The sequence below is a fragment of the Klebsiella sp. GG_Kp146 genome (genome assembly GCF_040061975.1).
Classification (GTDB): Bacteria; Pseudomonadota; Gammaproteobacteria; order Enterobacterales; family Enterobacteriaceae; genus Klebsiella; species Klebsiella quasipneumoniae.
In genome coordinates this window covers 1-57456 of sequence record NZ_JBEAHA010000005.1, presented here as the reverse complement: position 1 = coordinate 57456, position 57456 = coordinate 1, and the positions used below count along the sequence as shown (strand labels likewise).

Here is a 57456-nt window from a genome sequence, read left to right as displayed (position 1 = left end):
TCGGCGCGAAGGGCGAAATCAGCTGCCATCGCGATCGCAAAACCGCCCTGCAGGGCGCTGATTTCGTTGTGGTCGCCTTCCAGATTGGCGGCTATGAGCCCTGTACCGTCACTGATTTTGAGGTCTGTAAACGCCATGGCCTGGAGCAGACCATCGCCGATACGCTGGGTCCGGGGGGCATTATGCGCGCCCTGCGCACCATACCTCATCTGTGGGCTATCTGCGACGACATGACCGAGGTCTGCCCGGACGCCACCCTGCTTAACTACGTCAACCCAATGGCGATGAACACCTGGGCCATCTACGCCCGCTACCCGCATATTAAACAGGTTGGCCTGTGCCACTCAGTGCAGGGAACGGCGGAAGAACTGGCGCGCGATCTTGACCTCAACCCGGCGGATTTACGCTACCGCTGCGCCGGGATTAACCATATGGCGTTCTATCTCTCGCTGGAGAAAAAGCTCGCCGACGGCAGCTATGTCAGCCTTTATCCCGACCTGCTGCAGGCCTACGCTGACGGGCGCGCGCCGAAGCCTAACCTGCACGGCAACCCGCGCTGCGAAAACATCGTCCGCTATGAGATGTTCAAAAAGCTCGGCTACTTTGTGACCGAGTCGTCGGAGCATTTTGCCGAATACACGCCATGGTTTATCAAGCCGGGCCGCGAGGACCTTATCGCCCGCTATAAAGTGCCGCTGGATGAATACCCGAAACGCTGCGTCGAGCAACTGGCCAACTGGCATCAGGAGCTGGAGAGCTATCAGCGCGGCGAGCGCATCGAGGTGAAGCCATCCCGGGAGTATGCCAGCACCATCATGAACGCCATCTGGACCGGCGAGCCAAGCGTGGTGTATGGCAACGTGCGCAATGACGGCCTTATCGACAACCTGCCGCAGGGCTGCTGCGTGGAAGTGGCTTGCCTGGTGGACGCCAACGGCATTCAGCCGACCAAAATGGGTGCGCTGCCGGCGCATCTGGCGGCGCTGATGCAGACCAACATCAACGTGCAGACGCTGCTCACGGAGGCGATCCTCACCGAAAATCGCGATTACGTCTATTACGCCACGATGATGGATCCGCACACCGCTGCGGTGCTGGGGATCGAAGAGATCTACGCGCTGGTGGACGATCTGATCGCCAGCCACGGCGACTGGCTGCCGTCCTGGCTGCATCGTTAATCTTCTCATGCCGCCGGGGGCAACGACCCGGCGGCGTCCTGCATGCTCTATCAAACACTGAAGGAGGCGCTGGCGACAGCGACCTGTACCCTATGAGTATTTCAATGACAACAAAGCTCAGCTACGGATTTGGTGCCTTTGGTAAAGATTTCGCTATCGGTATCGTCTACATGTACCTGATGTATTACTACACCGATATTGTTGGACTGTCGGTTGGGGTGGTCGGCACCTTGTTTCTGGTGGCGCGGATCCTCGATGCGATAGCCGATCCGATCATGGGTTGGATCGTCAACTGTACGCGATCGCGATGGGGGAAATTCAAACCGTGGATCCTGATTGGCACGATAACCAACTCGGTAGTGCTGTATATGCTGTTCAGCGCCCATCACTTCTCCGGCGGGGCGCTGCTGGCATGGGTGTGGCTGACCTACCTGCTGTGGGGGTTCACCTACACCATCATGGATGTGCCGTTCTGGTCGCTGGTGCCGACCATTACCCTCGATAAACGCGAACGTGAACAGCTGGTGCCGTATCCACGCTTTTTCGCCAGCCTGGCGGGATTCGTCACTGCCGGCGTCACGCTGCCGTTTGTCAGCGCCGTGGGCGGCGCCGACCGCGGTTTCGGTTTCCAGATGTTCACCCTGGTGTTGATCGCCTTCTTCGTGGTTTCCACCCTCGTCACGCTGCGCAACGTCCACGAGGTTTACTCCTCGGATAGCGGCGTGAGCGAGGATGCCAGCCATCTCTCACTGCGCCAGATGGTGGCGCTGATCTATAAAAACGATCAGCTGGCCTGCCTGTTGGGCATGGCGCTGGCCTATAACACGGCGGCGAATATTATCGCTGGCTTTGCGATTTACTACTTTACCTACGTGATTGGCAGCGCGGAGATGTTCCCGTATTACATGTCCTACGCCGGCGCGGCGAACCTGCTGACGTTAGTGCTGTTTCCGCGGCTGGTGAAAGGGCTGTCGCGGCGCATTCTGTGGGCGGGCGCTTCGATCATGCCGGTGCTGGGCTGCGGCGTGCTGTTGCTGATGGCGCTGAGCGGGATCTACAACGTCGCGCTGATTTCGCTGGCCGGCGTGCTGTTGAATATCGGCACCGCGCTGTTCTGGGTGCTGCAGGTTATTATGGTGGCCGATACCGTCGACTACGGCGAATATACGATGAACATCCGCTGCGAAAGTATCGCCTATTCGGTGCAGACGCTGGTGGTGAAAGCGGGCTCGGCGTTCGCGGCCTGGTTTATCGCCATCGTGCTCGGTATCATCGGTTATGTGCCGAATGTGGCCCAGTCGTCCCAGACGCTGCTGGGGATGCAGGCGATTATGATAGCGCTGCCGACGCTCTTTTTTGCCCTGACGCTGTTTCTCTATTTCCGCTATTACAAGCTCAACGGCGATATGCTGCGTCGCATTCAGATTCACCTGCTGGATAAATATCGCCGGGTACCGGAAAATGTGGCTGAGCCGGAACGGCCCATTGTGGTACCCAACCAGGTGTAAAAAGCGTTCGAAAACAGCTGACGAAAGAGGGGAGGGATGCTCTCTTTTTTGGACAAAAATGAGCGTTGAAAGCGGACGAAAAGAGAAAACGTATTTCTCTAATTTGTCTCAAAATATTCTCTCTTTAGGTTCATGTAGTTGTTGTTTGCTCCAATTATTCTCAATTAAAACTCAGAATTGTCTCTTTTTCGTGCTCTTGCGCTGCTTTTTAACTCTTGCTACTCTTTTTGGGTGTTACATTTTTCTCTTATTTGTCTCAGTGATGGAGCAATGCGATGCGCATTTTTATCGATGATGGTTCAACCAATATCAAAATGCTGTGGGAGCAAGATGGCGAAACTTTCACCCATATCAGCCCCAACAGTTTTAAACGCGGCTGGTCTGCCACCTTCGGTTCCGGGAAGCCCTTTAACTACACCGTGGATGATGAAAAGTACTCATTCGACCTGATCACTCCCGATGCGCTCCCGACCAATAATATTGACTGGCAGTACAGCCCGTTGAACTCCATCGCTGTCCATCACGCGCTGCTGACCAGCGGTCTTGAGCCACAGGACGTCGAAATAGTCGTGACGCTGCCGCTGACTGAATTTTATGACGAGGATGCGCAATATCGCCTCGACAACATTGAGCGTAAGAAAAAGAGCCTGCTGCGCGAAGTTAAACTGAATAAAGGCGTGGTGTTCAACATCACCAAAGTCACCGTGCGCCCGGAATCGATTCCGGCGGGCATTAGCCTGTGCGATGAACTCAAGCCCTCCCATTCGGTGCTGATTGTCGACCTCGGCGGCACCACGCTCGATATCTCGATGGTCGCCGGGCAGATGACCTCGGTTTCGCGCATTTACGGCGACCCGAAGCTGGGCGTATCGCTGGTGACCGACGCCGTTAAGCTGGCGCTGGCGCGGGCGAATACCGATACCTCAAGCTATAACGTCGACCAGATCATTATCAATCGCCATGACGAAGCGTACCTGACCGATAACATCAACGATCCGGATGCGGTTTCTGAGGTGAAAAAGGTGATCACTAACAGCATCGAACGTCTGACCACCCGCGTCCTGACGGCTATCGATAGCTTTAAAGGCTACTCGCATGCCATCGTGATTGGCGGCGGCGCGCCGCTGGTTGCCGATGCCATTCGTGAACGTATGGGCCTGCGTGAGGACCGTTTCGTGGTGGCTGAAGAGCCGCAGTTCGCCCTGGTGCGTGGTCTGAAAATTATTGGCTAAGGAGCGTCTATGACTCTGGAACGCAGAAAAGTGCTGATTTACCTGCGCCCGGATATCAGCGCCAGCGAGCGCTTCGCGGACGCAAAAATTGAGGCCCACCATCGCGGCGACCGTGGCGATATGTCGCGCACGGCGCTGCTGGCGGGGCTGGCGTTAGGGGAAGTCGATAGCCGCTTGCCGTCGATGCTGGCGGCGCTGCTGGCGGAAGACACGAAACCGGAAACGCTGCGCAAGATGCTGGCCTCGTTCCTTGAGATCCAGCCGGCCTCTTCCGCCCCGACAGCCGCACCAGCGGCCGCCCCGGCTAAGGCGCCGGAGCCGCCCGCGCCGGTCAGCGAGAGCGTTTCGGCGCGCAACCTCGCCGGTTCGCTGCCGGACTAAGCGCTTTCTCCGGCTGGCGCTTGCACAGGCCTACGGGCCCAATGTAGTGGGTGAGCCTGGTGCCGTATGTAGGCCGGATAAGGCGTAGCCGCCACCCGGCATACAGGCGGCTCCCTGGCTGTGGCCTTGCCCGGCGGCGCTGCGCTTGCGCGGGCCTACAGAACCAATGCAATGGGTGAGCCTGGTGCCGTTTGTAGGCCGGGTCAGGCGTAGCCGCCACCCGGCGCGAAGACGTCGCCATATCGGTGGCGATGCCCGGTGGCGCTGCGCTTGCGCGGGCCTACAGAACCAATGCAATGAGTGAGCCTGGTGCCGTTTGTAGGCCGGGTCAGGCGTAGCCGCCACCCGGCAGTAAGACGGTACGCCGCCACCCGGGATGTCGCCCCTATCCGTGGGCGAGAAAGCGGGCCAGGCGCTGCTGCAGCAGGCGATTTTCGCGGGTCAGCCGCGCGTTCTCATCCAGCAGCGTCAGCGCCACCGCAATCCCCGGCCAGTCCAGCTCCAGCTCGTTACGCAGGCGCACCGCGCGATGGACGATCGTCACCGCGCTGTCGTCGAACAGCCAGGTGTCCGCCTGCGGCTGGTGCGGTTCAATCATGCCTAAGCCGACAATCTCCGTCAGCTCCTCTTCCGACACCCCGGTACGCAGGCACAATTCGGTAATGGTAAACGTCACTGTTACTGTAGCCATCAGGCTTTCCCCCATGTCTTACGCGGATCGAAGCTGGCTTCGGCGGTGGCCAGCTGTTGCCAGAGCTCACGCGCTTTTTCATCTGGTTTTGGCGGCATCACAATTTTAATAACGGCGAACAAATCGCCGGTGTGGGTTTTGCTCACCAGCCCTTTGCCCTTGATACGCAGGCGCTGCCCTGCCTGACTACCCGGCGGCACCGTCAGCAGAATGCTCTCTTTCAGGGTGGGCACCGTAACTTTGGCGCCCAGCGCGGCCTCCCACGGCGCCAGCGGCAGGACGATCTCCAGGTTATGTCCCACGATGTCGAATAGCGGGTGCGGGGCGATGTGGATCACCAGCCACAGATCGCCGTTCGGCCCGCCGTTTTCGCCCGGCGTCCCCTGGCCTTTCAGGCGGATTCGCTGACCATCGGCCACCCCGGCGGGGATCTTCACATTCAGCGTTTTCGGCGTCTCGCTTTCGATCATGCCGAACACGTTATACACCGGCAGGTTATAGCTGATGGTGCGGGTCTGCTCAGCCAGCGTCTCTTCAAGGAACACCGCGACCTCGATCTCCAGGTCGTGGCCGCGCGACGCGTGTTGACGGCGACGCTGATGCGCCTGCTGGCCAAACATGGAGGAAAAGATGTCGTCGAAATCCTGCTGGCTGTAGCTCTGCTCGTGGGTCTGCTGCTGGCGACCGAACCCGGGATCGTTGCGATGCTGCCAGAGCTGATCGTATTCCGCGCGCCGTTGCTCATCTTTCAGGACTTCCCAGGCTTCGGCGAGATCCTTAAATTTGGCTTCGGCATCGTTTTCTTTACTGACGTCGGGGTGGTACTTGCGCGCCAGGCGGCGGTAGGCGGTCTTGATGGTTTTCAGATCGTCGGTTGGTTGCACCCCGAGAATGGCATAATAATCCTTCAATTCCATGCTGTTATCTCATCTATGCTCAGTGCGGTGGTTACATATTCCCTGGATCAGGCGTCTGTATAAAGCGTAGGGCAAATGCGCCCTGAAGGGGAAGAAAAGTGGCGGAAACTTGACGTCGTCGGGGTCAACGGCGTCGTGGGCGCGGCTAATCTTTCACCTGCGGCCGCGGACGACGGCGCCAGCCTGCGAACAGCACCAGCAGCGCGCCGATGGCGCCGGCCAGGCGCGCAATGCCGTCGCCGGCGGTGGGAAACAGCTGGCGAAGGGTAGGGTCGCTGACCAGCATTGACCCGGCAATCCAGCCGATGAGCATCCCGCCCAGCAGCACCACCGCGGGAAAGCGAGTGAGCAGGGCCAGCACCAGCTTGCTGCCGGCGACGATAACCGGAATGCTAATCGCCACGCCGAGGGCGACCAGCGCAATGTGCCCTTTGCCTGCGGCGGCCACCGCCAGCACGTTATCCAGCGACATGATCACATCGGCGACGGTGATGGTGACTGCGGTGCGCCACAGGCTGCCGGAGCTGGCAACCTCGCTCTCGTCCTCCTCATTACTGACCAGCCTGATGCCAATCCACATCAGGAGCAGCGCGCCGACTATCTTCAGCCACGGCAGCGACAGGAGATACAGGGCGATCGCCAGCAGCAGGATGCGCGCCAGGATGGCGCCTACGGTGCCGATGACGATCGCTTTGGTGCGTTTTTGTGGCGGCAGTTTGCGACAGGCCATGGCGATCACCACGGCGTTGTCGCCGCCCAGCAGTAAGTCGATGGCGACAATCTGCAGCATAATCACCGCCATGTCCCATTGTTGAGGAAACGCATACATATCGAGAGAAACCACCTGAAATAAATACCTCGAAAAGCCGTTGCGCCGGCGACTCCGCCCGGGGAGCGTTGACCACTGGCGCCGGACCGCGCCGTCGCGCGGGAAACCTGAGCCTGAAAAATAAAGTTACGAATCAACGCGCCGTAGGGCAAGGCTTCGGCGAAAAAGGGTGATATTTTGTCATACAGACTCACCTGCTGTTCACTTATCGCAAGGATCCCCACTATGTCTGGCCACAAGAAATACCTCTCTGTCGCCCTGCTGAGCGCTGTCTTACTGCCGGCGATGGCTTCTGCCGCTGACGCGCCGGCGACTTTCACCGCGGAACAGGAGGCGCAAATCGGCAAAATCGCCGCCGATTACCTGGTCGCCCACCCGGAAGTTCTCCTGCAGGCAAGCCAGAAACTGCAGCAAATTCAGGCTGAGCAGCAGGCCAGCGCGGCCACCCAGGCGGTGCTGAAGAATGCCGCCTTGCTGACTCAGGATAAAAATACCCCGACCTACGGCCCGGCCAACGGCAAAGTCACGGTGATTGAGTTCTTTGACTACCAGTGCGTCTACTGCAGCCGGCTGGCGCCGGTGATGGAGCAGGTGATTAAAGCGCATCCGCAGACCCGCTTCGCTTTTAAAGAGTGGCCTATCTTCGGCGGCCGCTGGGAAAGCTCGCTGGAAGCAGCGAAAACCGGCCTGCAGATCTATCAGCAGAAAGGGGCGGATGCCTATCTGACCTACCATAACGGGATCTACGCCACCGGACATAACGAAGGCAAGCTGACGACGGCGGATATCCAGCAGCAGGCGAAGAAAGCCGGCTTTGATGCGAAGAAGGCCACCGACGTCGAACCGGTGCTGCAGAGCATTAACGACCTGGCGCAGGAGATTGGTCTCAGCGGCACGCCGGGCGTGATCGTGATGCCGACTACTGGCGCCACGGAAGCCAGCATCACCGTCTTCCCGGGGCTGGCGGATAAAGCCTCGCTCGAAGCCGCCATTAAAAAGGCCGGCGGCTGATCGGCGGCGTCGTTACCCAGTCAGGGCCGCCGGGGGCGGCCCTGCTATCATTCCTGACCCCTCTCCTCGGGCGGCGGCAGCGCGTGGCTTTTTAAATCAATAATCTGGCCAATGTGATCGTGGTAAACGGTCAGCAAATTATAGCGACTCATTTCGGAGATGATCTGCGGGGCGACGTTAAAGCTGCTGGCCAGCTCCTCATCTCGCAGGGTAAGCACCGCGGTGTGACGCCGGGTATGGGCGCGGCGTCGGTTATAGTGGTACCAGAGGATCAGCAACCAGCCGTTCAGCGCGGCAATCAATAAATACACCAGCGCCGTATTCAGGGAGTCCATCAGCGACGACCAGCGCGGGGAGGGCGGCGCGATGAACTGCATCAGCAAATTGGCGTAGAGAAAGAACAGAAAACCGAGCCAGGCCAGCAGCGTTAAGCCGGCGTCCACCAGCCGGGGCAGCACGCGGTGTTCGGTTAAGATGAGCGTATTTTCATTCATCGCAGGCTTCCTTTTCCCCGGTCCGGGCTCACCCAGCGCGCGCGGGAACGTTGACGTTTCAACATCACTTTCGGAAAAGCGACCAGCGTGGTCAGCAGGCCGATCATCCAGTAAACCATCGGGAACCAGATCACCCAGAACAGGGATTTGGCGACCTTTTTCTCATAGCGCCGTTCGATATACAGGCTGGCGACGAACTGCAGCAGGCACATCAGGCCGAGCAGCATGCCGGTGAACTCAGGCGGAAACAGGCTGTGCACTGTCAGGTTGTCCGGCAATGGCATCAGGCGGCTGAGGATAAACAGCAGAATGGTGACCGCGTAGGCAAAGGCCCACAGCGTGGAGCAGGCATACTCCAGAAACAGCGGCCACATCCGATGATGCTGCCAGTGAAACAGGCGGCGCAGGTTGACCAGAAAGACTTCGGCCCCGCCCTGGGCCCAGCGCAGACGCTGCTTCCATAACCCTTTTAGGGTCTCAGGCATCAGGATCCAGCACAGCGCCCGCGGCTCGAAAAAGATGTCCCAGTGGCGGAGCTGAAGCTTCCAGCTGATATCAATATCTTCAGTGATCATATCCGGGCTCCAGTAGCCGACGTCCGCCAGAGCCTGACGCCGGAAGGCGGCGATCACGCCGGAGACAGTAAAGACTCGGCCATAGATCCGCTGCGTCCGCTTGATAAGGCCAATGATCGACGAAAACTCCCCTACCTGAATGCGGCCGATCAGCGTGGATCGGGTGCGGATCCGCGGATTGCCGGTGACCGCCCCGACGTGCGGGTAGTGGATCAGCGGGGCGACCAGCCAGGCCGCGGTATCCCGGTCCAGCAGGGCGTCGCCATCGATGCAGACCAGCAGATCGCCGCGCGCGGCGGCGGCGCCCGCTTTGAGCGCCACCGCTTTTCCCTGATTGGCGGCCAGGTGGATCACCCGCAGCCTTGGCTCCTCCTGCGCCAATTGCTGGAGCACCTGGGCGGTGTTGTCCGAAGAGCCGTCGTTAATCGCGATCACTTCGAGGTTGGCGTAACGCTGGGCCAGCGCCGCGCTGATGGTCTCCCGGGCGTTTTTCTCCTCGTTAAAGCAGGGGATCAGGATCGAGATCAGCGGATTGCCCGGCAGCGACGGCGGCGGGGTTTCCTCTCCCCACGGCCAGTGGCGCTCCAGCTGGAACCAGAAGTACAGACCCCCGGTGATCCATAGCACCGACATAAACAGCGGCCAGAAAAAGACAAAGTCGAGGATAAGCTCGCCGGTAAACACCGCTGCGACGCCTAACGGCAGCCCGAAAACGAGGCATAAAATGCACAATGCGATGATGCGATCAGTCATGGTCAGGGTACCACCAGGAAGAAAATTGCGGTCTGATACGGGAGATATCAGGCTGATTGTTAATGAAATCGTCTGGGTAGTAGCCGTAGTTTTTGACGCCGTTTAGCCGCAGCAAATGCATCCAGTCCGCCAGCTGTTGGTCGGGAATGGCGTTGCGTTGGCGTCGGTTCCAGTCTCTGGCCTGTAGCTCAAAGATGGTTTTCTTCAGCGCGCCCGGGCGGCGGGCGACGGCCTGCACCAGCCGCGTCAGCCAGGCCTGGCTGGCGTCAATCGGCACGGACTCCATCAGCGGCATCGCCATGGGGACCGTCCAGTCATAGGCGGCAAGGAAGTCATCCAGATTTTGCGCAAACCAGGCTTCGCTCTGCGGCTCAAGGATCGGCAGGGCGAAGAGATTACGCGCCGTTTTTACCTGCGGGCCGCGGATGGCATGCACCGACTGGCGCAGCTGCAGAGTGAAGCGGGTCAGGGTTTGGCTTTTGAAACGCATCCATGCCTGGCGCTCTTGCGGACTTTGGGGCACCGGGCCGGCATCGTGCGCCAGGCCACTCTGCCGCCAGGCGGCGACCGCCTCCGGGCTCACGTCTTCAAAATCGGTCAGCACGGCGTCGTCGTGGAACAGAATCCCGCTGAAGCTGGCGTGTCGGGCCAGATCCTCATAGATGTCGGTGATCTGCTGGCGAACCCGGGGATCCCAGGGCGACAGGCGGACATAGGGCTGACGGGCAAGTAACGCCTTCCCGGTTTGCGGATCCCAGCGCTGAACGCGCGGCAGATCGGACGAGAGATCGAAGGCCAGCACCGGCATCCAGGCATAAACCTTCACCCCGCCGCGGGTTTGCAGCTGCCAGGAGACGAAGTTAAACAGGTCGGCGCGCATCGGCAGCCAGCGGTTGGGGAAATAGAGCGACTTGACCGTGCCGTCACCCTGCGGGTCGGAGAAGGCCTGCAGAAAGACGTGGCTGATTTTCATGTCATAGACGCGCTGCACCAGCTTATCGATATTCTTTGCCTGCTGGACGGGATTGGGGTCATAGACATAGTCCAGATCCACATGCATCACCCGAACAGGATCGGCTTCCTGGATCTGGGTTACGGCGTTGGCAAAGGCCTTGATCGACGGGTTACCGGCGATCAGCATGCGCGGAATATTATCCAGATCCTTCACGTTGCCCAGGCCGTCGTTCAGCGTAAACGCCAGCTGATACCCCTGCTGTTTGGCGATGGCCAGGGTGCTGCCGCTGGCGGCGCCGTAGGGCCACACCCAGGCGCGCGGCGCTTTCCCGGCGACGTCGTGGATTTTCGCCGTCACTTTCTGCACGTCATCGGCCATTCGCCGGGTAAACTGCGCGTCGCTTTCATAGCGGCCGGTGGTTTTATCCCAGCCGCGGTTAGCGGCGGCGGGCTCGCGGCTGCCTTGCGGATTGGCCGGCAGGCCGTAGTGCGAGGCCCAGGTGTGCGCGCCGATCTCCACCAGCGGCGAGCGACTAAGCTCGCGCACCATCTCCCAGGTGGCGAAGCGATCGCGCGGCGTCATCAGGCCGCCAAAATTAACGGGCTGGTTGGCGGGGGTGTCCACCCAGCTGCCCACCGGCGCCCACAGCGCCGGAACGTTCCAGGCTTTAAGCAGCGGCCAGACGCGAGTATAAAAACTGCTATAGCCATCGTCGAAGCTGAGAAGAAAAGCCTTAGGCGGCAGCGGCTTAAGGCCATGATGCGCGTCCAGAATGTCCTGAACGCTCACGGCATGGTAGCCGTGATGCAGCAGCCAGGCGATCTGCTCATTAAGCGCGCTGGTACGCACCGAAAGATAACGCTGGTCGGCGGCGTCGTCTTCGACGTCATGATAGGCCAGCACCAGAAAGCGATCCGCCGGCCAGGGGTTATTGGCCTCCAGCTGGGGTCGTTGCTGCGGGGCGAGGAAGGGGACCTCCTCAGCACGCACGCTGAAGATAAGGCACAGCCAGCCGAGAAGCATCAGGCCGTTGCGCAGGGTCGTGTTCAGCATGGTCATCCTTAAAACCGTATGTTTGCATCAACAGTGATAGCGAGGTTGTTTTCACGTTTACCGTCGTAGGGGCGTTTGTCCCAGTTCAGCATCACCCCGGCGTCGACGAGGTTGTTCCAGCGCAGACGCTGCCCGTAGCCCAGCGTCGTTATCGCGCCGGCGGCGTGATTTTTTTGCCAGTAGCTGCCGCCGCCGGCGAGCAGCTGCTGACTCCAGACGGTGTCATACCGCTGGTAAAGCGTGTGATCGACCGCCAGCGCCGCGGTGGCCGCGAGGTCGCGGGCCGGACTGTAATACGCGGTGTCGGTGCGGCTATTGGCGCTGGCCGACAGACCGGGCTGCAGATCCAGCGTTAGCCACGGGGTCTGCCAGAGGCGCTCTTTACCGGAGAGGGTGTACTCCTGACGACGGTTGTGGTCGGTAAAGCGGCTGGCGGCTGCGCTGACGCGGTACTCCCGGCGCTCGTTTTGATACCAGCGCAGCCAGCCTTCGCCGCGGTTGGCGCTGACGCCGTTGCGTAACGCGCGCAGCGGCGTCTGCTGCGAAATCCGCTCCAGCTCGCCGCCCAGCTGCCAGCGATCGTTGACGTCGTGCGCGGCGGAGAGGCGGACGCCGGGCTTATTCTCGCCGTGAAAATTGACGCTGGAGAGTTCAAGTTCTCCCCAGGCGTCGCGCGGACGCCATTCAATACCGGCGAACAGCTGGCGACGGCTGCCTTTCCCCTCTTCAAAATTACCTTGGGCAAAGCGGTGGCCGCCGAACAATCGCCAGCTGTCGGCTATCGGCGGGCTGTAGATCGCCGTCTCAAAACTGAGGTCGTGGGTACCGCTCACCGGGTTGTCGGAATGCAGCCCTTTGCCGACGCTCAGGCGCAGCTCAGAGAAATGATGGATTTCGCGGGCTCTGGCCAGGCGCTGGGTATTCAGATCCCGTGGCGAGCGGGCGATAACGTCGTCGGTCAGCAGATCCATCTGCCGCCACTCCTGCAGATCGAGGGCGACCCAGGCCTGCTGGCGCTCCAGCTGCAGGCTGGCGGGCTCCAGGGCTTCCGCCGCTTTCAGCTGGCGTTCGGCTGCCCGCGGCAGCCCTCTGTCCTGCAGCAGGGCGGCATAGTCGATCTGCAGCCCCTGGTTGCCGGGGGCCGTCGCCGCCAGGCGCTGCATACGGGCTTCGGCCTGTGGCAGGGCGTTGGTGGCGGAGAGATAGTGCACGTTAAGCGACTGCGCGGTGAGCCAGTCGTCGTTCGGCTGGGGCGTCGGCGAGCCGTAGAGATGACGGATATAGGGCGCATTCCGGGTGAGTCGGGCGACATACCGTTGCGCCGCCGGGTACTGAGCGGTGTCCAGCAGGGCGTAGAAAAGCTCATGTTCTTCATTCTGTTGGCTCGTCAGCCACGAGGGATGCTGATGAATAAGCGTCAACGCGGGCTCAATCTGCTTAAGCGCGATATAAGAGGAGATAACCCAGCCGATGGCCCAGTCGGGAACCACCTGCTGCTGTGCCATCAGGCTTTGGTATTCGCGGATAACCTGCGCGTAGTCTGCGTAGGCGTACAGCGCGCCCAGACGGTCAATGCGCGCCCGGGTGATGTCCGGGGCGGCCTGCGGGTCGGGACGCCAGGCGGCGATCATCGCGTCGTATTGCGCCAGCGCCGTGCGGGCCAGCGCGTAACGCGCATTTTCTTCACGGGAAGGCGTATCGGCAAGGCGCACCAGTTCGGCGGCGGCGTTCAGCTGCAGGTTGCGCTTTTCCGCGGGCGTCAGTTCGACGCTATTCGCCAGGCCGAGGGCGGGGGAGTCGATCCGGTTACGGGTCAGGGTCGCCATCAGGCTGGCCAGCGCGGCTTTGTTCTGTGGTTCGCGATCGAGGATCTGCGTGTCCACCAGCAGCTGATCCCAGCTCTTGCCAAGCCGCAGGTAGACATAAGAGAGGGTCTGCAGGTGGGCAATGCTCGCCTGCTCCGCCACCAGGCGACGCGCTTCGCTGAGCGCCTCGCCGTCCTTGCGGGCATCGGCCAGCGTCTTGATATAGCCGATACGATAGTCGTCACTGTCGGGGGCCTGGCTGAGAGCCTGCTGCCAGAGGAGGAGCGAGGCTTGCCACTGTTTCTGGTTGCGCATCGCCTGCGCCGCGGCGGCGGTGGCCCGTGCGGGAAGCGGCATATAGACCTGATAGCGTCGCCAGACTTTCACCACCTCGTCGTCCTGGCCGGCCCAGAGGGCTACCTGCAGCCAGTCTGCAACCTGAGAAGGGGTTAAGGCATGCCGCAGCTGGTATTGCTGAAGATATGAGAGAAAGGGGGCGTACTGGCCTTGGCGCGCTTGCAGGATCTGCTGGTCATAGAGCGAGTCCGCTCCCTGAACCAGCGTCGGGAAGAGCAAAAGCACGCCGATTGACAGCGAGAGTTTCGTGTTGCGATTAAACAATAACGTATTTGAATAAGGTGATCTTTCCATTTCTATTTGCCATATGTTCATCAAGAATCCATTGCACAACACGACCGTCCTTTGACGGTGAGTTAAAGGATGAGGATGGTCCCATTTAGCTGACTGGCACTGCGGGTGAATGACTTATTGCAAAGTAATAAACATATCTCCTGTGGATAATTGAATGGATAATTTATACCCGATACCGCAGCGGATAAATATGGTTAAATGACGAACTGCGTTTTAAGATAAATCTGTAAAAATGGTTTAATTCGAATCGCCATGTTGAAGAGAGTTCCTTTAACTTACTGAAATAAATAAAAAATGGAGTTGGCTGAAATTTTGTTTTAATTTTGTTGGGTGGCTTATATTGCAGTGAGGAGAAAGGTTTTTCATGGATATTTAAGATGATTTCTGACAAAAATTCTCAATAGCAAAAAAAGCATCTTTTCTGTGGGATTTTTTTATTTATAATTAATCCGTTTATTTTCTGTCCGCACCCAGGGAGGTTTTTCACAGCCAGATTCAGATGCCGCGCTAATGATAAATCACAGATCTCGTTATTTTTACCGCCATGCGGAGCGTTCCCCAGGGGCAAGGAAAACGTCTGGTTGACGAGAATTTGTTGATTAAATGTTAAAGGGAAGACTTGTGGCAAATTCAATGATATTAGTTACCCAGGATCACTATCTTTTTCAAGGAGTTAAGAATTTCTTTCCTGATATCATTCAGTTAGATTCTAGCGGAAAAGCGATTTTAGATAATGAGGTTGATGAACTCTCTCTGCTGGTTGATAGCCGTTCGCCGCTTTGTCATTACGATTATCTGGTCATGGAGGCGGCACAATCCAGAAAGCGAATATGCTGTATTGTCCTCGATATGCGCCATCGGGAAGAGCATTTACTCAGTCTGAAATCGTTTTTAAACATGTCATTATCACCCGCCGATATGGCGACCTTATTTGGGCTTTTTCTCGAGATGAAGAGCAAGCGGCTGACCAAAGAGTGGTTCGACAATCTGCGCTTAAGTATGACAGAGCAGCTGATGCTGCGTTTTCTTGGGGCGGGGATGACAATGGAGGAGGTGGCGGTGAATCTGAATACTTCGCTAAAAAGCCTTTACCGCAAGCGGACCGCGCTTTATGAGCGACTGGGGTTAGATAATTTTAATGAAGCCTGCTTATTTATCTTCAAAAATAAACTGCTGGACCAGTCCGGTCGATCGCCATAAGGCGTGGTTGTACAGGGAACAGGTGATATCGCAAGGTATGTGACGATGGAAATGTAATAAATTAAATAGATATTGATAGGTACAACCGTCGATACCAGTCGGTATCCAGGGCGGCGCCCGGCATATAATTCCGGAGCTCTTTGGAAGTAATTACCGCCATGGCGGTTTGCTATGCACAGCGATTATTATAATGATTATATTCCTTGCGCCGCAGAGGAATAGTTTTGTCATAAATTAACTCTACCATGGTATTCCGACTCACGCGTCGGAATACCATGAGATATCGTGAAAGCATCAGAGGAGCGAGGTGGATGAGAATAAGGGACAGTATTGCGGAGCGGTTAGAAGCCTGCGGGCTCTACCGTCGGGCGGCATCCAGATGGATTGAGGTGATGCAGCGTTGCCTGGACGATGAAGACCGAGAGTGGATCCGTCACCATCGCAATCAGTGTCTGAAAAAGGCGCAACGTCCGCCGGCGCCGAAAGAGGAGTTCGCCGATCTCCACCAGGCGGCAAAGGAGACGCAGTATCGCATGGGCATTGCGAAGCCCTATGGCGAAGCGTTCAGGCTGCCCGGCAAAGGGAAAACCGCCGCCGAGTAATACCTTTCTTCGCTGCGTTTGCGCAGACGTTTCATTGACCCCCAGGCCCGCGCAAGCGCAGCGCCGCCGGGCGATATACATCAGACGCCGTACCCGCGGTTGTGCCGGATGGCGGCATAAATGCCTTATCCGGCCTACGGGTCCTCCCGCAGGTTCAAACAGCGTAGGCCCGCGCAAGCACAGCGCCGCCGGGGGATCTACATCAGACGCCGTGCCCGCGGTTGTGCCGGATGGCGGCATCAATGCCTTATCCGGCCTACGGGTCCTCGCGCAGGCTCAAACAGCGTAGGCCCGCGCAAGCGCAGCGCCGCCGGGCAGGGGATCATAGAGTGGAGTTCGATGAAAAAGTCCGGATGCAGAAAAGCAAAAACCCGCCTTTTGGGCGGGTTCTTTAAATAGTGGTGCCCGGACTCGGACTAACGCCGCAGGCGTTGAACAGCGCGCGTGTCGCGCTGGCCCCGAAGGGGTGAGCCGCTGTGCGGCGAATAATCGAACGCAGTTCGATGAAGAGTCCGGATGCAGAAAAGCAAAAACCCAGCCATAGGCTGGGTTCTCTGAATAAGTGGTGCCCGGACTCGGAATCGAACCAAGGACACGGGGATTTTCAATCCCCTGCTCTACCGACTGAGCTATCCGGGCAACGGGGCGCATTAAACCGTAATCCGCCCAGCCCGTCAACCAAATTTCTTAAATTACTTGTCGATTGCTTATCTTTGCGGCAATTCCGCGTTCAAAGGCGCATTTTGACTCAATATCACTGCATGCCGTTATCGCCTTCACGGCTTTTCCAGCCGCTGGTGACGGAGATAACGTGGCGCAACCCGGAGATCAGGTAATCACCAATGACCTCTTCATCTTCCCGCGGCGAGCTCAGCGTAATTTCCGCATCCACGCCGTGACGATAGGCGCCATGATGGCTGAAAATGGTGCCGATATAACATTTTCCGTTCAGCCAGACCGGAATATAGGCCACCGTCTCATAGATATAGTTAACGGCAACGCCGCTGTAATAGTTGTCCGCCTCGTCGGTGGAGGCGCCGGGCGGAATGGGGCAGATCGGCGCATCGTTGTCGCTGGCGGGTTTGTCTTTCAGCAGGTTGCCCTGCATCACCTCCAGCGAGCGCAACAGATCCGCTTTATCGCTGTCGCTCAGGCTGGGGGTCAGCGGTTGGTCTTTCTCCGGGGAGCGGATGCTGTTCAGCGTATAGCGATAGCGAACCGTCACCGCGGGCGTCTGGCTGGCGGTGCTGAACGGGCGCAGCAGATAGAGATTATCTTCGCCAAACTGGCCGTTGTACCACAGGGCATACACCTGGCCGTTGATTTTGACCCAGTGGTTCCATTGGTTGGCCCCGCGGCCATTGATCGAAAAGAGGGCGCCGGGCACCCCGGCATCGAAATCATCGCCGTTATCACTGTCGCTATCGTTGACGGCGGCAAAATCATCATCGCCGCGCCGGAGTACCCCGGTGTAGCTGAAGAGCCCGGTGCCGCCCACGTAGCTGTCGATGATCAGATCGCGTTTGCCGTCGCCGTCGAGGTCGATAAGCGTAAAGCTGACTTTACCGTTTTCTGAATCTGCGCTAATTGCGGAGCGCAGAAACGCCTGCCACTCGTCATCGCTGATATCCGGGGACGGTTTGCTGGTCGTCACCAGGCTGTCATCGGCGTAAGTGAGCGTGAAGTCGGTAATATGGCCGGTTAACGGAAACTGCTCGGCGACCCGGTTCAGCGCCAGTTCCGGATCGCTTTTTTGCGCTTTCAGCACCGCGTTATACAGCGTTCGCAGGGCCAGGTTATCCGCTTCTTTCTGCTGCTTCGGGATCACCTGGCTGACAAAGGTCGGCAGCATCCAGGTGCCGCCCGGGGTGATTTCCCGGCACATACCGGTGCTGTACTTCAGGCTGGGAACGAAGGTTTTACCCTCCCAGACGCGCGTCTCGCCGGTTACGCAGTCGGCCATGCCCCGCTCTTTGTGCAGGAAGACCAGCGTGCCGTTGGCGTAGCTGGAGGCCTCGGTAGTGAGCAGCCGCGGTTTGCTCAACTGGGCGTTATCGACCAGCCACAGGGCATAGCCATCGTTATAGGGCGCTCGCCAGCAGAGCGCCTGCGCCAGCGAATGGGTTTTATCCAGCGCGGTGAGGGTGATCTGGCGCTCTGCCGCCGGAATGGCCGGGTTCTGCCAGTCTTCACAGCGCTGGTTCAGCAGCGGCGTCAGGGCGGGCAACAGCTTCTGGCGCTGGAGCATGCTCAGCGGTACAGGTTGCGCGTTATGGATCACCGGCGCGGCGATGATTTCCGGGGCGGGGGCTGCGGGCAAAATGGCATCGTCGCCCGCGTCGCCTTTATCCAGCAGCGCGTCGGCGGTGCCGGTTCGTCGCTGAAACGCATCCATTTTACTCAGCACCTCGCGGCTGCCGGCGCTGGAAAGCGGCAGGTGCTGGCCGTTAAGCGTGAATTCGATTTTGCGCTGGTTCGCCAGGGCCTGCAGCACGGCGGAGGTCTGATCGCTGTCCAGACGGAAGTGGCTGTCATCCACGGCATCCAGCGAGCCGAGGTCCCGGTCGTCGATCAGCAGGCTGGCGGTGGAGTCGGCGGGGATATCGTGTTCGATCTGCGCGAAGGTGGCCGTGGCGGTGAGGTGCTGTTCGCTGCCGGCGTTGCGGGTCAACAGCACGCTGACCTCGCCCATGCGGACGCCGTAACCCGCCGCCCGGCAGGTGCCAGTGTTATCGCAGGCGAGCTCCCAGTCTTTTTGCGCAAAGGAAAAACCTTGCAGGGGCGCCGCCAGCAGAGGTGTGGAGCACAGCCCCAGCCAGGCAGCCCAAAAGAACGCGCGCATATCAATCCCTGTCAGCAATCAGTGAGGGGGAAATTATAGGCGCGACGTGGCGGTTAGGATATCAGAATCAGGTTAAGGCCCCGCCCATACGGCACTGGGCGAAGCGCAGAATATCTTCTGCCAGCCGCCGCGCCGTATCGACATCCGTCTGGCTACGCTTGATCAGCAGACGGCTCAGACAGCCCTCGACAATCAGCTCCATCTGCTTGGCGACCATTTCCGGATCATCCACCTCCAGCTGGGTCAGCAGCTCATGGGTGTAGGCCAGCGAAGCCTGCTTCTGCTGTTCCGCCAGCTGGTGGATCGGGTGCTGGGCATCCGGATAGAAGGTGCAGGCGGCGATAAATAAACAGCCGGGGTAGCGCTGGTTGCTGACGCAGGTGGTAAGCGCGCTATAGCGCGCCAGCAGCTTTTGCTCTGCGCTTAAGGTGTCGTCCAGCAGCAGCTGACGGCGCCAGGCATCCACCTGGTGGCTCAGATAGCGAAGCGCGTCGTAGAGCAGCGCTTCGCGATCGGGCCAGAAGCGTTTCAGGTCGCTCGTCGGACAGGACACGCGCTCAGCGACCATCTCCAGCGACGTGTTGGCGATACCTTCAATTTCAAGAATTTTAATGGCTTCTGCCAGGACGTCTTCACGTAGCACGGTGTTCTCCTCCATCTTTCCTCCTAAAGTGTCGCTCACGCTTGCCAATCGCGCAAATGGGCGCTGAATGCCGCAGCATCCATAAAGCCGGTGACCCGCCGGTCGGGTTGTTCCTGGCCCTGCGCGTTGAAGAACAGGATCGTCGGCAGACCGAGCACCTGCAGGCGCTTCAGCAGCGCGGCGTCTTGCGGACTGTTTTTTGTCACATCAACCTGTAATAACACGACGCCTTTCAGCGCCTGCTGCACGTCAGGTGAACGAAAGGTGTATTTTTCAAACTCTTTGCAGGCTACACACCAGTCGGCGTAGAGATCGAGCATCACCGGCTGGCCTTTTGCCTGCGCCAGCGCCCGATCAAGCTCGGTTACCGAGCTGACGCGGGTGAAGGCCAGATGCGCCTGCTGCTCGGGCGCCGGGGCGCCAAACGCCCAGTCCTGCAGCGGACGGGCGCTGACCAGCGCGGCGGCAAGAAGAATGATTTGCGCCAGCCGCATCCACGGCCGGGTCGCGCCCAGCGAGGTGATAAACGCCCAGCTGAAGAAGGCGACGCCAAGCATTGACCACAGACGTAATCCCCACTGGTCGCCGAGGATGCGCTCCAGCAGGAAAACGGGCAGAGCCAGGATCACGAATCCGAAGGCGGTCTTCACATGGCTCATCCACGGGCCGCTCTTCGGCAGCAGACGGTTGCCAAACACGGTGACGAGAATCAAAGGCAGGCCCATGCCCAGCGCGTAGAGGTACAGCGTGCCGCCGCCCAGCCACAGATTACCGCTCTGGGCGATATATAACAGGATGGCGCTCAGCGGCGCAGTGGTGCAGGGGGAGCAGATCAGCCCGGCAATAGCGCCCATCGCAAAGACTCCGCCGGGCGAGCCGCCCTGGCGCTTATTGCTGAGCAGCGCCAGTCGGGTCTGCAGCGAGGAGGGCAGTTGCAGCGTGAACAGGCCGAACATGGAGAGCGCCAGCAGTATAAACACTGCCGACAGACCCACCAGCACATACGGGTGCTGCAGGGCCGCCTGGAACTGCAGCCCGGCGGCGGCCACCACCAGCCCCAGCGCGGTATAGGTTAAGGCCATCCCCTGGACATAAATAAAGGCCAGCAGCAGGGCGCGCGCGGTGGAAAGCCGCTGTTTGCCGCCCAGCACGATGCCGGAAATCAGCGGGTACATCGGCAGCACGCAGGGGGTGAAGGCAATACCAATGCCTATCAGCAGCGCCCACAGGGCGGTGAAAGGCAGGCGAGCGGGGGCGTCAGCGGGCGGCGCTGAGGCAGGCGCAGGTGAAGTGGCGACCTCCGGGGCCGGACGCGGCTCAACCGGCAGCGGCGGGTTGAACGCCGTACGGCTGCTCGCCGGCGGCGCAGGGTCAATGGTGGTCGCCCGGCCATCTACCGAAGCCGCCAGCACGGCGCTCAGCGGGATCACTTTGGTCTCCGGCGGATAACAGAATCCGGCATCGGCGCAGCCCTGCCAGGTGACGGTGAGGGTGGCGTCTTTGTCCGCCTGCTTCACCGTCAGCGGGACGGTCAGGCGCTGGCGAAAGATCTCGCTTTTGCCGTAAAACTCATCCTCATGCCACTCGCCCGCCGGCAGCGCCGGTTCGGCGATCGTCGCCCCGGCGGCGCGGAAGGTAAACTGTTGACGATAAAGATAGTAACCATCCTTGATTTGCCAGCTCAGGTTGAGGTCATGCTGTTGCTGCTGAAAGTCAAAGGCGAAGGCCTGGTCAGCAGGCACAAAGTTCGAGCGCCCCGGCGCGTCGAATAACCCGGCGGTGGCTGACGCGCTGCACAGCAGCAGGATCAGCGTAAAGATGCGGTAAGCCATGAGAGGTAATCGTTGTCTCCATACGTGACGGGCAGAACCAGCAGTTCAGGGGTTTGATACGGGTGGTGAGACTTCAGGCAGTCCAGCAGCGCCTGCTGATGGGCAAGATCGGTTTTGAGCAGCATCTGAACTTCATACTCCTGCTCCAGCTTCCCTTCCCAGTAATAGAGCGAGGTGGCGCCCGGCAGGAGCGTGGCGCAGGCGGCCAGCTTTTCGGCCAGCGCTTTTGCCGCCAGATCCTGGGCGGTCGCTTCATCCGGCGCGGTACAGAGCACAACAACAGCATCAGGCGTAGTCATCATGAACCTCGTATCAGCGAAAAGAGGCACTATAGCACGCAAGGTGGGGAGGATTAACGAAACGGGCCAGGATCTGGCCCGAATTTGAAGAGATTTACAGCATGATGCCGCCAAAAATAAACCCGAGGATCACGCACAGCGTAATGGCGATGACGCCGGGGATCAGGAAGGCGTGGTTGAAGACGTATTTACCGATGCGGGTGGAGCCGGTGTCATCCATTTCGACCGCCGCCAGCAGGGTGGGGTAGGTCGGCAGAACGAAAAGGGCGGAGACGGCGGCAAACGAGGCGATGGCCGTGAGAGGGCTCACGCCCAGCATCAGCGCGGCGGGCATCAGCGCTTTGGTGGTGGCCGCCTGCGAGTAGAGCAGCGTGGCGGCAAAGAACAGCACCACCGCCAGCAGCCACGGGTAGTTATGCAGCAGGTCGCCGGCCACGGCCTGGATATCGCTGATATGCGCTTTAACGAAGGTATCCCCCAGCCAGGCGACGCCGAGCACGCAGACGCAGGCGCTCATGCCGGACTTAAAGGTGCTGGCATTGAGCACTTCGCCGGTGTCGATTTTGCAGGTGATGCTGATCAGCGTGGCGATGGTCAGCATAAACACCACGATCGCCTCGTTACGCGGTAGTACCGGGTTTTTGATCAGACCGACGGTATCGCTGATGGCCGTGGCGTAGAACATCACCGCCACGATGCCGATCAGAAACAGCAGAACGGAACGTTTGGCGTGCGGCTTCAGCTCAAAAACCTGGCTGCCGCGCAGTCTGACCTCACCCTTGGCCAGCCGCTCCTGGTAAACCGGGTCATCTTTCAGTTCGCAGCCGAGGAAATTGCAGACGATAGCGGTGAGCATCACCGCCAGCAGGGTGACCGGAATACAGATGGCCAGCAGCATCAGGTAGCTAACGCCCAGCGGCTCCAGGATCCCGGCAAAGAACACCACCGCGGCGGAGATGGGCGAAGCGGTGATCGCTATCTGGGAGGCCACCACCGCAATCGACAGCGGACGGGACGGACGGATGCCTTGCTCTTTGGCCACTTCGGTGATCACCGGCAGCGTGGAGAAGGCGGTATGGCCGGTGCCGGCGAGCACGGTCATAAACCAGGTCACCAGTGGGGCAAGGAAGGTAATATATTTCGGGTGGCGACGCAGCATCCGTTCGGCGAGGCTGACCAGGTAATCCATTCCGCCTGCGACCTGCATGGCGGCGATAGCGGCAATCACCGCCATAATGATTTCAATAACGTCGAAGGGGATCGCACCCGGTTTAATTTGAAAAATAAGCGTCAGGACAAGGACGCCAAGGCCACCGGCAAAGCCGATACCGATGCCGCCGAGCCGGGCGCCGAGATAAATCGCCAGCAGGACAATAACCAGTTCTGCACCAAACATATATGCCTTCCTTGTTTTTTAACAAGTTGATATTGGATTGTTGTATTTTAGTAAAACTAAAAAGCAAAAAGGCATGTCATCGCTGACATGCCTTTGAATGACTATCCGGAAAGATTACTGTTCGCTTTCATCGGTATAACGCTTCGCTTTATAAGCGGGATGCATCAGGTTTTGCGCGGAGAAAATGTCATCCAGCTCCGCCGCCGTCAGCAGCCCACGTTCCAGCACCACTTCCCGCACGCTCTTCCCGGTTTCGGCGCAGATCTTGCCGACGATATCGCCATTGTGGTGGCCGATAAACGGGTTGAGGTAGGTGACGATGCCGATGGAGTTATAGACGTAACCTTCGCACACCGCTTTGTTGGCGGTAATGCCGTTGACGCATTTCTCCAGCAGGTTGTAGCAGGCGTTGGTCAGAATGTGGATAGACTCGAACATCGCCTGGCCGATCACCGGCTCCATCACGTTCAGCTGCAGCTGCCCGGCTTCGGAGGCCATGGTTACCGTGGTGTCGTTGCCGATCACTTTAAAGCAGACCTGGTTGACCACCTCCGGCACCACCGGGTTAACCTTCGCCGGCATAATAGAAGAGCCAGCCTGCAGCTCAGGCAGGTTAATTTCGTTGAGGCCCGCGCGCGGTCCGGAAGAGAGCAGGCGCAGGTCGTTACAGATCTTGGACAGTTTCACCGCCAGGCGTTTCAGCGAGCTGTGAACCATGACGTACGCCCCGCAGTCCGAGGTGGCTTCAATCAGATCTTCCGCCGGAACAACCGGTAAGTTGCTCACTTCCGCCAGCTTCTGCACCGCCAGCTGTTGATAACCGTCCGGGGTGTTGAGGCGTGTGCCGATGGCGGTTGCGCCAAGGTTCACTTCCAGCAGCAGCTCCGCAGTGCGCAGAATGCTTTTGGTCTCTTCATTGAGCAGCACATTGAAGGCATGGAACTCCTGACCGAGGGTCATCGGCACCGCGTCCTGCAGCTGGGTGCGGCCCATCTTGAGGATGTCCTGGAACTCCTCGGCTTTCGCCTGGAAACCTTCGCCCAGCTGCTTAATCGCATCGATTAACTTGAGGATAGAGGCATACACCGCAATGCGGAACCCGGTCGGGTAGGCATCGTTGGTGGACTGGCATTTGTTGACGTGATCGTTTGGGTTCAGGTACTGGTATTCGCCTTTCTGGTGGCCCATCAGCTCGAGGCCGATGTTTGCCAGAACTTCGTTGGTGTTCATGTTTACGGAGGTGCCGGCCCCGCCCTGGAAGACATCGACCGGGAACTGGTCCATGCATTTGCCGTTATTCAGGACTTCGTCACAGGCGGCGATAATCGCATTTGCCGCGCTTTTGGGAATGGTCTGCAGCTCCTTGTTCGCCAGCGCGGCGGCTTTCTTCACCATCACCATGCCGCGCACGAATTCTGGTATGTCGCTGATTTTGCTGTTGCTAATGTAGAAGTTTTCAATCGCTCGCAGAGTATGAACGCCGTAGTAAGCGTCCGCGGGAACTTCCCTGGTGCCCAACAGATCTTCTTCGATACGAATGTTGTTTAACATGTGAACCTTCTTTTCAAGCTGCCAATGAATTCACCAAATACACAGAATATCCAGGATTCAGTATATTTTCTGGCCGACGATTATTTCCTTAACCGGCCCGGTGCCCAAGATCATATGCTGATGATAGCGAATATCAGTAAGCTTGATCACTTATTACATCGCGGGTGTGAGAAGATTTATTAATCTGTGAAATGGGTCACCGCTTTCCTATTCTTGGAAAAAATAAGCATTTCCGCTGATTGAAAAGCCGCTCAGCATCCCCATCTTAGTGGGATGCGATCAGCAAATTGATGACTACGGGGGCCGAATTCGGCGCCTGTCGATGAAGGAGACGCCGGTGCGTTGGATTCCGTTTATTGCCTTTTTTCTTTACGTTTACATTGAGATATCGATCTTTATCCAGGTCGCGCACGTGCTGGGCGTCTTTATGACGCTGATCCTGGTGATCTTTAGCTCGGTGGTGGGGATGTCGCTGGTGCGCAACCAGGGCTTCAAAAACTTCCTGCTGATGCAGCAGAAGATGGCCGCGGGCGAGAGCCCGGCGGCGGAGATGATCAAGAGCGTCTCGCTGATTATCGCTGGCCTGCTGCTGTTGATCCCGGGGTTCTTTACCGACTTCCTCGGCCTGCTGCTGCTTTTGCCCCCGGTGCAGAAGCACCTGACGATGAAGCTGATGCCGCATTTGCGCTTCAGCCGGATGCCGGGCGGCGGCTTTAGCGCCGGGACTGGCGGCGGAGAGACCTTCGAAGGGGAATACCAGCGCAAGGATGAACAGCGCGACCGTCTGGACCACAAGGACGATCGCCGCGATTAACGTTTATCGGCCCGGTCTGCAGACGCGACCGGGCCGCTTTCTTTTTGCGCCTATACGCTTCCTGTCGCCAGCTTACGTCTCGGTAAAAACAACCACAGCACCGCCAGCATCACCAGCGCGTACAGACTCTTCCAGCCGACCATCGCCAGCAGCAGCAGACAGAGAATGCTGCCCACCGCCGCCAGCAGCCGATAGCGGCCGCGCACCAAACGACAGCCCGCCAGCATGCACAGCAGATAGATCATGATGAAAATGCCGTTGGCATAGACGATCAGCGCGTCCAGATTGATATCGAGAAAATAGATACACAAGGTGCTGACCACGCAGGAGCCCAGCACGGCGTTGAGGGCGTTGCGCGGGATCTGCCGCGGCGACAGCCTCGCGAGGTAGCTCTGTGGCTTATGCTGCGCCTGCGACCAGACCAGGCGGGCGAAGCTCTGAATATAGATGTTGAGGCTGGCGAAACAGGCGAGGTAACCGATGACGCAGGCCACCCACAGCGCTTCGACGCCGAACAGGCGGACCACGATATTCGGTAATGACGCCGCCGCCGCCATCTCCTCGCCAAAGGCGTGGAAGTGCAACACCAGCACGGTGCAGGCCCAGTAGACCGAACCGGCAAGCAGCAGGCCTATCATCAGCGCGCGGGGAAAATCGCGCTCGGGGTGTTTAAACTCCGAGGCGAGGTGGGCAAAGGCTTCCAGGCCGACAAAGCACCAGAACATCACCGACAGCGCGGAGAAGAGCTGGCCGCGGTCGATCTCCGCCGGGGCGGGGAAGGGGATCTGCGCCGGACTTATCCCGCCGCGCCACCAGACGGCGACGATCAGCGCCACGATCAGCACGGCAACCAGCGTCTGCAGGTTGGCGCTGGAGCTGGCGCCACGTGAACCGACCCACCAGACGATGGCCAGGGTACCCAACTCCGCCAGCAGCAGCTGCGCATCATGCCAGCCGAACAGCGCCTGGCCGAAGCCGGTGGCGATGTGCAGGGCGGCGGGGAGCCCGACCGGGATAACCGATAAAAACAGCCAGCCGGTGACGCTGGCCAGACGTGGGCCAAAGGCCATATCGACAAAGTGGGCCACGCCGCCCGCGCTGGGGAAATGGCGGCCCAGCAGGGCGAAGACGATGGCAATCGGAAAAACAAGGAGGATAAGCAACGGCCATGCCCACAGGCTGTTATCGCCAGCGACCAGTGCCGCCAGCGCCGGAACGGCGAAAACGCCGGTGCCCAGCAGTGAGGTGGAAAGCAACCCGACTCCCTGTCCCAGCCCTAACTCCTGTTTTAAACCACTCATGATTCCATCCTGCGCCAGTAAAAAGAAAGAGAGTATCACAATCGCTTTTCCTTATGACCGGTTGCCCGGTGGCGCCGCTTTTTGCGCGCCAGCGCAAAGGTAAAAATTTTTTATAATTTTGCCCTTGAAGCGGGAAATGGCCATCCCCATCTCTCTCTGCACTAGCCGGTAAACCGCGTTCGGCCCGGCGTCACCCATAACTGATAATGACTTTCTCGAAGGAGAGCTATCAATGAGTATTCGTCCGTTACATGATCGTGTGATCGTCAAACGTAAAGAAGTTGAAACCAAATCTGCGGGCGGCATCGTTCTGACCGGTTCTGCAGCAGCTAAGTCAACGCGTGGCGAAATCATCGCTGTCGGTAAAGGCCGCATCCTGGAAAACGGGACCGTGCAGCCGCTGGACGTTAAAGTTGGTGACATCGTGATTTTCAACGATGGCTACGGCGTGAAGACTGAAAAGATTGACAACGAAGAAGTGCTGATCATGTCCGAAAGCGACATCCTGGCAATTGTTGAAGCTTAATTCGCACGACCCTGAACGAATTTGAGGAATATAAGAAATGGCAGCAAAAGACGTAAAATTCGGTAACGACGCTCGTGTAAAAATGCTGCGCGGCGTAAACGTACTGGCAGATGCAGTTAAAGTGACCCTGGGCCCGAAAGGCCGTAACGTGGTACTGGACAAATCCTTCGGCGCGCCGACCATCACCAAAGATGGTGTTTCCGTTGCACGTGAAATCGAGCTGGAAGACAAGTTCGAAAACATGGGCGCGCAGATGGTGAAAGAAGTTGCCTCTAAAGCGAACGACGCGGCAGGCGACGGTACCACCACCGCAACCGTGCTGGCGCAGGCTATCGTGAACGAAGGCCTGAAAGCGGTTGCTGCAGGCATGAACCCGATGGATCTGAAACGTGGTATCGACAAAGCTGTCGTTGCCGCTGTTGAAGAACTGAAAGCGCTGTCCGTTCCGTGCTCTGACTCCAAAGCTATCGCTCAGGTAGGTACCATCTCCGCTAACTCCGACGAAACCGTCGGTAAACTGATCGCGGAAGCGATGGATAAAGTCGGCAAAGAAGGCGTGATCACCGTTGAAGACGGTACCGGTCTGGAAGACGAACTGGACGTGGTTGAAGGTATGCAGTTCGACCGCGGCTACCTGTCTCCGTACTTCATCAACAAGCCGGACACCGGCGCCGTTGAGCTGGAAAGCCCGTTCATCCTGCTGGCTGACAAAAAAATCTCCAACATCCGCGAAATGCTGCCGGTTCTGGAAGCCGTAGCGAAAGCTGGCAAACCGCTGGTTATCATCGCTGAAGACGTTGAAGGCGAAGCGCTGGCGACCCTGGTGGTTAACACCATGCGCGGCATCGTGAAAGTGGCTGCGGTGAAAGCGCCGGGCTTCGGCGACCGTCGTAAAGCCATGCTGCAGGATATCGCGACGCTGACTGGCGGTACCGTTATCTCTGAAGAGATCGGTATGGAGCTGGAAAAAGCGACTCTGGAAGACCTGGGCCAGGCGAAACGCGTGGTTATCAACAAAGACACCACCACCATCATCGATGGCGTTGGCGAAGAATCTGCAATCCAGGGCCGCGTTGCTCAGATCCGTAAGCAGATTGAAGAAGCAACCTCCGACTACGACCGTGAAAAACTGCAGGAACGTGTCGCTAAACTGGCTGGCGGCGTTGCCGTAATCAAAGTCGGCGCGGCAACCGAAGTTGAAATGAAAGAGAAAAAAGCACGCGTCGACGATGCCCTGCACGCCACTCGTGCTGCGGTTGAAGAAGGCGTGGTGGCTGGCGGCGGCGTAGCGCTGGTTCGCGTTGCAGCGAAACTCGCTGGCCTGACCGGTCAGAACGAAGATCAGAACGTCGGTATCAAAGTTGCGCTGCGCGCAATGGAAGCGCCGCTGCGTCAGATCGTGTCCAACGCCGGTGAAGAGCCGTCTGTTGTGGCGAACAACGTGAAAGCCGGCGACGGTAACTACGGTTACAACGCGGCAACTGAAGAATACGGCAACATGATCGACTTCGGTATCCTGGACCCAACCAAAGTCACCCGTTCTGCACTGCAGTACGCGGCTTCCGTGGCTGGCCTGATGATCACCACCGAGTGCATGGTGACCGACCTGCCGAAAGGCGATGCGCCTGATTTAGGTGCTGCTGGCGGTATGGGCGGCATGGGCGGTATGGGCGGCATGATGTAATCGTGCGCTCTACGGCATAAAAAAGCAGAAACCCCTGGCCAGTAATGGCTGGGGGTTTTTCTTTTGGCGCGCTTTTTAGTATAAGGCTTATACATAAAAATCATTTAAGCTGCATCAGAGCGGCAAGCACCTCCGTATCGGAAGCGACTAACTAGCGCGACCGGCTAAGGAATGAAAGCGGCTCATGCCGACGCAGTTTGAAGGATGACAGGTTTACATCCGGGCCAGTGCGTCCAGCTCATCGATCATGGGGATTAACATGCAGGTAAAATATTTAGCAGGGATTGTCGGCGCAGCCTTACTGTTGGCAGGTTGCAGTTCCAGCAATGAATTAACCTCCGCCGGCCAGAATGTGCGCTTCGTGCAGGAGAAGCCGGGCGCAGAGTGTCAGCTGTTAGGGACCGCGACGGGTAAACAGAGCAACTGGCTCTCCGGCCAGAATGGCGATGAGGGTGGCTCCATGCGCGGTGCGGCTAACGCCCTGCGTAACCAGGCGGCAGCCATGGGCGGCAACGTGATTTATGGCGTCAGCAGCCCGACGCAAAATCTGTTGTCGAGCTTTGTGCCCACCGACAGCGAGATGAACGGCCAGGTTTATAAGTGCCCGAACTGATGCGCGATGCCTCTCTCTGCGAGCGTAGAGAGAGGCGTGACCGGTAGAAGAGGGTCAGGCGTTAAGCTCCGCTTTCTTCTCCAGATAGAAGGCGTGCAGTGGACGCAGGCACTCTTCCAGACTGAGCATTCTTCCCGGCTGGGAAGGGATAATGGTACTAAAGATCTGGCATGGCGCCAGCGCCGTGTGCATCGCCTTAAGCTTGGGGCTTTTCTCAATAAGGCGTACTACCACGCTGTTTTCCATTTCAGATAAATGTGGCGCACTGGTTTTTACCACCGCACCGGAGACAATTTTCTTGCCTTCGTCCGTCTCGCAGCAATAGAGCACGCCCAGATAATGGGAAAACAGGTTTAGCTTCCATTCTTCCTGGGGATACTGCTGGTAATCAATATTCGGCTGAGTAGTTAAGTCGACGCTGTAGCACATTAAAAAATCCATATTTGAACTTAAATACTGGATAAGTTCCTGATCGCCGACTGTTTTTAATGCCTGTTGAATACCAATTATCAGGGCTTCAACCTGTCGGTCATCAATAGTTAACGTCTTAATTTGCTCATCCTGAAATACCAGGATCAGCGTCGACTGCGTTTCGCCAGGTTTAAGCGTAATAGACATTATACGCCGCTCAGGAGAAGGCTGTTGTATTTCAGCCATTTCTACCGTGGGGATATGGGTAACAAGTGTTTCGTTATAAGCGATAATCTCATCTTTGTAAGCCTCGCCTTTATTTTCAAGTCGCTGAAAAATTAAGGCCATTCTACTTTGCAGTATCAGAAGCAGGTCGGCCAGTACGGGTGCCTGAAGATAGAAAATCTCACAGGTATCATTCGCTTTCTTGACCTTAAGTAACAGCGCCAGGAAACGCTCTTCAAAAGTAATTCCTGCAGTATTAAAACCAATAAACGTTCCTTGCATAATCTTCTCCTTTATTAAGCGGTAGCCATCGACTTCGATTGTGAGAGGTCAATAACGCGATCGGCAGATGCAATGGTTGATGGCCGGTGCGCGACAATAATTCGGGTGATACTTAATGATGAGATGGATTGGTTGATAACCGACTCATTTTTTAAGTCGAGGTGACTGGTGGCCTCGTCCATAAACAGGATACTCGGTTTACGGTACAAAGCACGAGCGATCAGGATACGTTGCTTTTGACCGCCGGAAATGCCCAGCCCCAGTTCGCCGACAATGGTTTCGTATCCCATCGCCATCTTCATGATTTCATCATGGATGTTGCAATGTTTGGCACATTCCATTACGAATTCCAAATCGGGGTTATCATCAAAACCACTGATATTATCGATAAGTGAACCTGAAAAGAGACGATCCTCCTGAAGTACGCAGGCGATACCGAGACGATAGTTATTTAAACCAATTTTTTGAATCTCCAGATTATCCGCCAGTATTTCGCCGGAGTCAGGTGAAAGCAAACCGCACATGACTTTCAACAGCGTGGTTTTGCCAACGCCAGATGGGCCAATTAGCGCGACAGACTCGCCTGGGGCAACCGTTATATTCAGATTGGTAAAAATGGGTTGTGAAAAAGGATCGTATTGATAACTCAGGTTCCTGACTTCAAGCATCACGCCGGTGTTTTCTGTAAACACACGTCGGGATGGAAGTTCTTTTTCCGGTTCGCTAAAGGCGATTTCAGATAGACGTTCATTATGAAGCGAGAGCATACGAAGCTGCATCACCAAATCAATGAGATTCGATGCACGTTGAGAAAACTGGCCTCGATAAGCATTAAATGCCATAAACATACCGAGCGTCATCTCGTTATCAATTACCATAATGGCACCCAACCACAGTACCACCACCTGATCGATAGAGGTGATAAAGGTATTAATCCCACCAAACATCATATCAAAGCGAGTTTGCTTAATACCTGCGTTACTGGCATCAACGTTAAGATTCAGCCAATGCTGCGAGCGACGTTCTTTTAAATTTAATGCTTTGATCGTGGAAATGCCATAAAGCGACTCCATAAAGTGAGAGTTAGCACGCGCCCCCTTAACGACCTGCTCTTCCGTTACGCGCCGATAAAAACTATAGGTAGCGAAGCGCATAATCGCATAGCAGACGGTAAAGCCAATGACGACCCAGACTAACCAGCCGCCATATAATGTCAGCATGACTAACAAACCGATCGTCATTATCGAATCGATGATGCCAGTGACGATACTGTTGGTAAAAATTGAACGAATGGTATCCAGAGACGAGAAACGAGACTGGATATCACCTAAGTGTCTCTTCTCGAAAAAAGATAATGGCAAACTTGCTAAATGATCGAATAGCGTTGTTTTCCATTGAATGTTTGTCAACGTATTCAACGTTAACGACGTCCATGCTCGGAGCATGCTAATAAACGTGCGGAATAGCGTGAAAAATATTAAACCAATACAAATAACAGAGAGTAAACTTTCATCGTGCGCCATAATCACATGGTCAGTTACTAACTGTGTACCAATAGGCAACAGGAGGCCAATCGCTTCTACCACAACAGAGAAAGCAAAGATCTTAATCAGCGCCGATTTTAAACCAACAATTTTATGCATTAAATCCAGGAGTCGTAAACGGGATTTCGCCTCCTCTTGTTGGAAGTTATGGTCAGGCCAGAGTTCAAGCGCAACGCCGGTAAAATTATTTGACATCTCACTGATGCCAATGATTCGTTTACCCAGCGCGGGATCGTGAATCACAAATCCGTTTTTCTTTACTTTTGTAAGGACTACATAGTGGTTCATTCCCCAGTGGATGATGCAGGGAAGCTTAAGCTGTTTTATTTCATCGAGGTCGAGCGCTAGCGCACGGTTTTTTAAACCAGCCTGCTCGGCTGTTTTGCTTAGAGACAGCAGTGAGGAGCCCTGTGAGGGGCTACCGAATCGTTGACGAAAATTAAATAAATCGATATTTAACCCATAATAACCACAGACCATCGCCAGACAGGCAACTCCACATTCCGATGATTCTGACTGTAGAATAACAGGCGTTTTGTTAACCAGAGAAAAATTTAGTTTTGCAACAATGGTTTTGAACAATTCGTTAGTCATGGATTGGCCCAGTAATGCTTTGAGTTATCTTATACACAGGGGTAAACATCCACATATAAAGTGGGCGCTCTTCGAGAAATACAACGGCTTGAGCCTTCAGTCCATTAGAAAGCGAAAGCGTTTTACCATTGTAATTAAAGGTTTTGTTTTCAATTTTGACAATGGTTTTATAGAGTGCCAGTTCCTGCTGATTCGTTCCATTATTAACATTAGTGTATTCAGACAGTTCCTGTCGGGATGTCGGGACCGAAGATATTGAAAGTATTTTTCCCGGGAATTGCCCAAATTTATCGGATGGGAACGCATCATAGCGGATGTTAATGACATCACCCGGTTTGACATAAGGTATGCTATTATTAGGTAACCATAAAATAAGATAATACTCTATATCACCAGTGGGTTTGATTTGCGCTAAACTGCTGCCTTTGTCGACCATTTGTCCTTTTGTTACAGCCAGCGATTCAATGCGTCCTTCTGTGGTTGCTTTAATGATGACATTACCATTGGCATTTGATTCAACCAACTGGTTTTTGTAATCATTTATCTGGTTTTCCTGAGATGATATTTGGTTGTCAAAATCTGCCGTTTTTGTGATTTTATCGCTATTCAACTGGGTTACCTGGGATTCCAGTTGCATTTTCTGACTGACCAAAGACTGATAGGTGCTCTGTTGTTGAAAGTATAATGAATGCTGATAGTTATACTGATCTTTGGTGATAAGGCCATCACGAAGATATTTATCGTAACTGGAAAGATTATCATGCATTTTCTTTAAACCAGTCTGCGCATTAACCAGCATGCGGTTAGTTTCTTTTAACGAATCATTGATGGTTTTTAGCTGTTTATCTAAAGATAATCGGGTTTCTTCTTTATTATGAGAAAGTTTGGTGATGATATCTTCAGCGTTCGCAATCTTTTCATTAATGACTTCTATTTGCGCCGTACTGACGTTGCCTGTTGTTGTATTGCGGGAGATGTCAATTTCATATAAAGACTGTCCTTTGGCGACAAGGTCACCGACTTTGGCATATTGGGAAATAACAAATCCTTGCTGTGGCGCATAAACATTGACAGAATGAGGTAAAGTAATAACTTCCCCACGAACATCAATGCGTTGGGTAAAGGTACAAAATATTGTGGTGATTATTAGAATGGCTAGAAAGGCAAATGAAAGTAATGCAATAAGCCATGCCGGAAGCCCTGCTAGCAGCAAAGCCTTTCCTTTCCAGTGATGCTTTTTGTATTCGATCGCTTCCTTGCGATAGATTTTTCTTAACATAATTATCACTTACATAATGAAATGAAAAGGCCCGATATTTCAGGCCCTATTTACTTAATAAAGAATGTCAACAAAACGTTGAGCAACCAGCTGAGGCGTAAATTAATTGCTCCAGAAGTTTAATGTTCCATCATAAACGGCATCCATTACACCTGTTGCATAATCCAGAGTCATATCCCAGCCAACGATACCTGCAGCAATACCAAAGCAGACGCCACCAGCTACTAAGCCAAACAACATACCTACACCCTGACCGATTGCGCCAAAGCCGAGAAGACCACCACCAGCCCCGCCCCAACGTCCAGCGAAAGCTGTCCCAAAAATCGCCCCCAGAGAGGCGCCCAGAGCGACGGCGCCTGCTTCTTTAGCAGCCCAGGTCATAATATCGGTAAGAGTATCAGTCAGCGCGCCGCCAGAAATCTCTTCCATTTCAAATACAGTTAATTGATGCATGATTAGTCCTTTAACTAAAATTAAAATTATATGTTCAATCCAGACCAGAAGTTGGTCCGCAGAGAAGATAGTCGTTGCTGTAGTATGAATCAACTCAACTTAATGTGAATTGTTGATGAAATTTCAGATTCATTCTGAATCTAATCTAATTATTTTACAGATTCATAAAGTAATATTAATTTTAGCAAGTTAAATTAAGCTGTTATTATGGGTGTGATTCAAATTGTAGTGTGTTACTTTCATACGTACATATCATAATGCTTTTGATTATGTATGGGTAAATAAAAAAGGTGGATATCATTATCCACCTTTTATGAGATTATGGTTCTCTTTATTCCTCCTGAACTACTACCTCTAGTATCGCTTTTACATGCCCGGCCGAGACTTCAGCGCTGTTGTCGCTCATTCGGTAATAATCGGCGGTAAAGTTAATTTTTTGTGATGCTTGAGCGCTGGCAAAACTGTATGTCTCTGCGTCATAAAATATAACGGGACTATTGTCTTTTTTGAAGATAATGCCAACGTTGCTTGCTGCTCCGCCTCCTGTTAGCAGATTATCGATGATGCCATCCCCCGCAGGACTGGTGCCGCTAACTGGGTTAAACCAATAGTAAAGTTTATTACCAATTGAACCCGCTGGGCATGAAACGTCCATTGTGATAGTTTTCTGTGATGGGGTTGTGCCACCCCGAGGGATTGACATTAATGTGTTTTTTTCAATTGTATTTAAGGTGATTTGGCTCGGTCCAGACACAGAAATATCACACGAGGTCGCCTTATAAGAAATACTCTTGAATTTCAGAGACGCAGTCATTAACAGACGATCTGCCGCCCTGGGGTTGGTGCTTAAGTTACCCGCTGAGAATTTAAATACTGGATTGGTACTGACGCCGGATGTATCAATGACAGGTTTTGTTTTTATTAACCATACTGTCATAAATTTGTAGTCATCATTCGACTCTAAAATTGGCACAATCGTAGATTGTGCCACTGCGGGTTTAATTGAACCATGCTTGCTGTCCAGAATATCTGAAAACTGAAAACCAATACCATCAATCCCCGTTTCATAGACCGGTTTTCCCATTATACCCGTGACACCAGAGACCTCGGGTGCGGATGAGGTAATGATATACTGATCACCCATTATCTTGCTGCATTCAAAGGTTTTATAGTGTCCGGTACCAACTTTTTTGGTATACAAAACTGTACCTACGGGTATTGTTGGATCCGTTGCGATTTTAGGACTTAAGTTAAATACTGCTTGCCCAGCGGAACCATCATAATCGCATTTGGCAGCTGCTTCACAACAACATAATAATATAGATAGAAAAATCAGTGTTTTTCTCATTCTTTATTGTCCTTGGTCAATATTAGCGACAAATTGTTTCGATTTGACTGATGCCAGCCGCTTTGCCTTCCCTGGCCGGTAAAGTAAAGGAAGCATTGCACTGCTGCGCCGCGCTTTTGCCCCATTGCACGTTAAGTATTCCGGTTTGCTGCAGGCCGGACATATAGACCATCCCGGCGTCGCTGACGATGCTTGGCTGTGCCTGGCTGCTCCCGGCGAGTAACACCATCGCACCATAAGGTACGTCCTGGCCGCTGGCCGTTTTCAGATGGACAAATGCGCGCTGGCCGATATTACCGGCATAATTGGCCCGTACGATGGCGCCGCGTGTCGGAACGACGCTCTGCGTGGTTTCCGGAAGCTCCATATCTTCGCCAAGCGAAGTACTATCGAGGGTGATATCGGTGCGACGATAAGGCGTGACATAAGGTACGATGGCGTAACCACGATAGTCGGTGGTGATGGTGTTATCGTTGGCCAGCTTGACGTTATCCAAACCTGGGGCCTTAACCAGTACGGCGGCATCGGTGATGTCCTGACCAAGCGTGACCCCATCGGCATGAGCGACAATGCTGCCGTTGGCGCCATAGTCTATACGCTCGCTACCGCGATCGTAGCTGTAACCGGCATTGACGCTGCCGCGAGCACCGTTATAGGTTGCGCGCATATCGCCGCTGTAGTATTCCCGGTTGCTGTATCCTTGCTGCAGGCTCCACTCCAGGCTGTCGTTATCCAGCGCGTTACCACCGATGGAGACCGACTGATCGGTAGACCCCGGATTACTGTTGGTTAACTGATAACTGGTATAGGTGCCCGGTAGCCAGTTGCTCAGCGGCAGCGTGACGGTCAGCGAGATACGCTGATCGTCCTGGGCGTCTTTCCCGGAGTTATTCCCGCTCCAGGTATAGCGGTTATAGCTGTACCCGAGGTAATAGTTTACATTGCGGAAGCCACCGTTGTACCCCACGCTGATCGACTTGTTGGTGCGCTTATCGTCCCAGTAATCTTCAATCAATCCACTGATAGACAGACTGCCGAGGCCTTTACCCAGGCTTTGATTCAGCGTCAGATTGGTGCGGTTGCGCAGCGAGCGAGGAGTATACTTGCCATCATTAGAATAGCTATCTAACACTTCAGAGAGGGTATTAAATCCGCGGGTGGAATAGCGGTAGCCAGCGATAGTCACGTTTGTACCGGTTTCGATAATATTTTTCCCGTAACGGACACGCCATGACTGCCCAGAGGTCTTTTCGTCGTCTTTCATTTTTGACCAGGCCTGGGTGACGTCTGCCGAGGCGGCGCCAAGCTCGCCGAGGTTATAGCCGAGGCCTGTTGACAGCGCCTGATAGCGCGATGCGGCCTGCACCCCGCCATAAAGCGTCAGGCTGCTGGAGACACCGTAGGTCGCGGTAGCTTGCGTAAAGGGCGTTTCATCGACCCCGCCGTCGTAAGGACGATATTTACCAGACGTAATTTCATATTCCAGCTGATCTTCACGGACCATCACCGGCAGCGTAGCGAACGGTACGACAAACTCCTGCTTAGAACCGTCGGACTCTTCCACGGTGACGTAAAGGTCGCCGCTACCGCCGCTCGGGTACATATCGGTGATTTCAAACGCGCCAGGCGCCACGTAGGTCTGGTATACCTGGTAGCCGTTTTGTTTAATAAAGACACGGGCGTTGGTTTTGGCGATACCACGGATAATCGGCGCATAGCCGCGCATACTTTCCGGCAACATTGATGTATCGGTGGCCAGTTGAATACCGGTAAACGGTACACTGTCAAAGATGCCTGAGAGTGACGAGCTCTCACCCATCAGCAGGTTACTGTTGATGGGACGAATGCTGCGCTGCATGTAGAGATAGGCTGAGTCCCAATCACCCGCATCGCCGTTGTTTTTATTCCAGGTGCTGAGGTTACGGATACGCCATGGGCCAACGTTGAGGCCAGACTGCAGGTTCAGGCTGTAGTATTCGTCATTGGCCTGCATGTCGTTTGAGCCGCTGAACTGATAGTTCACCAGCAGGGCGTTGATGCCGTCATCAAACTGATCCGGTGGAATATATCCCTGCGCGGTGGTAGATAGTGCTGCCTGCGGAATGGATATATTCAAGCGCTGGACGGTAAAGTCGAAATCCGCTTTGGTATCCGGGATGACTGAAAGATTGGCGCAGCCGTTTTTATCCTCGACCAGTTCGGGAAAGGCTTTAACCCGTACGCCATACTCTGCCAATGTTTTCAGGCTCAAACAGGGCACCAGGGCGGGCTCTCGATTATTCCCAGTGGCACGGCTATTCGCAACAAACTTCATTGTCCTGGTATCCAGATAGCGACCATTAAACATGATATCTACCCGATAATCCCCTGGCGCCTGTGCGTTCTGCGTCTGGAAAATAGATAAGTCGGGAGTGGTTGATGGATCGCTACCATTCAATGAGCTAATGAATGAGGGATCGAAAAAGTCACGTGCTTGCGCTTTATTATTCAAACCAGAAAGCAATGCCGGAAGCATTGCGAGGAAGACCGCGGATAGTTTGAATAATCCATTATTCTTATTTGGCATAGACACATCCCTATAATGATAAAATAAAATTCTTATTACAGCGATGAGGAATAGAGCGATCCTGCTCCGCCATAATCATTAACTACTTTCCAGTTGACGCTGGAGGCATTGATATTTTCTTTTAATGTCACTTCTTTGGTCGTCATTGGAGCGACCGAGTTGACTTCCGGCTTCACTTCTTTGCTACCAATCTGAACACTATGGAAATAGAAGAAAAACGGTGTAGGATTTTTAATCGTCAGTTTTGTGCCTGATTTCCGCCATTCGAGTTTTTTGGCTTCAATGTTTGGATAAAGGTCGAAAAGTGCTTTTGGACGATAGACCAGACGCATGCGGTGGCGGACCGCCAGTTGAATAGTATTGGCGTTGGCTTTCTCATCGTCCGCCGGCGGGATGGCCATCACGTTAAAATAGTATATGGATTCCCGGTCGTTCGGGGCATTGACGTTTCCGGTAGAAAATAGACGCACGGTATTCTGCTGCTTACCCTCAAGGCGGAATAACGGAGGTGTAGCCATAAAAGAGGGCGTTTTCCCTGCCGGCGCTTCAACCCAGGATTTAATCAGATAAGGGATGTCATCTTTATTTTCGATTTGCGCGGTGATTTCACGCGCACCTTCTTTATAGAGGTAGCGTGTGGATTCAATCACAATACCAGCATGGGCAATACTACTGAGGAGTAATGCACAGGATGCGGTGATATTTAATAAGTTCCTGAACATGGTTTTTCTCTGAATGCGAAAAAGGGCCCGCTGTGAAGCGGAGCCCTTCGGGGAAAAATTAGAGGGTATAATCGATAGTAAAGGTCGCAACACCTTTAACCGGACCTTCGGTAACCGGAGTCGCGGAGTTCACTTTCACATAACCAGTGGTGTACTTCAGCTGAGTGCCGCCAGCTGCAGTGTAGCTTTCGGTCATGAGGTCAGAACCGTCGAAGCCTACGCGGTGTGCATCACGTACGCGCTGGATACCGATACCAATGCCGGTAGCGCCGCCAGGTGCGGTGTTGTCCAGGATGTTAGCGTTGCTGGAGGCACCGGTCACATTGACGGTTACAGCAGTAACCGGAGTGGCGCTACCCTGTGCGCAGTCTTTCACGTCAAAACCGAAGTCCTGAGTTTTAAACAGAGCACCAGCCGCTTCAGCATTCGCTTCGGTAGTGGTCACGGTCATCAGCTGAACGATACCGTTGTTCAGGGTACCCGTCGGAGTCACGACGCAAGAGTTAGCTGCATCAGAGACTTCACCCAGTACAGTTACCTGAGCGGTGTTGGTTGCCATTACCTGAGCACTCAGAACTGCAGAAGCAGCGACCATTACAGCTACGATTGTCTTTTTCATTTAATTAATCCATATATAGATACTTAGTCCTGTGTAGAATCGATAACAGTTATCATGGGAATGGAGTATGCAATCCTATTGATATTGAAAATAAGCGCCAGCATTCCTTATATAGTGCTGAAACCTACCTTCCTGTTGAACGACGCTACAATATCACTTGCCATAGCGAACCATGGAGAAGCGGGGGTAATTTAAAAGTCTGGTGCAAAAAATGCTTGTGAATTCTTGATGAAGTACGCGTGAATTTAATAATGACCTTTTCTAATGAGATGTTGAGTTAGGTTGAGATAAATTTAATCCGAAAATGTGGCTTTTAAATAAGATAACTATCGCTTGTCATTTTTTATGCGGTATCCTCAAAGCTGAAGTTCAATGTGAACTGACCCCGCTTCTGTCTGAAGCGATAATGTTCACGCCATGGTTTAGCTGGGATTATTTATTTTTGTTATGGATAATAGGGTTGCGTGGGGCAAGGATATGGATGACATTGCATTATTTAATGGCTGTATAATTAATCAGGAGATTATATTTAATGCCAATATGAATGAGCTGCGACCGCTTGCCGGGAATGGGGAGAGCATCAGCCTCAATGCGCCTACCGCCAGATGCTTGCTGCTGCTATTGCAGAATTGCGGCAAAGTGATTTCTCGGGATGAATTTCTGGCGGCTGTATGGGAAACACGGGGAGTGGTAGTTTCGCAAAATACATTTTATCAAAATATCTCTTTGTTGAGAAAATCGCTGCTCAAAGCCGGACTCTCTGAGGATATCATTATCACCGTCAGGCAAAAAGGCTTTAGCGTCGCCCCGGATACTTTGGTTATCCCGCTCTCGGATGAAGAGTGCGAGAATATGAATCGGGAAAGATTAACGCATTTTCACAGTAGTAAAACTGCTGATATCATTTTCAATGATACGGGAAAAACTGACCATAAATTAAGTCTTCCATTACCAGTGAATTTAGCAATCCAGGAGAGTGATAAGCGGGAAAATAGTGTAAAGGTGGCAGAGAAAGTATCGGAACGATTACATATAACCTTTAAAGTTCCCACCTGGTTAATCGCGCTGATTGTCGTGATGATAGTTATTAATGTTATCGTACTGATCGTGTTACATCGATAATACGCCGCCATTGGGGTTTATATTGAGAAGGTAACGGTAAAGTGGATTGCCGAGTATTTTAGTCCCAACCTGACGGTGTATTCATATTAAGATGTCTGCCAGCACGACCTGGCAGACAAAGGAGGGGGAGCTAACGCTGCTTCAGTCCTAAATCCAGCGGCGTCTTGCTGGGTTCGCCGCCGATCTCTCGCGCCAGCTTCGGCACCATATAGCCGGAGATGAGGGTCAACAGTTCACGCATGATTTCACGGGCTTCATCATCGCTGACCATAAAGTGTGCCGCCCCTTGTACCCGGTCCAGCACGTGCAGGTAGTAGGGCATTACCCCGGTATCGAATAGCGCATTGCTGAGATCGGCCAGGGTTTGCGCGTTATCGTTCACCCCGCGCAGCAGCACGCTCTGGTTAAGCAGCGTGACGCCCGCCTGACGCAGCATGGCCATCGCCGCGCGAAACTCGCCGTCAATTTCATTAGCGTGGTTGACGTGGTTAACCAGGATCACCTGCAGCGACGAATGGTGGAAGCGGCTGGTCAGCGTCTCGGTGATGCGCGCCGGGATCACGATTGGCAAGCGGCTGTGAATACGCAGACGCTTAACGTGCGGAATGGCTTCCAGCTGGGTCATTAGCCAGTCAAGCTCATGGTCCTTCGCCATCAGCGGGTCGCCGCCGGAGAAGATGATTTCATCAAGCTGCGGATGCTCAGCGATATAGTTCATTGCCGTCTGCCAGTTGCGCCTGGTGCCCTGATTTTCGGCATAAGGGAAGTGGCGGCGGAAGCAGTAACGGCAATTGACCGCGCAACCGCCTTTCACCAACAGCAGGGCCCGGTTGCGATATTTGTGCAACAGGCCGGGCACGACGCTGTGCTGTTCTTCCAGCGGATCGGTGGAGTAGCCGGGGGCGACGATAAACTCCTCTTCGGCGGTAAGTACCTGACGAAGCAGCGGATCGTCAGGGTTGCCTTTCTCCATTCGGGCAATAAACGCGCGCGGGACGCGCAGCGGGAACAGGCGTCTGGCCTCACGTCCGGCGAGCAGTTTTTCATCAGCGTCTACATTTAAAAGACGCAGCAGTTCATCAGGACTGGTCACAACATTGGCAAGTTGCGTTATCCAATCTTCTCTGGATGGGGTATTTAGGGTTACAATATGCGCCATTTTGTGGCTTAGCTACCAGTTAAACAATTTCAGAGGGCCTTATGGCGACTTACTATAGCAACGATTTTCGTGCTGGTCTTAAAATCATGTTAGATGGCGAACCTTATGCGGTAGAAGCCAGCGAATTCGTTAAACCAGGTAAAGGCCAGGCGTTTGCGCGCGTTAAGCTGCGCCGTCTGCTGACCGGCACCCGCGTTGAGAAAACCTTCAAATCTACTGATTCTGCAGAAGGCGCGGACGTTGTCGATATGAACCTGACTTACCTGTATAACGACGGTGAGTTCTGGCACTTCATGAACAACGAAACCTTCGAACAGCTGTCTGCTGACGCGAAAGCGATCGGTGACAATGCCAAATGGCTGCTGGATCAGGCTGAGTGCATCGTGACCCTGTGGAACGGCCAGCCGATCGCGGTCACCCCGCCGAACTTCGTTGAGCTGGAAATCGTTGAAACCGACCCAGGTCTGAAAGGCGACACCGCGGGTACCGGTGGTAAACCAGCGACCCTGTCTACTGGCGCTGTGGTTAAAGTGCCGCTGTTCGTCCAGATTGGCGAAGTAATCAAAGTGGATACTCGCTCTGGCGAATACGTATCCCGCGTGAAGTAATTTCACGTCATGATGACTGGCGCAGCCTCTGTGCTGCGCCGCTCTTTCTGTACTGGCACGACGAGCACGACACATGAAGCGCAGCGTAAAACTCCTGGCGTTACTGTTTCTGAGCAGCGCACTGCTGTCTGGCTGCAATACCGCCCGCGGTTTCGGTGAAGATATTCAGGGCCTGGGTCACGCCATCTCTCGCGCTGTAAGCTGACTTCCTTCCGTTTCGCCTGCCGCGATCGCCTTTCGGTGCGCCTGCTTCCTTCACGAATACTCCTTTTCTCTTAAAAAACGCAAAGATCCCTTCATCTGTGGACGGTTTGTCTATGCTTATAGGGCATGAAAACAAAACTGACACTAAGGATGACATTATGGTGAAAAAAACGATTGCAGCGTTCTTTACGGTTTTGGTCCTCTCTTCAGCACTGACCGCTTGTAACACCACGCGCGGTGTGGGTCAGGATATTTCAGAGGGCGGCAGCGCAATCTCTGGCGCAGCAACCAAAGCTCAGCAATAACAGCCTTCGACGGTACGGTTTTGCGCCGTACCGTTCTTCACTTCCCCCATCCTGTTGGATATACTCACTACGACTTTTCATCCACCTTACGGGACGACCCGTAAGCGTTTCTCATCCGGGGACGGCCCCAGCAAAGGAGCCTTATGTCCTGGATAGTCTTATTTATCGCTGGCCTGCTGGAAGTAGTGTGGGCCGTCGGCCTGAAATATACCCATGGCTTTAGCCGCCTGGTTCCCAGCGTCATCACCATCGTCGCGATGGTCGTCAGCATGGCGCTGCTTTCATGGGCGATGAAAACCCTGCCGGTGGGTACCGCTTACGCCGTCTGGACGGGGATCGGCGCCGTGGGCGCCGCTGTGACCGGTATCGTACTGTTAGGTGAATCCGCCAGCGCTATGCGTATCGCCAGTCTTGTCTGCATCGTGGTCGGCATCATTGGCCTGAAGATCAGCGCGCACTAGTTGTAGCGCTGATTGACCCAGACCAGTTTGCTGATATCAAAACCCTGCCGGGTGGCAATATCCAGCATCTGCTGCCTGACTTCCGGGGCGATGGTGGGGGCTCGCGCCAGTAGCCAGAGATAGTCGCGGTCGGGGCCGCAGACCAGCGCGTACCGATACTCCTTATCCAGCGCAATGACGTTATAGCTGCCATAGAAGGGGCCGAAGAAGGAGATCTTCAGCGCGGCGCGGCTGGGCTCGCCGGTAAAATACGCCACCCCGTCCGTTTTCTGCCACATGTCGCGGTCGGGGTTATAGCCTTTATTGACCACGTCCAGACCGCCGTCATCGCGCGGCTGCCAGGCGATCGTGACCTTTTCAAGCCCGCTTTCAAAAGGATGGTCGAAGCGGGCGATTTCGTACCAGGTACCCAGATAGCGCTGAACGTCGAAGGGGGTGACCACGGTGACGCCCGGCGGCGGGGCAGGGGTGCTGCAGGCGACAGACAGGAACGAGACGGCGACCGCGGTGATTATCGGCAGGATACGCATGGTATGCTCCTTGCTGGCTTTTAAGCTAAGTGTAGAGTCCGGCAGGGCAAAGGCGGCAAGATTTTTCTATGAAGCGAGCCCGGTAGCAGAATTGCTGCCGGGCTCTTGCAGGATCAGATAAACAGTACGCCAACGAGAGTAATGACGCTGAGGATCGCCGCCAGACCGTAGAAGACCCATTTGCCGTTTGGCACATGGATTTTCAGGTCGTGCATGGCGTGGTGAATACGATGCAGCCCACACCACAGCGGCAGGACAATCATCAGAAAGATGAACGCGCGGCCGATAAAGCTTTGGGCAAAGGCCAGCACGCGCTCATAGCTGAAGGCGTCGGCCGGGGCGAGCCCCAGCGGCAGCAAAATGCCCACCAGCAGCACCATCACCGGCGCGACAATCGCGCCCCACATGCCGCCAGCGCCAAACAGCCCCCAGAAAACGGGTTCATCGGAACGTTTCGGATTGGGATTAATCATCTCAGCCTCCTTACCAGAACAGGGCGACAAACAGGATCACCACGGTGACCACCGCCGTCACCACCCAGAGTCCTTTAATCACCGGCTCTGGCCCCATTTTTTCGCCTTTGATGATGACGTTGGCGGCTTTCGGCGCCAGCTCGAACCAGGTTTTGGTGTGCAGCAGCGCCGCCGCCAGGGTGATCAGATTGAGGATCACCACCACTGGATTTTGCAGGAATCCGATATATCCCGCCCAGCTTTCGGCGCCGTGCTTGAGGGCAAACAGCCCGTAAATCAGCACAATGCTAAACCAGACCGTCGGTACCGCCGTGCCTTCCCGCACCATGTAGAAGCGATAAAACGGCAGCTTTTTCCACCAGGTGGAGGTCATCGGCCGCACGTAGGGTTTGCGTTTCGTCGTCATAATGCACTCCTTAGCGTGGTTTCAGGGTGGCGATAAGAAAGTCTTTCGAACTTTCCACCTTGCCCTGCTGGATCGCGGCCGCCGGGTCGACGTGCTTCGGACACACTTCCGAGCAGTAGCCCACGAAAGTACAGGTCCAGACGCCGTTCTGGCCGTTAAGCTGCGCCATGCGTTCCTTTTTGCCGTGGTCGCGGCTGTCTTCGTTATAGCGGTGGGCGAGGGTGATCGCCGCCGGGCCGATAAACTCCGGATTCAGGCCGAACTGCGGACAGGCGGCATAGCACAGTCCGCAGTTGATACAGCCGGAGAACTGATGGTATTTGGCCATCTGGGCCGGCGTCTGCTTGTTTGGTCCCTGGTCCGGGGTGCGGTTATTGCCGATGATATACGGCTTAATGGCCTCCAGACTTTCGATAAAGTGGGTCATATCCACCACCAGATCGCGCTCGATCGGGAAGTTGGCCAGCGCTTCAACCTTGATGCCTTTGGTGTAATCCCGCAGGAAGGTTTTACAGGCCAGCTTCGGTACCTTATTGACCATCATGCCGCAGGAGCCGCAGATCGCCATCCGGCAGGACCAGCGGTAGCTCAGGTCGGGCGCCAGGTTGTCTTTGATGTAGCCCAGCGCGTCCAGCAGCGAGGTCTGCTCATCGTAAGGCACGTCATAGAACGCGCTGTGCGGTGCCGTGTCGACCTCCGGGTTGTAACGCACCACTTCGACTTTCAGGTTTTTCATCTCAGCCATGGGTGGTCTCCTTCTTCTCAGCCGCTTCCGCCTCAGCGCCATAAACACGTTTCGCCGGCGGCAGCGTGGTGATCTTCACATCGCCATATTCCAGGCGGGTGGTGCCATCAGCCTCGCGGAAGGCGAGCGTATGTTTGAGGAAGTTGACGTCGTCGCGTTCGGTACAGCCTTCATCCAGACGCTGGTGCGCACCGCGCGATTCTTTACGGGCGATGGCCGAGTGCGCCATACATTCGGCAACGTTTAAACCGTGCCCCAGCTCAATGGTGTAAAGCAGATCGGTGTTGAATACGCTGGAGTTGTCGGTAATGCGCACGCGCTTAAAGCGCTCCTGCAGCTCAGCCAGCTTGTCGATAGTTTTCTGCATCAGCTCTGGCGTCCGGTAGATGCCGCAGCCTTCCTCCATCGAGAGCCCCATTTCGTCGCGGATTTTCGCCCAGTTTTCGTTACCCTCCTGGTTGACGAGATCTTTCAGACGACGCTCCACATCGGCAGCCTGCGCATCAAGGGCGGAGCCGTTCGTCTCGCCCGCTTGCGCGGCGCGCTGCATGGCCTGTTCCCCGGCCAGGCGGCCGAAGACCACCAGCTCGGCCAGCGAGTTGGAGCCCAGGCGGTTGGCGCCGTGCAGACCAACGGACGAGCATTCGCCCACGGCAAACAGCCCTTTGATGCGGGTTTCGCACTGTTGATCGGTTTCGATGCCGCCCATGGTGTAGTGCGCGGTCGGGCGTACCGGAATCGGTTCTTTCACCGGGTCGACGCCGACGTAGGCTTTCGCCAGCTCACAGATAAACGGCAGGCGCTCCAGCAGCTTTTTCTCGCCGAGGTGGCGCAGATCGAGGTAGACCACGTCGCCGCGCGGCGTGGGAATGGTGTTCCCTTTCCGCCATTCGTGCCAGAAGGCCTGGGACACTTTGTCGCGTGGGCCCAGCTCCATATATTTGTTCTTCGGTTCGCCGAGCGGGGTTTCCGGGCCCATGCCGTAATCCTGCAGATAGCGATAGCCGTTTTTGTTGACCAGAATCCCGCCTTCACCGCGGCAGCCTTCGGTCATCAGGATCCCGGAGCCCGGCAGGCCGGTCGGGTGATACTGCACGAATTCCATATCGCGCAGCGGCACGCCGTGGCCCAGCGCCATACCCATCCCGTCACCGGTAACGATGCCGCCGTTGGTGTTGTAGCGATAGACGCGTCCGGCGCCGCCGGTGGCCAGCACCACCGCGTTGGCGCGGATCTGCACCAGCGTGCCTTCCATCATATTCATCGCCACCAGGCCGCGGGCCTGGCCGTCATCGACCAGCAGATCAAGGACGAAATGTTCATCAAAGCGTTGAATTTGGGGAAACTGAAGGGAGGTCTGGAAGAGGGTATGCAGCATGTGGAAGCCGGTTTTATCGGCGGCAAACCAGGTACGTTCGATCTTCATGCCACCGAAGCGCCGGACGTTAACGCTGCCGTCAGGGCGGCGGCTCCACGGGCATCCCCACTGTTCCAGCTGGGTCATTTCCGTCGGGCAGTGGTGAACGAAATAGTCGACGACATCCTGCTCACACAGCCAGTCGCCTCCAGCGACGGTGTCGTGAAAATGGTACTCAAAGCTATCGTGATCCTGGGCAACGGCTGCGGACCCCCCTTCTGCAGCGACCGTATGGCTGCGCATCGGATAGACTTTAGAAATCAGGGCGATTTTGGCATTGGGGTTGGCCTGGGCGGCGGCGATAGCGGCGCGAAGGCCTGCCCCGCCGGCGCCAATTACGGCGAGATCGGCTTGAAAAGTGTGCACGACATTCCTCCAGTTTTAGTGTATTTCGCCGCCGGGCTGGCGAAAAAGTATCACTGCTCCTTTATAGGTACAGGAGTATAGCCGTAGGGTCAGTATGGAAAATTGACGTGTTCGATTTTTTTATCGATATGTGCGGTTATTTATCAGTGATATTTATGCATTTAGGTTAACGATAGATTAATGGCATGTAATCTGCCGGGGATTGCACAAAATTTGTTTCACTCGCCGGTTGCGAGTAGACTTCGTGCCCTTGTTTGCAATCGGAGAAAGTACCATGAGCGAGACGGCAACCTGGCAGCCGAGCGCACCCATTCCCAATCTGTTGAAACGCGCGGCGGTGATGGCGGAAATCCGCCGGTTCTTTACCGATCGCGGCGTGCTGGAGGTGGAGACGCCTTGCATGAGTCAGGCGACGGTAACGGATATCCATTTGTTCCCGTTTGAAACCCGTTTCGTCGGCCCGGGCCACTCACAGGGACTCAATCTGTACCTGATGACCAGTCCGGAATACCATATGAAGCGCCTGCTGGCGGCGGGCTGCGGCCCGGTTTTCCAGCTGTGCCGCAGCTTCCGTAATGAAGAGATGGGGCGGCATCACAATCCGGAATTCACCATGCTGGAGTGGTATCGTCCGTGCTATGACATGTATCGTCTGATCAACGAGGTGGACGATCTGCTGCAGCAGGTGCTGGAGTGCCAGCCGGCGGAAAGCCTCTCCTATCAGCAGGCGTTTCAGCGTCATCTGGATATTGACCCGCTCTCTGCCGATAAAGCGCAGCTGCGCGAAGTCGCGGCGAAGCTGGATCTGAGCAATATCGCCGATACTGAAGAAGATCGCGACACGCTGCTGCAACTGCTGTTCACCATGGGCGTGGAGCCGCACATCGGCAAAGATCGGCCGACGTTCATTTATCATTTCCCGGCGACTCAGGCCTCTTTAGCGCAGATCAGCCCGGAAGATCATCGGGTCGCTGAGCGCTTCGAGGTCTATTACAAAGGAATTGAGCTGGCGAATGGTTTCCACGAGCTGACCGACGCCCATGAGCAGCGCCTGCGCTTTGAGCAGGACAACCGCAAGCGGGCCGCGCGCGGCCTCCCGCAGCAGCCCATCGATAACAACCTGCTGGCGGCGCTGGAGGCAGGTCTGCCGGACTGCTCCGGCGTGGCATTGGGCGTTGATCGCGTGGTGATGCTGGCGCTGGGCGCTGAAAGCATCGGCGAAGTGATCGCCTTTACGGTCGACCGCGCCTGATGGCGCTGTCACCTCCCGCCGCCTGCGGGCGAGGGAGGTGACAGGCCTCTCCTGACCTATCCCTCGCACGGTATCCCGGCATTCGCCCGAATACCCACAATCTCTCTCCGTGCTTTTGCTACTATCCGCGCTCTTTTTATGAGACCAGGCGTTGCCCGTCGGGCGATGCTCACGTTTGGATAGGTTTATGCATCAACAACTCAAGAAGATGAGCCTGATTGGGCTGATTCTGATGATCTTCACCTCGGTGTTTGGCTTTGCCAACAGCCCGTCGGCGTTTTATCTGATGGGCTACAGCGCTATGCCGTTTTATCTTTTTTCCGCACTCTTTTTCTTCATTCCGTTTGCGCTGATGATGGCGGAGATGGGCTCAGCCTTTCGTCGGGAAGAGGGCGGCATTTACTCCTGGATGAACCACAGCGTCGGGCCGCGCTTTGCGTTTATCGGCACCTTTATGTGGTTTGCGTCGTACATCGTCTGGATGGTGAGTACCGCGGCTAAGATCTGGGTGCCGCTATCTACCTTTTTGTTTGGCGCCGACAAAACCCAAAGCTGGGCGCTGGGTAGCCTGACCCCGACGCAGACGGTGGGCATTCTGGCGGCCTGCTGGATGGTCGTCGTGACCTTTATTGCCGTCAAAGGGATCAATAAAATCGCCAGGATCACCGCCGTCGGCGGTATCGCGGTGATGGGGCTTAATCTGGTGCTGCTGCTGGTGAGCGGGGCGATCCTGCTGCTCAACGGCGGCCATTTCGCCCAACCGTTAAACTTCGCCCTTTCGCCTAATCCGGGCTATCAGTCGGGTATGGCCATGCTGTCATTTGTGGTATTTGCCATCTTCGCCTATGGCGGAATTGAGGCAGTCGGCGGCTTAGTGGATAAAACCGATAAACCGGAAAAGAACTTTGCCAAAGGGATTATTATCGCGGCGATCGTGATCTCGGTTGGTTATTCGCTGGCGATTGTGCTGTGGGGCGTGAGCGCTAACTGGCAGCAGGTGCTCGGTGCGCGTTCAACCAACCTCGGCAACATCACCTATGTGCTGATGACCAGCCTCGGGAACACGCTCGGCCAGGCTCTGCACATGACGCCAGAGGCGGCAGCCCTGACCGGGATCTGGTTCGCCCGTATTACCGGGCTGTCGATGTTTCTCGCCTATACCGGCGCGTTTTTCACTCTCAGCTATTCGCCGCTGAAAGCGATTATCCAGGGCACGCCAAAAGCGCTCTGGCCATCGGTGATGACCCGTCTCAACGTTAATGGTATGCCCGCCGCGGCGATGTGGCTGCAGTGTTTGCTGGTCGGGGTGTTTATTGTCATGGTGTCGTTCGGTGGGGACAGCGCTTCCGCGTTTTATAACAAACTGACGCTGATGGCCAATGTCTCCATGACTTTGCCTTACCTGTTCCTGACCATCGCCTTCCCGTTCTTCAAGTCAAAAGCGCATCTCGATCGGCCGTTCGTGATTTTCAAAAACCGCCAGTCGACGCTGCTGGCGACCGGCGTGGTGCTACTGGTGGTGACCTTCGCCAATATCTTCACCATTATTCAGCCGGTCATCGACAGCGGGGACTGGAACAGCACGCTGTGGATGGTCGGTGGGCCGATCTTCTTCTCGCTGCTGGCGTTGGCCATTTACGAAAGCTACCGTCGGCGCCTGGCGTCCGGTGTGCTGGTAATGGAGAGCTAGAAAGCCTGCCCGGCGCCGCCGCCGGGCAGGGTATGGCCTACAGGCTGCCAGCCGTACGTCGGCTGGTTTTCCCGGCCGAGGTCATGGTTTTACTGCTTTGCCTGCCGTCGATACTTTCCAGCCGCATCTGGAACGGAGGGAACGGCATATCAATGCCATGCTCGCGGAAGCCCGCCAGGATCAGCTGATGCATCTCATGGCGTAGCGGCATGCGGTGCCCCATCTCGGCGGCAAAAATACGCAGCTCGAAAATCTGGATCCCCTGCTGCAGGTCGACGAGAAACGCCTCCGGCGCCGGGGTATCGATGACCAGCGAACAGCGATGCGCCGCGGCGATGAGGATCTTGGTCACCTCTTCGGTATCGGCGTCCACCGGAGCCGGCACCGTCAACACCACGCGGGTGACCGAGTCCGACAGCGACCAGTTGATAAACTGTTCGGTGATGAACGCCTTGTTCGGCACGATAATCTCCTTCCGGTCCCAGTCGCTGATGGTGGTGGCGCGGGTATTGATGCGGGTGACGCTGCCCGTCAGGTCGCGGATGGTGACCGTATCGCCGATGCGGATCGGCTTTTCAAACAGGATAATCAGGCCGGAGATAAAGTTAGCGAAGATCTCCTGCAGGCCAAACCCGAGACCCACACCCAGCGCGGCGACCAGCCACTGCAGCTTCGACCACTCAATGCCAATCATCGAGAAGCCCACCAGCCCACCGATCAGCATCAGCAAATACTTGGTGATGGTGGTGATGGCGTAGCCGGTGCCGGGCGTTAAATCGAGGTGCTGGAGAATCGCCAGCTCCAGCAGCGCCGGCAGGTTGCGCACCAGCTGAGTGGTGATGATCAGCACCAGAATGGCAATCAGCACTGCGCCAAGGGTGATGGGCTCGAGGCTTTCCACCCCCTGCACCGTCGAGGTGACGTCCCACAGCGAGATATTCTCGAGGAAGCCAAACGCCGAGTGAATTTCCGACCACAGCACGATGACTGACAGCAGCGCGATCAGCATCAGCAGGGAGCGCACGAGACGCAGCGACTGGGTACTGATGGCATCGAGATCGACCTCGCTGACCTCCGTCTCCACCGACCCTTCCGGGCTGCTGACGTGAACAGGCTCATCTTCGCCGCGGGCGCGCTGGGCGAGAATTTCCGCGCGACGATGGCGGGCCCGGTCGAAGGCCAGTCGGCGCCGCTGGATCAGCATCCAGCGGCGGATAATGTGATAGACCACCAGCAGCAGGAACCAGATGGCGACGGAGGTTTCCAGACGTGCCAGCAGCGCCTGAGCGGTAGCGAGGTAGCCGACGGCGGCCGCCAGCATGGCCACCAGCGGGGCGCCAAGCATCAGGTTCCACAGCAGGCGGTTCACCATGTTGTCGCCATTCCCCTCTTTATCCAGGTAGAGCGGGATGCCGGCATGCTTAAGGCTGAGGGTGACCACCGCCAGCGCGCCGCAGATCAGCAGGAAGCACAGGCGGCCCAGCGAGGCGGAGAACTCGCGGTCGTTAAGATTATCGAACATGATCAGCGCCATTATCAGCGGCACAATCAGTCCGATGCTCATCAGGTAGTAGCGCATCGCTTTCGCCACGCGGTTACGCGGCCAGCCGAAGTGGGCGATAAACAGCCCGTTTGGCCGGGCGAAGGTGGCGCAGATCATCACCACCCACAGCAGAGGCACCGTCGCGGTGACCCCATCGCCAATCGCCACCGCCAGCGGGAAGGGCCAGGCGGACTGCAGACCATAGCCGAGCGTCATCCACAGCACCGGCAGCGGCGAAGCCACCAGTATCGACCAGAAGACCGTGCGCAGCGTCAGCCAGAAGTGATCCTGGGTGACTTTCCCCACCCGAGCGCTGGAGCGCTCAAGGAAGCGGGTGAAATGGCGCCGGGAGCTGATGCTGAAGCCAACCAGCAGCAGGGCGGCAAACAGCGGTAGCAGGGTCTCTTTGCTGGTGAGCATCATCGCGCTGGCTTTACCCAGCTCGCTGATGGTATCCAGGGAGATCAGGCGCCGCAGATCCTGGACGATCTCCAGCGGCCAGGAGAAGCCGATGGGGCTGACGTCCGAAGTCCAGAACAGATAGCGGTGGGTGGCTTCGTTGATCTCCTTCAGCGCGTCTTCCAGCTGGCCGTTGGCGACCTTCAGCTTGGTGAGCTCCAGCATCAGGGTATCGCCGCCGCGCAGCAGCGAGTTCAGCAGCTCGTTCTGCGTGCGTAGCTGCGCCTGCAGGATCTTGTTCTGCTCGCTGGTCAGCGGTTCGCCGTCGGCCTGGCGGATCTGCCGCAGCTGCGGCTGCTTACTGAGTAAATCCTCAAAGCGCAGACGCTGCACGCGCAGCTGCGCCATTTCCGTATCCAGCTGCTGCGGGCGAGGGCGCTCCGGCAGCCGCGCCACCTGGGCGCGCAGGGCTTCGCCCAGCAGATTAGAGGAGCCCAGCCACTGCGACTGCTCGCGCAGGGTGTTTAACGCCTGGCGCACCTGCAGCGTTTGATTCGTCGCCTGCCGCTGCTGGGACGCCACCAGATCCATACGCTGCGCCTGCTGGTTCAGCGCCTGGGAGAGTTCGCGGTTGACTTTAAACTGGGCGGTGATGTCCGGCGGCAGGTTTTCACTGTTCTCCGCCAGCAGTTCGGTACTCTCCAGCGCTTTTTCCGCCTCCCGCTGGCGCTGGCTGTTCTGCAGATTACGCAGCGCCTGCAGATAGGCATCCAGCTGCTCGCTCTGCTTTTGCGCCAGTTCAGAACGGGCGCGCGACAGCTCCTGGCGGTTATTGGCGGAAAGCTGGGCGAGGTCGAGTTCATCCACCAGCGCCTTCAGGCGTGCCGATTCCGCCTGCAGGGCAAGATTTTGCGCCTGGGCGAGGGCATTGTTGCCGGTTTGCGTGCCGATGCGGCGCTCAACCTCATTGAGCTGACGCCGGGCGTCGGTTTGCTGCTGCGGCAGCTGGTTCAGGGAGTCGGCGATTTCACGCGCGCGATCCTGCTCCTGCTGCGCCTGACGGCTTGACTCCAGCAGCTGGCTGCTGACCTGGAGGATCTCCTGGTTCAGCGCATCGGCGGTCAGGCCGACTGGCACCTGGCGCGGCTCTTCGCTCAGATTGTTGAGCTGGGCACGCAGGCTTTGAAACAGTTTGGGGAAATTGTCGATAACGTCCTGATACTGACGGGCGCGCTCGAGAGACGATTTTCGCTCCTCAAGCGCGTTCAGGGCGGACTGCAGAACTTCAACGGTTTCAGGCTGGGCGGGCTTTGCCGCCTTCGCCTGTTCCAGTTCCTGGGTTATCTGTTTAGCATCCGGGGCTGTCGCAGCGTACGCCCCGAAACTGAGGCTCAAGGCCAACAGGAAAGTGTATATCAGGCGCACGGCATAACCCTTTTGCTGAAGAATTAACCTTGGTCTTGTTTATCGTCAACCAGCGGGCTGGCGCGATGTTCGGCGCGGATCTCTTCTTCCGGTAACGGCGCCGGTTCAGCGGCGGTGGTTGCTTCCACCGTTGTCGCCAGCGGTTGGCCGATTTTAGTCACGGACAGGCTTTGCAGCGTGTCGACCAGCTTCACCTGGCCCGGGGCAAACAGGTTGATCACGGTGGAGCCCAGTTTGAAGCGGCCCATCTCCTGGCCTTTCAGCAGGGCGACGGAGCCTTCGCTGTCGCCAGCGGGCCAGGTCCAGCGTTTAATAATGCCTTCGCGCGGCGGGGTTACGGTGCCGGACCACACGGTCTCGATGCTGCCGACGATAGTCGCGCCCACCAGAATTTGCGCCATCGGGCCAAACTCAGTATCAAACAGGCAGATGACGCGCTCGTTACGGGCGAACAGGTTTGGCACGTTCTGCGCCGTCAGATGGTTAACGGAGAACAGGTCGCCAGGAACGTAGATCATTTCGCGCAGGATACCGTTGCACGGCATGTGCACGCGGTGATAGTCGCGCGGCGACAGATAGGTGGTGGCGAAGCTGCCGTTACGGAACATGTCGGCCATCTGGTAGTTGCCGGCCAGTAAGGCTTCCAGGCTGTAGTCGTGGCCCTTGGCCTGCAGAATTTTATCGTTCTCAATGGCACCAAGCTGGCTGATCACGCCGTCGGCCGGCATCACCAGTACGTTAGGATCGGTATTCAGCGGGCGAACGTCGTCGCGCAGCGGGCGCACAAAGAAATCGTTGAAGGTGCGATAGGCCGCGGTATCCGGCTTCTGCGCCTCTTTCATATCGACCTTGTAGTATTTCACGAACAGATCGATGACCAGCTTCGTCAGCCAACCTGCGCGTTTGCTCGCACCCCAGCCTGCGAGGCGGGTGAGCCACAGTTTAGGCAGAATGTATTGCAGTGAAAGTTTAAGATCGTTTAACAAAGTAGCCTCCAGGCCATGATATGTCGTTCCTGACCCCGCCTGCGGGCGGGGACCTGAAAAAAGGGGACGATTCTATACGTAAAACTCGCCAAATGGCATCCGCGTAAGCCGCGCCATCACCGCTGCCCGGCAGCGCCTGACGTGACGCTCAGCTTAATGGTCAGTCATCGGTCGAGGAAAAGTTTTTACGCGTTTTTACCTGTACCTGCGCCATGCTTTCCAGGATGCGGTGGTAGTTCTCGAAACGGCTTTCGGCGATCTTGCCGCTCTCTACCGCTTCGCGAAGCGCACAGCCAGGATCGGTATCGTGTTTACAGTCGCGATATTTGCAACGGCCTAAATAATCATGGAATTCGACAAAGCCGTTGGTGATTTGTTCCGCTTCCAGATGCCACAGGCCGAACTCACGTACCCCCGGTGAATCAATCACATCGCCGCCGTGCGGGAAGTGGTAGAGGCGCGCCGCGGTGGTGGTGTGCTGGCCTAAGCCGGAAACGTCCGAGACATCATTGGTGAGGATCTGATCCTCATTCAGCCCCAGCAGGGCGTTCAGCAGGCTTGATTTACCCACCCCGGACTGCCCGGCGAAGATGCTGATGCGGTCGGTCAGGGCCGCTTCCAGCGGCTTGAGGCCGTCCTGAGTACGGCTGGAGACCAGCAGTACGCGGTAACCGATGTTGCGGTAGATGTCCATTTGCTCATTGACGAAGCGCAGGCCATCGTCATCCAGCAGATCGATTTTGTTCAGGACGATTAACGGCTCGATATCCTGCGCCTCGCAGGCCACCAGATAGCGATCGATAATATTCAGCGACAGCTCAGGCAGGATCGCGGAAACCACCACGATCTGGTCGATATTGGCGGCGATAGGCTTCACGCCGTCGTAAAAATCCGGGCGCGTCAGGACGGAGGCGCGATCGTGAACCGCTTCGACGATCCCTTTGACGCTTACGCCGTCGGCGGCGTCTTTACCCGGCCGCCAGACCACGCGGTCGCCGGTGACCAGCGAACGGATCGTCCGGCGGATATTGCAGCGATGCACGCTGCCGTCAGCGGATTCGACGTCGGCATGCATGCCAAAGCGACTGATGACAATGCCTTCCGACGTGTCGCCAAACAGGTTGTCATCGTAGTCGGCCTTCTCCGCAGTGGTTTTCAGACGGCGCTGGTGGTTGGCTTTGACGCGGCGCTGCTGGCCTTTGGAGAGTTTATTTTTACTCAATCGAACTGGCTCCTGGTCGCCCTGATGGGGCAAAACCTCTATGATACACGCTATTTTAGATGAATATAGTCACGCAAGAAGGGTGGAAAATAGCATGAGTGCAAATGAAAACAACCTCATTTGGATCGATCTTGAGATGACAGGGCTGGATCCGGAGCGCGATCGCATTATTGAAATCGCCACCCTGGTGACCGATGCCAACCTGAACATTCTGGCCGAGGGGCCGACCATCGCGGTGCATCAATCGGATGCCCAGCTGGCGCTGATGGACGAGTGGAATGTGCGGACGCATACCGGCAGCGGGCTGGTGGATCGCGTGAAGGCCAGCGCCGTCAGCGAGCACGACGCCGAACTGGCGACCATTGAGTTTCTTAAGCAGTGGGTGCCGGCGGGCAAGTCGCCGATCTGCGGCAACAGCATCGGCCAGGATCGTCGCTTCCTGTTTAAGTACATGCCGCAACTGGAAGCCTATTTCCACTATCGCTATCTGGACGTTAGCACGCTGAAAGAGCTGGCGCGTCGCTGGAAGCCGGAAATTCTCGACGGCTTTAAAAAGCAGGGTACCCATCAGGCGATGGACGATATCCGCGAATCAGTCGCCGAGCTGGCTTACTACCGCGAGCATTTCATTAAGCTGTAAACCGCGACCGGGCCCTGTGCGCGGCCCGGTACACCTTTCTGCGTTATTTAAACCACTTCTGCTGCATCTGCTGGAAGTCAGGCGTCGCCATGACCGCAGTCAGGGCATCGTTGATCGCATTCAGCAGCTCCGGATCGTCTTTGCGCACCGCAATTGCATACTGCTTACCGTAATAAACCGGGTCGGTGGCCCGTTCATCCATGATGGCGTAGTCAGGGTTCTCCTGCTGCCAGGCGTCGAGGGTGGCGAAGTCGCCCATGACGCCGGTTATTTGCCCGGCCTTCAGCGCGGCCAGGGCGCTGGCGACGTCGTCGTAAGGAACAGCCTGTACGGCTTTCTGTTTATCACGCAGATAGTGCTGATGCAGTGTGCCTTTCACCACGCCGACTTTTTTGGCTTTCAGGTCGGCAAAGGTATGGGCGACATCTTTGTTGACGATCACCACCCCGGAGAGCGACTGGCGATAGGGACGGCTGAAGGCGACCTGCTTCTCACGCATCGGGATCACTTCCATGCCGGCAATCACCGCGTCAAATTTCTTGAAGCGTAAAGCCGGGATCAGCGTATCGAAACGCTGCGCCGTGAACTGGCACTGCGCCTGCATCTGCTGGCACAGGGCCTGGGCAAGATCGATATCGAAGCCGACAGGCTGATTTTTGCCGTTGGCGGTGACAAACGGCGGATTGGCCGTGCTGGTGCCAAAATGGAGCGTCTCGGCTGACGCGGTTCCGATGGCCAGCGTGCTCAGCAGCAGGACGGTGAGGACTTTTCTCATGCTAATTCCCTGTTTGGCGGCGTGGTGGCCTCGTTTTACGTCGCGCCACCGCTGTATGATGCGAGCGATTTTGCGTCATTCAGGCGGGCGGAAAAAGCGATTTTGCCCGAAATGACGCTTATTTATACAATTCAGCGGCGTAGGTGGCGAGAAAATATCCATTTAAACAAAAAACGCAAAAAAGTGATGAACAGGGGGTTGCAGGTGCATCGAATTCTCGTATAATGCGCCTCCCGTAACGACGCAGAAATGCAAATTACGACGCCATCAAAATATGGCAAAAAATGCAGTAACGCGGGAATAGCTCAGTTGGTAGAGCACGACCTTGCCAAGGTCGGGGTCGCGAGTT

Annotated in this window: 51 protein-coding genes and 1 tRNA gene (1 of these 52 only partly in view); 19 read left to right on the top strand and 33 right to left on the bottom strand. The window is 56.0% G+C overall.

Translation table 11 applies throughout. From position 1 onward, the window contains the following. The 4 genes from ABLU95_RS07580 to ABLU95_RS07565 form a co-directional block, all read left to right on the top strand. Positions 1 to 1178, top strand: partial view of an alpha-glucosidase/alpha-galactosidase gene (locus tag ABLU95_RS07580; protein ID WP_086075961.1) — the 3' portion only. It extends 175 nt beyond the left edge of the window; the window shows 1178 of its 1353 coding nt (coding positions 176-1353); its start codon lies beyond the left edge, outside the window; it ends in the stop codon at positions 1176 to 1178. Between the two features lie 92 nt (positions 1179 to 1270). After that, positions 1271 to 2686, top strand: a complete 1416-nt coding sequence (gene melB / locus ABLU95_RS07575) for a melibiose:sodium transporter MelB (RefSeq protein WP_101977439.1) — start codon at positions 1271 to 1273, stop codon at positions 2684 to 2686. A 275-nt stretch (positions 2687 to 2961) separates the two neighbouring features. Next, on the top strand, positions 2962 to 3918 hold the full coding sequence (parM, locus tag ABLU95_RS07570) for a plasmid segregation protein ParM domain-containing protein (protein WP_080901628.1): 957 nt from the start codon (positions 2962 to 2964) through the stop codon (positions 3916 to 3918). Positions 3919 to 3927: 9 nt separating this feature from the next. Further along, positions 3928 to 4299 (top strand): plasmid partitioning/stability family protein, encoded by a 372-nt coding sequence (locus ABLU95_RS07565; RefSeq protein ID WP_017900087.1) that lies wholly within the window; start codon positions 3928 to 3930, stop codon positions 4297 to 4299. Between the two features lie 385 nt (positions 4300 to 4684). Here ABLU95_RS07565 and cbpM read toward each other — a convergent pair whose 3' ends face one another. The 3 genes from cbpM to ABLU95_RS07550 form a co-directional block, all read right to left on the bottom strand. Next, positions 4685 to 4990 carry a chaperone modulator CbpM gene (gene cbpM / locus ABLU95_RS07560; protein ID WP_002885324.1) on the bottom strand — a complete coding sequence of 102 codons (306 nt, stop codon included), beginning with the start codon at positions 4988 to 4990 and terminating at the stop codon, positions 4685 to 4687. Further along, positions 4990 to 5907, bottom strand: coding sequence for a curved DNA-binding protein (cbpA, locus tag ABLU95_RS07555; protein ID WP_023291678.1), 918 nt, complete (start codon positions 5905 to 5907; stop codon positions 4990 to 4992). The genes cbpM and cbpA overlap by 1 nt, the downstream gene beginning before the upstream one ends. Positions 5908 to 6052: 145 nt before the next feature. Continuing rightward, complete coding sequence (locus tag ABLU95_RS07550) at positions 6053 to 6736, bottom strand: TerC family protein (protein WP_348879170.1); 684 nt, start codon at positions 6734 to 6736, stop codon at positions 6053 to 6055. A gap of 225 nt (positions 6737 to 6961) precedes the next feature. Here ABLU95_RS07550 and ABLU95_RS07545 point away from each other — a divergent pair, with 225 nt between their 5' ends. Continuing rightward, a complete protein-coding gene (locus tag ABLU95_RS07545; protein ID WP_072421218.1) occupies positions 6962 to 7747 on the top strand; it encodes a DsbA family protein in 786 nt (261 codons plus the stop codon). Positions 7748 to 7794: 47 nt separating this feature from the next. Here ABLU95_RS07545 and pgaD read toward each other — a convergent pair whose 3' ends face one another. From pgaD to pgaA, 4 genes are read right to left on the bottom strand one after another with little or no spacing between them, the layout of a single operon-like run. Beyond that, positions 7795 to 8241 carry a poly-beta-1,6-N-acetyl-D-glucosamine biosynthesis protein PgaD gene (gene pgaD, locus ABLU95_RS07540; protein WP_101977440.1) on the bottom strand — a complete coding sequence of 149 codons (447 nt, stop codon included), beginning with the start codon at positions 8239 to 8241 and terminating at the stop codon, positions 7795 to 7797. Then, positions 8238 to 9569, bottom strand: coding sequence for a poly-beta-1,6-N-acetyl-D-glucosamine synthase (gene pgaC, locus ABLU95_RS07535; protein ID WP_080901626.1), 1332 nt, complete (start codon positions 9567 to 9569; stop codon positions 8238 to 8240). Before pgaC ends, pgaD begins: the two co-directional genes overlap by 4 nt. Further along, on the bottom strand, positions 9562 to 11577 hold the full coding sequence (pgaB, locus tag ABLU95_RS07530) for a poly-beta-1,6-N-acetyl-D-glucosamine N-deacetylase PgaB (protein WP_348879167.1): 2016 nt from the start codon (positions 11575 to 11577) through the stop codon (positions 9562 to 9564). The genes pgaC and pgaB overlap by 8 nt, the downstream gene beginning before the upstream one ends. 8 nt (positions 11578 to 11585) lie before the next feature. Beyond that, positions 11586 to 14033: a poly-beta-1,6 N-acetyl-D-glucosamine export porin PgaA gene (gene pgaA / locus ABLU95_RS07525; RefSeq protein WP_348879165.1), complete on the bottom strand. Its 2448-nt coding sequence runs from the start codon at positions 14031 to 14033 to the stop codon at positions 11586 to 11588. Between the two features lie 633 nt (positions 14034 to 14666). Here pgaA and ABLU95_RS07520 point away from each other — a divergent pair. Further along, on the top strand, positions 14667 to 15233 hold the full coding sequence (locus ABLU95_RS07520) for a LuxR C-terminal-related transcriptional regulator (protein ID WP_032454598.1): 567 nt from the start codon (positions 14667 to 14669) through the stop codon (positions 15231 to 15233). A gap of 245 nt (positions 15234 to 15478) precedes the next feature. Next, positions 15479 to 15835 (top strand): PerC family transcriptional regulator, encoded by a 357-nt coding sequence (locus tag ABLU95_RS07515; protein ID WP_305953346.1) that lies wholly within the window; start codon positions 15479 to 15481, stop codon positions 15833 to 15835. Positions 15836 to 16398: 563 nt separating this feature from the next. Here the strand turns inward: ABLU95_RS07515 and ABLU95_RS07510 are convergent. The 7 genes from ABLU95_RS07510 to aspA all read right to left on the bottom strand — a co-directional run bounded on the left by ABLU95_RS07510 (position 16399) and on the right by aspA (position 24398). After that, positions 16399 to 16474: transfer RNA gene (locus tag ABLU95_RS07510), tRNA-Phe, on the bottom strand. Between the two features lie 115 nt (positions 16475 to 16589). After that, positions 16590 to 18677 carry a DUF1176 domain-containing protein gene (locus ABLU95_RS07505; protein ID WP_101977443.1) on the bottom strand — a complete coding sequence of 696 codons (2088 nt, stop codon included), beginning with the start codon at positions 18675 to 18677 and terminating at the stop codon, positions 16590 to 16592. Positions 18678 to 18744: 67 nt separating this feature from the next. Continuing rightward, complete coding sequence (locus tag ABLU95_RS07500; RefSeq protein WP_023291688.1) at positions 18745 to 19335, bottom strand: transcriptional regulator; 591 nt, start codon at positions 19333 to 19335, stop codon at positions 18745 to 18747. Positions 19336 to 19355: 20 nt separating this feature from the next. Then, positions 19356 to 21152 carry a protein-disulfide reductase DsbD gene (locus tag ABLU95_RS07495; protein WP_241515950.1) on the bottom strand — a complete coding sequence of 599 codons (1797 nt, stop codon included), beginning with the start codon at positions 21150 to 21152 and terminating at the stop codon, positions 19356 to 19358. Beyond that, the gene (cutA, locus tag ABLU95_RS07490; RefSeq protein WP_004206404.1) at positions 21128 to 21451 is read right to left on the bottom strand and encodes a divalent cation tolerance protein CutA; all 324 of its coding nucleotides are present in this window, start codon (positions 21449 to 21451) and stop codon (positions 21128 to 21130) included. Before cutA ends, ABLU95_RS07495 begins: the two co-directional genes overlap by 25 nt. Positions 21452 to 21545: 94 nt before the next feature. Continuing rightward, entirely contained in the window at positions 21546 to 22847 is a 1302-nt protein-coding gene (locus tag ABLU95_RS07485; protein WP_023291690.1) for an anaerobic C4-dicarboxylate transporter, read from the bottom strand. Between the two features lie 114 nt (positions 22848 to 22961). Continuing rightward, positions 22962 to 24398, bottom strand: coding sequence for an aspartate ammonia-lyase (gene aspA, locus ABLU95_RS07480; RefSeq protein ID WP_004177762.1), 1437 nt, complete (start codon positions 24396 to 24398; stop codon positions 22962 to 22964). A gap of 337 nt (positions 24399 to 24735) precedes the next feature. Between aspA and ABLU95_RS07475 the strand changes: the two genes are divergently transcribed. Further along, entirely contained in the window at positions 24736 to 25212 is a 477-nt protein-coding gene (locus tag ABLU95_RS07475) for an FxsA family protein (RefSeq protein ID WP_023291691.1), read from the top strand. Positions 25213 to 25262: 50 nt separating this feature from the next. Here ABLU95_RS07475 and yjeH read toward each other — a convergent pair whose 3' ends face one another. Then, positions 25263 to 26513 (bottom strand): L-methionine/branched-chain amino acid transporter, encoded by a 1251-nt coding sequence (yjeH, locus tag ABLU95_RS07470; protein WP_348879159.1) that lies wholly within the window; start codon positions 26511 to 26513, stop codon positions 25263 to 25265. 232 nt (positions 26514 to 26745) lie between these two features. On the opposite strand from yjeH, the gene ABLU95_RS07465 reads away from it, so the two are divergent. The 3 genes from ABLU95_RS07465 to ABLU95_RS07455 all read left to right on the top strand — a co-directional run bounded on the left by ABLU95_RS07465 (position 26746) and on the right by ABLU95_RS07455 (position 29336). After that, the gene (locus tag ABLU95_RS07465; RefSeq protein ID WP_004152420.1) at positions 26746 to 27039 is read left to right on the top strand and encodes a co-chaperone GroES; all 294 of its coding nucleotides are present in this window, start codon (positions 26746 to 26748) and stop codon (positions 27037 to 27039) included. 37 nt (positions 27040 to 27076) lie between these two features. Further along, positions 27077 to 28723: a chaperonin GroEL gene (gene groL / locus ABLU95_RS07460; protein ID WP_023291693.1), complete on the top strand. Its 1647-nt coding sequence runs from the start codon at positions 27077 to 27079 to the stop codon at positions 28721 to 28723. Positions 28724 to 28982: 259 nt separating this feature from the next. After that, entirely contained in the window at positions 28983 to 29336 is a 354-nt protein-coding gene (locus ABLU95_RS07455) for a DUF4156 domain-containing protein (RefSeq protein ID WP_004152419.1), read from the top strand. 54 nt (positions 29337 to 29390) lie between these two features. On the opposite strand, the gene yjeJ is transcribed toward ABLU95_RS07455, so the two are convergent. From yjeJ to ABLU95_RS07415, 8 genes are all read right to left on the bottom strand, one after another. Then, positions 29391 to 30254 carry a YjeJ family protein gene (yjeJ, locus tag ABLU95_RS07450; RefSeq protein WP_112201935.1) on the bottom strand — a complete coding sequence of 288 codons (864 nt, stop codon included), beginning with the start codon at positions 30252 to 30254 and terminating at the stop codon, positions 29391 to 29393. Between the two features lie 14 nt (positions 30255 to 30268). Further along, entirely contained in the window at positions 30269 to 32392 is a 2124-nt protein-coding gene (locus ABLU95_RS07445) for a peptidase domain-containing ABC transporter (RefSeq protein WP_087777365.1), read from the bottom strand. Continuing rightward, positions 32385 to 33671, bottom strand: coding sequence for an HlyD family secretion protein (locus tag ABLU95_RS07440; RefSeq protein ID WP_086075972.1), 1287 nt, complete (start codon positions 33669 to 33671; stop codon positions 32385 to 32387). The genes ABLU95_RS07445 and ABLU95_RS07440 overlap by 8 nt, the downstream gene beginning before the upstream one ends. A gap of 102 nt (positions 33672 to 33773) precedes the next feature. Further along, positions 33774 to 34124 carry a hypothetical protein gene (locus ABLU95_RS07435; protein ID WP_023291697.1) on the bottom strand — a complete coding sequence of 117 codons (351 nt, stop codon included), beginning with the start codon at positions 34122 to 34124 and terminating at the stop codon, positions 33774 to 33776. 331 nt (positions 34125 to 34455) lie between these two features. Beyond that, entirely contained in the window at positions 34456 to 35472 is a 1017-nt protein-coding gene (locus ABLU95_RS07430; RefSeq protein ID WP_080901616.1) for a fimbrial protein, read from the bottom strand. Positions 35473 to 35494: 22 nt separating this feature from the next. Further along, positions 35495 to 38038: a fimbria/pilus outer membrane usher protein gene (locus ABLU95_RS07425; RefSeq protein WP_348879150.1), complete on the bottom strand. Its 2544-nt coding sequence runs from the start codon at positions 38036 to 38038 to the stop codon at positions 35495 to 35497. Positions 38039 to 38073: 35 nt separating this feature from the next. Continuing rightward, on the bottom strand, positions 38074 to 38760 hold the full coding sequence (locus ABLU95_RS07420; protein WP_348879148.1) for a molecular chaperone: 687 nt from the start codon (positions 38758 to 38760) through the stop codon (positions 38074 to 38076). A gap of 58 nt (positions 38761 to 38818) precedes the next feature. Beyond that, positions 38819 to 39379 carry a fimbrial protein gene (locus ABLU95_RS07415; protein WP_004206418.1) on the bottom strand — a complete coding sequence of 187 codons (561 nt, stop codon included), beginning with the start codon at positions 39377 to 39379 and terminating at the stop codon, positions 38819 to 38821. Between the two features lie 477 nt (positions 39380 to 39856). Here ABLU95_RS07415 and ABLU95_RS07410 point away from each other — a divergent pair, with 477 nt between their 5' ends. Next, complete coding sequence (locus ABLU95_RS07410) at positions 39857 to 40501, top strand: winged helix-turn-helix domain-containing protein (RefSeq protein ID WP_080901643.1); 645 nt, start codon at positions 39857 to 39859, stop codon at positions 40499 to 40501. Between the two features lie 130 nt (positions 40502 to 40631). Here the strand turns inward: ABLU95_RS07410 and epmB are convergent, their stop codons facing one another. Then, positions 40632 to 41660, bottom strand: coding sequence for an EF-P beta-lysylation protein EpmB (epmB, locus tag ABLU95_RS07405; protein ID WP_261901839.1), 1029 nt, complete (start codon positions 41658 to 41660; stop codon positions 40632 to 40634). 41 nt (positions 41661 to 41701) lie between these two features. Between epmB and efp the strand changes: the two genes are divergently transcribed. From efp to sugE, 4 genes are all read left to right on the top strand, one after another. Further along, positions 41702 to 42268 (top strand): elongation factor P, encoded by a 567-nt coding sequence (gene efp, locus ABLU95_RS07400; RefSeq protein WP_004206421.1) that lies wholly within the window; start codon positions 41702 to 41704, stop codon positions 42266 to 42268. A gap of 73 nt (positions 42269 to 42341) precedes the next feature. Continuing rightward, positions 42342 to 42473 (top strand): entericidin A/B family lipoprotein, encoded by a 132-nt coding sequence (locus ABLU95_RS07395; protein ID WP_004206422.1) that lies wholly within the window; start codon positions 42342 to 42344, stop codon positions 42471 to 42473. Between the two features lie 157 nt (positions 42474 to 42630). After that, a complete protein-coding gene (gene ecnB / locus ABLU95_RS07390) occupies positions 42631 to 42777 on the top strand; it encodes a lipoprotein toxin entericidin B (RefSeq protein WP_004206423.1) in 147 nt (48 codons plus the stop codon). Between the two features lie 143 nt (positions 42778 to 42920). After that, a complete protein-coding gene (sugE, locus tag ABLU95_RS07385) occupies positions 42921 to 43238 on the top strand; it encodes a quaternary ammonium compound efflux SMR transporter SugE (protein ID WP_004206425.1) in 318 nt (105 codons plus the stop codon). On the opposite strand, the gene ABLU95_RS07380 is transcribed toward sugE, so the two are convergent. From ABLU95_RS07380 to frdA, 5 genes are all read right to left on the bottom strand, one after another. Then, positions 43235 to 43768 carry a lipocalin family protein gene (locus tag ABLU95_RS07380; protein ID WP_032454621.1) on the bottom strand — a complete coding sequence of 178 codons (534 nt, stop codon included), beginning with the start codon at positions 43766 to 43768 and terminating at the stop codon, positions 43235 to 43237. The two genes, sugE and ABLU95_RS07380, sit on opposite strands and share 4 nt — an antisense overlap. Positions 43769 to 43881: 113 nt before the next feature. Continuing rightward, a complete protein-coding gene (frdD, locus tag ABLU95_RS07375; protein ID WP_002885526.1) occupies positions 43882 to 44241 on the bottom strand; it encodes a fumarate reductase subunit FrdD in 360 nt (119 codons plus the stop codon). A 10-nt stretch (positions 44242 to 44251) separates the two neighbouring features. Continuing rightward, the gene (gene frdC / locus ABLU95_RS07370; RefSeq protein WP_002885530.1) at positions 44252 to 44647 is read right to left on the bottom strand and encodes a fumarate reductase subunit FrdC; all 396 of its coding nucleotides are present in this window, start codon (positions 44645 to 44647) and stop codon (positions 44252 to 44254) included. Between the two features lie 10 nt (positions 44648 to 44657). Next, positions 44658 to 45392: a fumarate reductase iron-sulfur protein gene (frdB, locus tag ABLU95_RS07365; RefSeq protein ID WP_004177729.1), complete on the bottom strand. Its 735-nt coding sequence runs from the start codon at positions 45390 to 45392 to the stop codon at positions 44658 to 44660. Then, positions 45385 to 47175: a fumarate reductase (quinol) flavoprotein subunit gene (gene frdA / locus ABLU95_RS07360; RefSeq protein WP_032454622.1), complete on the bottom strand. Its 1791-nt coding sequence runs from the start codon at positions 47173 to 47175 to the stop codon at positions 45385 to 45387. The genes frdB and frdA overlap by 8 nt, the downstream gene beginning before the upstream one ends. A 274-nt stretch (positions 47176 to 47449) precedes the next feature. Between frdA and epmA the strand changes: the two genes are divergently transcribed. Next, complete coding sequence (gene epmA, locus ABLU95_RS07355; protein ID WP_004206428.1) at positions 47450 to 48427, top strand: elongation factor P--(R)-beta-lysine ligase; 978 nt, start codon at positions 47450 to 47452, stop codon at positions 48425 to 48427. Between the two features lie 187 nt (positions 48428 to 48614). Further along, entirely contained in the window at positions 48615 to 50117 is a 1503-nt protein-coding gene (gene yjeM, locus ABLU95_RS07350) for a glutamate/gamma-aminobutyrate family transporter YjeM (protein WP_048336483.1), read from the top strand. Between the two features lie 37 nt (positions 50118 to 50154). Here yjeM and mscM read toward each other — a convergent pair whose 3' ends face one another. From mscM to rsgA, 3 genes are all read right to left on the bottom strand, one after another. Then, positions 50155 to 53484 (bottom strand): miniconductance mechanosensitive channel MscM, encoded by a 3330-nt coding sequence (gene mscM, locus ABLU95_RS07345; RefSeq protein WP_017900929.1) that lies wholly within the window; start codon positions 53482 to 53484, stop codon positions 50155 to 50157. A 23-nt stretch (positions 53485 to 53507) separates the two neighbouring features. After that, positions 53508 to 54470 carry an archaetidylserine decarboxylase gene (gene asd / locus ABLU95_RS07340; RefSeq protein ID WP_080901612.1) on the bottom strand — a complete coding sequence of 321 codons (963 nt, stop codon included), beginning with the start codon at positions 54468 to 54470 and terminating at the stop codon, positions 53508 to 53510. A gap of 160 nt (positions 54471 to 54630) precedes the next feature. After that, positions 54631 to 55692 (bottom strand): small ribosomal subunit biogenesis GTPase RsgA, encoded by a 1062-nt coding sequence (gene rsgA / locus ABLU95_RS07335; protein WP_023291707.1) that lies wholly within the window; start codon positions 55690 to 55692, stop codon positions 54631 to 54633. 94 nt (positions 55693 to 55786) lie between these two features. Here rsgA and orn point away from each other — a divergent pair, with 94 nt between their 5' ends. Then, positions 55787 to 56332: an oligoribonuclease gene (orn, locus tag ABLU95_RS07330; protein WP_004206435.1), complete on the top strand. Its 546-nt coding sequence runs from the start codon at positions 55787 to 55789 to the stop codon at positions 56330 to 56332. A gap of 43 nt (positions 56333 to 56375) precedes the next feature. Here orn and ABLU95_RS07325 read toward each other — a convergent pair whose 3' ends face one another. Further along, positions 56376 to 57107, bottom strand: a complete 732-nt coding sequence (locus ABLU95_RS07325; protein WP_049013721.1) for a transporter substrate-binding domain-containing protein — start codon at positions 57105 to 57107, stop codon at positions 56376 to 56378. Between the last annotated feature and the right edge of the window lie 349 nt (positions 57108 to 57456).

Bases quoted from the DNA above. Each gene is read 5' to 3' on its own strand.
- ABLU95_RS07520 (WP_032454598.1), top strand. From the start codon at position 14,667: ATGATATTAGTTACCCAGGATCACTATCTTTTTCAAGGAGTTAAGAAT.
- yjeJ (WP_112201935.1), bottom strand. From the start codon at position 30,254: ATGCAAGGAACGTTTATTGGTTTTAATACTGCAGGAATTACTTTTGAA.
- ABLU95_RS07455 (WP_004152419.1), top strand. From the start codon at position 28,983: ATGCAGGTAAAATATTTAGCAGGGATTGTCGGCGCAGCCTTACTGTTG.
- ABLU95_RS07545 (WP_072421218.1), top strand. From the start codon at position 6,962: ATGTCTGGCCACAAGAAATACCTCTCTGTCGCCCTGCTGAGCGCTGTC.
- frdC (WP_002885530.1), bottom strand. From the start codon at position 44,647: ATGACGACGAAACGCAAACCCTACGTGCGGCCGATGACCTCCACCTGG.
- ABLU95_RS07380 (WP_032454621.1), bottom strand. From the start codon at position 43,768: ATGCGTATCCTGCCGATAATCACCGCGGTCGCCGTCTCGTTCCTGTCT.
- yjeH (WP_348879159.1), bottom strand. From the start codon at position 26,513: ATGAGTGGTTTAAAACAGGAGTTAGGGCTGGGACAGGGAGTCGGGTTG.
- cbpM (WP_002885324.1), bottom strand. From the start codon at position 4,990: ATGGCTACAGTAACAGTGACGTTTACCATTACCGAATTGTGCCTGCGT.
- sugE (WP_004206425.1), top strand. From the start codon at position 42,921: ATGTCCTGGATAGTCTTATTTATCGCTGGCCTGCTGGAAGTAGTGTGG.
- aspA (WP_004177762.1), bottom strand. From the start codon at position 24,398: ATGTTAAACAACATTCGTATCGAAGAAGATCTGTTGGGCACCAGGGAA.
- ABLU95_RS07485 (WP_023291690.1), bottom strand. From the start codon at position 22,847: ATGTTTGGTGCAGAACTGGTTATTGTCCTGCTGGCGATTTATCTCGGC.
- ABLU95_RS07440 (WP_086075972.1), bottom strand. From the start codon at position 33,671: ATGTTAAGAAAAATCTATCGCAAGGAAGCGATCGAATACAAAAAGCAT.
- ABLU95_RS07550 (WP_348879170.1), bottom strand. From the start codon at position 6,736: ATGTATGCGTTTCCTCAACAATGGGACATGGCGGTGATTATGCTGCAG.
- parM (WP_080901628.1), top strand. From the start codon at position 2,962: ATGCGCATTTTTATCGATGATGGTTCAACCAATATCAAAATGCTGTGG.
- groL (WP_023291693.1), top strand. From the start codon at position 27,077: ATGGCAGCAAAAGACGTAAAATTCGGTAACGACGCTCGTGTAAAAATG.
- ABLU95_RS07500 (WP_023291688.1), bottom strand. From the start codon at position 19,335: ATGGAGGAGAACACCGTGCTACGTGAAGACGTCCTGGCAGAAGCCATT.
- ABLU95_RS07420 (WP_348879148.1), bottom strand. From the start codon at position 38,760: ATGTTCAGGAACTTATTAAATATCACCGCATCCTGTGCATTACTCCTC.
- ABLU95_RS07505 (WP_101977443.1), bottom strand. From the start codon at position 18,677: ATGCGCGCGTTCTTTTGGGCTGCCTGGCTGGGGCTGTGCTCCACACCT.
- ABLU95_RS07430 (WP_080901616.1), bottom strand. From the start codon at position 35,472: ATGAGAAAAACACTGATTTTTCTATCTATATTATTATGTTGTTGTGAA.
- ecnB (WP_004206423.1), top strand. From the start codon at position 42,631: ATGGTGAAAAAAACGATTGCAGCGTTCTTTACGGTTTTGGTCCTCTCT.
- orn (WP_004206435.1), top strand. From the start codon at position 55,787: ATGAGTGCAAATGAAAACAACCTCATTTGGATCGATCTTGAGATGACA.
- ABLU95_RS07410 (WP_080901643.1), top strand. From the start codon at position 39,857: ATGGATGACATTGCATTATTTAATGGCTGTATAATTAATCAGGAGATT.
- pgaA (WP_348879165.1), bottom strand. From the start codon at position 14,033: ATGGAAAGATCACCTTATTCAAATACGTTATTGTTTAATCGCAACACG.
- ABLU95_RS07435 (WP_023291697.1), bottom strand. From the start codon at position 34,124: ATGCATCAATTAACTGTATTTGAAATGGAAGAGATTTCTGGCGGCGCG.
- cbpA (WP_023291678.1), bottom strand. From the start codon at position 5,907: ATGGAATTGAAGGATTATTATGCCATTCTCGGGGTGCAACCAACCGAC.
- melB (WP_101977439.1), top strand. From the start codon at position 1,271: ATGAGTATTTCAATGACAACAAAGCTCAGCTACGGATTTGGTGCCTTT.
- ABLU95_RS07445 (WP_087777365.1), bottom strand. From the start codon at position 32,392: ATGACTAACGAATTGTTCAAAACCATTGTTGCAAAACTAAATTTTTCT.
- epmA (WP_004206428.1), top strand. From the start codon at position 47,450: ATGAGCGAGACGGCAACCTGGCAGCCGAGCGCACCCATTCCCAATCTG.
- yjeM (WP_048336483.1), top strand. From the start codon at position 48,615: ATGCATCAACAACTCAAGAAGATGAGCCTGATTGGGCTGATTCTGATG.
- pgaC (WP_080901626.1), bottom strand. From the start codon at position 9,569: ATGACTGATCGCATCATCGCATTGTGCATTTTATGCCTCGTTTTCGGG.
- ABLU95_RS07495 (WP_241515950.1), bottom strand. From the start codon at position 21,152: ATGGCTTACCGCATCTTTACGCTGATCCTGCTGCTGTGCAGCGCGTCA.
- ABLU95_RS07565 (WP_017900087.1), top strand. From the start codon at position 3,928: ATGACTCTGGAACGCAGAAAAGTGCTGATTTACCTGCGCCCGGATATC.
- ABLU95_RS07465 (WP_004152420.1), top strand. From the start codon at position 26,746: ATGAGTATTCGTCCGTTACATGATCGTGTGATCGTCAAACGTAAAGAA.
- frdD (WP_002885526.1), bottom strand. From the start codon at position 44,241: ATGATTAATCCCAATCCGAAACGTTCCGATGAACCCGTTTTCTGGGGG.
- efp (WP_004206421.1), top strand. From the start codon at position 41,702: ATGGCGACTTACTATAGCAACGATTTTCGTGCTGGTCTTAAAATCATG.
- pgaD (WP_101977440.1), bottom strand. From the start codon at position 8,241: ATGAATGAAAATACGCTCATCTTAACCGAACACCGCGTGCTGCCCCGG.
- frdB (WP_004177729.1), bottom strand. From the start codon at position 45,392: ATGGCTGAGATGAAAAACCTGAAAGTCGAAGTGGTGCGTTACAACCCG.
- ABLU95_RS07395 (WP_004206422.1), top strand. From the start codon at position 42,342: ATGAAGCGCAGCGTAAAACTCCTGGCGTTACTGTTTCTGAGCAGCGCA.
- ABLU95_RS07425 (WP_348879150.1), bottom strand. From the start codon at position 38,038: ATGCCAAATAAGAATAATGGATTATTCAAACTATCCGCGGTCTTCCTC.
- pgaB (WP_348879167.1), bottom strand. From the start codon at position 11,577: ATGCTGAACACGACCCTGCGCAACGGCCTGATGCTTCTCGGCTGGCTG.
- ABLU95_RS07515 (WP_305953346.1), top strand. From the start codon at position 15,479: ATGGTATTCCGACTCACGCGTCGGAATACCATGAGATATCGTGAAAGC.
- ABLU95_RS07415 (WP_004206418.1), bottom strand. From the start codon at position 39,379: ATGAAAAAGACAATCGTAGCTGTAATGGTCGCTGCTTCTGCAGTTCTG.
- ABLU95_RS07325 (WP_049013721.1), bottom strand. From the start codon at position 57,107: ATGAGAAAAGTCCTCACCGTCCTGCTGCTGAGCACGCTGGCCATCGGA.
- epmB (WP_261901839.1), bottom strand. From the start codon at position 41,660: ATGGCGCATATTGTAACCCTAAATACCCCATCCAGAGAAGATTGGATA.
- cutA (WP_004206404.1), bottom strand. From the start codon at position 21,451: ATGACTACGCCTGATGCTGTTGTTGTGCTCTGTACCGCGCCGGATGAA.